Raw genomic sequence first — 57671 nt, forward strand, 5'->3', positions numbered from 1 at the left:
TGGTACTGCACTCGTGAGGGTGTGGGAGAGTAGGTCACCGCCGAACACAACTTCATGACCAGCGGGAGGGACTATATGTTCCTCCCGCTGGTCGCATTTGTACCCTTCTACCCACTCCAGTGCCGGTCTGCCCGGCGCACGTAAGGTGAACGACGTGAACGAACCTCGGTCCGAGAACACCGACCGCTCGCCCCGACGCGGCGACCGCGACGTACCCCGCCGGGGAGATCGGGTGCCACAGGAGCGTCGGAGAGACAACAGCTCGTACGGCGAGCGTCGCGGAAAGCGGTACGACGGCTCGGAGACAGGCCGGTCGGACGGTGCGCAGCAGGCCGATCGACAGGATGCACGTCCGCGTTCCGCCGGCGACGACACCGCACGCCGCGGTGCCGCCTCTGACGGGGGAAGCGGTCCCCGGCGGGCCCCCGTCGGCGGTCGCGGCCGCGGAAATCGACGCGACGGCGGAGACCGACGCGGAGCCGGCGCCCCGGGCGGAGCCCGGCGGGGTGGCCGTACCGGAGACGACCGTAGATCGGAAGGTCGTCCCGGTCAGGAGGCACGCCAGGCGGCCAGAGCTGACGAGCCGCAGCTCCCCGATGACATCGAGGCCGCCGACCTCGACCTCGAGATCCGTCGGGACCTGCGCAGTCTGGACAAGTCCAACGCCGAGTCCGTGGCCAAGCACATGGTGGCGGCGATGTACCTCGTCGACGAAGACCCGCAGCTCGCGCTCGCGCACGGTCGCGCGGCCAAGAACAGGGCCGGGCGCATCGGTGTCGTCCGGGAGACCCTCGGTGTGTTGGCGTACCGCGCCGGCGAATGGTCGGAAGCGTTGAGCGAACTCCGGGCGGCCCGCCGGATCTCCGGCGGGCCGGGCCTGCTGGCGATGATGGCCGATTGCGAACGAGGCCTCGAGAGGCCCCAACGTGCCATCGAACTGGCCCGTGGAGAGGAATCCCGGTTGCTCGAAGGTGACGAGCTCATCGAACTCCGCATCGTGGAGGCCGGTGCCCGGGTGGACATGGGCCAGTTGGACGCGGCCCTGGTGACCCTCCAGGACGCCGGCCTCGACAAGGACGCGCGCGGTGAGTCCGCGGCGCGTCTCGACTACGCCTACGCCGAGGTGCTGCTCGTCGCCGATCGCAAGAGGGAGGCGGCCGACTGGTTCGGTCACGCCGTCACCGCGGACCCCGAGCAGACCACCGACGCGGAGGCGCGTCTCGCGGAGCTCGAGGCGTAGGTCAGTTGAGCTCCCTTTCGCTGGCCGCACGGCACGACGCCCTACTCGTCGATCTCGACGGCACTCTCATCCGCGGTAGCCAGCCGATCCCGGGGGCCGCGGAGGCGCTCGCGAACGCGGGGCTCCCCGTGGTCTACGTGACGAACAACGCGAGCCGCTCGCCCGGGGACACCGCCGACCACCTTCGGTCGCTCGGCTTCTCCGCCGGCGCCGACGACGTCATGACCAGCGCGCAGGCCGCGGTGGTGATGGCTGCGGACCATGCCGATCCCGGTGCCAGGGTCCTGGTGGTGGGACACGACAGTTTCCGCGACCTCGCCCGGCAGGCCGGGTACGAGGTCGTCCTGTCCGCCGACGACGATCCGGAGATCGTCCTGCAGGGACTGTCCCGGGAACTGACCTGGTCGGATCTGGCCGAGGGATGTCTGGCGATCCGTCGGGGTGTGCCCTGGGTCGCGTCCAACGTGGACGCCACGTTGCCCACCGAACGAGGCCTGCTCCCCGGGAACGGGTCCCTGGTCGCCGCCCTCCGTGCGGCGACCGATCGCGAGCCCCTGGTCGCGGGCAAACCGGCCGCCGGCGTGTTGACCGCCGCCGCGGATCTGGTCGGTTCCACCCGCCCGCTGGTCATCGGTGACCGCCTCGATACGGACATCCAGGGTGCGGTCGCCGCCGGGATGCCGTCGCTCATGGTGCTGACCGGCGTCCACGGCGTCGACGATCTCCTGGTCGCGGATCCCGACAGCCGGGCCACCTACCTGGCGGACGATCTCTCCGCACTGTCTGCCTCGGCGGAGGCCAGCCGGATCGACGCCGCAGTGGAGTTGGACGGAACGGTCGAGAACGGTGCCCTGCACCTGACCAGCGCGCCGGAGGCGCTCGATCGGCTCGATCTCGCCCGTGCGGTGGTCAGACTGGCGTGGCGTCACGAGTCGAAGGCATTCCGGGCGGCCGACGAGGGCCTGCGATCCCGGCTGGCGGGTGCAGGCCTCGGCGTCGGCTAGCGTGTAGGCCGTGACGACCCCCGGACCACAGCCACGCCCCGGGCCCGCGGGCCCCGACACCGACGAACTCCGCTCGACGTTCGACGATCTGCTCGCCGATTCCGTCGGGGGCCAGGGCGCTGGACCGGACGGCTCATCTGTCCGGGACGACCAGGTGGCCGCCCTCGACGCCGCCCACGAGCTCCTCGCGCTGGCGCTGACGGCGCTGGACAGTCGGCGCTGATGGTCGCGAAGCGGATGCGGCTGGACGCCGAACTGGTTCGCCGCAAGATCTGTGACAGTCGGGAACGCGCCCGTGATCTCATCGATTCCGGGCGCGTGATCGTCAACGGGGTGGCAGCCACCAAGCCCGCGACCCAGGTCGAGCCGACCACATCGATCGCGCTCACCGCCTCCGATGAACCGGACTGGGCATCCCGCGGAGCCCACAAACTGGTCGGAGCCCTCGAGGCGTTCTCCGACGTGCCGGTCTCCGGAGCTCGGTGTCTCGACGCAGGCGCGTCGACCGGCGGGTTCACCGATGTCCTGCTCTCGCGTGGCGCCACCCGCGTCGAGGCGGTGGACGTGGGGTACGGACAGTTGGTGTGGCGCCTGCGCAGCGACGAGCGCGTGGGCGTGCACGACAAGACCAACGTCCGCTCCCTGACCCCGGACGACATCGGTGGCCCGGTGGACCTCGTGGTCTCCGACCTGTCGTTCATCTCGCTCGCACTCGTCCTGCCCGCGCTCGCAGCGTGCGTGCGCCCGGGAGGCGACCTGTTGCCGATGGTCAAGCCCCAGTTCGAGGTGGGCCGCGAGCGTGTCGGCCAGGGCGGTGTGGTGCGCGACCCGGCACTGCGGATCGAGGCGGTCACCGGTGTCGCCCGGGCTGCCGCGGCACTCGGACTGGAGCCGCTGGGATGCGTCGCCAGCCCGCTCCCCGGCCCGTCCGGGAACGTCGAGTACTTCCTCCACCTCCGTAAGGTCGGCGCGGGAGAGCGACTCGAGATGAGCGCCGAGGCGCAGCAGGCCATACGGACGGCAGTAGAGGAGGGCCCGCAATGAACGGCACGCCCGGACAGGTGCACTCGCGCAGGATCCTGCTCGTCCCCAACGTCGCCCGGCAGGACATCGTCGCCACCGTCGCCCAGGTGGTCAACGCGTGCGCGACCAGGGGCATCGCGGTACGGATGGTGGAGGGCACCAGCGAGAGCGTCGCCACGGGGGCGGGCGTGGAGACGGTCCCTGACATCCCCGAGGCCGCCGAAGGGTGTGAACTCGTCCTGGTCCTCGGTGGTGACGGCACGTTCCTGCGCGCCTGCCAGTACGCCAACGCCGCGGACGTGCCGATCCTGGGGGTCAATCTCGGACACATCGGCTTCCTCGCCGAGTCGGAGGTCTCCTCGCTCAGTGGCGTCGTCGAGCAGATCGCGGCGAAGGACTACAGGGTGGTCGAACGGATGACGGTGGAGGCCACCGTCATCCACGGGGACACCGTCCTGGCCCGGGACTGGGCACTCAACGAAGTCAGCATCGAGAAGGTCTCCCGGCAGGGCGTCCTCGAGGCGTCCGTGGAGATCGACGGCCGACCGGTCAGTGACTACGGCTGTGACGGCATGTTGGTCTCCACGCCGACCGGGTCGACCGCCTACGCGTTCTCGGCCGGCGGGCCGATCGTCTGGCCCGAACTCGACGCCATCCTCGTGGTCCCCAACAACGCCCACGCGCTGTTCGCCCGTCCGATGGTCGTGGCACCCTCCTCCAGGGTCGCGGTGGAGACCGGGGTGCATTCCGGCCCGGCAGTGGTGGTGGTGGACGGACGACGCCTCGTCGACGTCCCGCCGGGCAGCCGGGTCGAGGTGGTGCGGGGCGCGCGCCCGGTCAAGTGGGTCCGACTGGACGACTCGCCGTTCACCGACAGACTGGTCACGAAGTTCGAACTGCCCGTCACCGGGTGGCGTGGGCGGTCCGCTGTCCGGCCCCTCACCTAGGGTGGGTGCGTGCTCACGGAACTTCGGATCAGCGGCCTCGGCGTCATCGACGAGGCCGTGGCCGATTTCTCGCCCGGGCTGTCGGTGCTCACCGGCGAGACCGGCGCGGGCAAGACGATGGTGGTCACGGGACTGAGGCTCCTGGCCGGAGGGCGCGCGGACCCCGGGCGTGTCCGGCGCGGTGCGGAGAAGGCACTCGTCGAAGGGCGCTTCGACCTGGCCGCGACGGCCACCATGGACACCGCCGACCGACGCGACCTCGACGAGTTGCTCGAGGACACCGACGTCGAACTCGACGAGGACGGCAGTGTCATCGCCGCACGCCGGGTGGGTGCGGACGGCCGTTCGCGTGCCCGGCTCGGGGGGAGGTCTGTCCCCGCCGGGACCCTCGCCCGCTTCTGCGCGCCGGTGCTGGCCGTGCACGGCCAGAACGATCAGCTGCGTCTGCTCCGTCCGGACAGGCAGCGAGACGCCATCGACGCCCACGGTGGGGACGAGGCGCGGGCGGCCCTCGACGCCTACCGCGACACCTATCGGCTGTGGCGGGACGCCGAGCGTTCACTGGCGGAGCGCACCGGTCGGGCTCGTGAGCTGGCCCGGGAAGCCGACCTGCTGCGGATGGGACTCGAGGAGATCGATGCCCTGGGGCCCGAGCCCGGGGAGGAGGCCGAACTCGACGCCCGCATCCGCCGACTCACCGATTCCGAGGAACTGCGAGAGGTCGCGGGGCAGGCCCACGACGTCCTCGCCGGTGACGGCGAGACCAGCGAGCCGGTGGTGGGTGTCCTCGACCAGTTGAGGCACCGTCTGACCGCTGCCGGTGACCCCGCGCTCGACCCGATCGCCACCAGCATCGGCCAGGCCGTCGCGGCGCTCGGAGATGCCGCGACCGAGCTCGGCCTGTACCTGGCCGAGCTGCCGGTCGACGCGGCGGACCTCGACTCGGCATTGGAACGACGCCACGATCTCAGGGCGTTGACCCGGAGGTACGGCACCGATGTCGACGACGTGCTCGCGTGGGCGGACAGGGCCCGTACGCGGCTCGGTGAGGTCGACACCTCCGACTCCGCCGTCGCCGAACTCCGTTCCACCGTGGAGCGCCTCGCTGCCGAACTCGACGAGCGCGGAGCCACACTGACGCGCATCCGACGCGCCGCCGGGGACGATCTCGCGGAGAGGGTGTCCGCCGAGCTGGCAGAGCTGTCGATGGGCGGGGCCCGGCTCGTGGTCCGGGTCACCCGATCAGGCGAAGGCCTCGACGGCGCCTCGGAGTCGGGTCTCGACGACGTCGAGCTGGCGCTCGACGGGCCGTCAGGCATCGTCCCGCTCGGCCGAGGCGCGTCGGGAGGCGAGCTGTCGAGGGTGATGCTCGCGCTCGAGGTGGTGCTGGCCGAGAGATCCGGGGGAGGGACCCTGGTGTTCGATGAGGTCGACGCGGGAGTGGGCGGCCGGGCGGCGTTGAGCATCGGTAAGCGGCTGGCCAGACTGGCCAGAACCCACCAGGTCATCGCGGTGACCCACCTCGCCCAGGTCGCGGCGTACGCCGACACGCACCTGGTCGTGCACAAGGACACCGGCGCCGGGGGATCGGACGGGGTCGTCTCCGGGGTCACGGCGGTCGCCGACTCCGATCGGGTGACCGAACTCGCCCGGATGCTCGCCGGTATGGAGGACACCGACACAGGTCTGGCACATGCGCGGGAGTTGCTGGAGAAGGCACAACGGGAAAAGTCTCAAGCTCAAGTCGACCGTTAATCCGACACGCCGGGCAGACCTCCCTGGTCACGTGAATCACACGCGTGATACTCGGCGCATGAAGATGTCGGGTCTGCTCAGCCGTCGTTCCACTGACCTCGCCGGTGTCGTGGGCACCGTCCGCCAGATCGAGGTGGGGTCACAGGTCCCCAGGAAGCTCGGCGCCAAGGACGTCGCCGTGCTCGATCTCAACCGCGCGCCCGCCGACACCGCCCGCGCTCTCGTCGACGCCGGGGTGGCGGCAGTGGTGCACGTGCCCCGTCAGGGGGAGGAGATGCTCCCCCGCGCCGCGTTCCGGATCCTCGCCGCGTCGACGATCCCGGTCATCGAGGACGCGGACCTGTCCGGGGTCGCCGACGGGACCCGGGTGCGGATCGACGACGGCGTCGTCTACTCGGTCAAGTCCGAGGACGAGGTCACGAGCGGCCGCGAGGTCGACCCGGCCACACTCCTCGCTGAGGTGGACGCCGCGGAGAGCGGGTACGTCGAGTCGGCGCTGGCGCACCTGGCCAACGCCACCGAGTTCCTCAGCCTCGAGCACCCGCTGCTGCTGGACGGCGAGGGCCTCCCGTCGATCGACGTCGACTTCACCGACCGTCACGTCGTGGTGGTCACCGGTGACGCGGCCGCGCGCGGCCAGCTCGCCGAGCTCAAGCCGTTCATCCGGGAGTACCGACCGCTGCTGGTCGGCGTGGGTGCCGGCGCGGAGTTCCTGCGCTCCGCTCGGCTGACGGCCGACGTCGTCGTCGCGACCCCCACGGACGTGTCCGACGAGGTCCTCACCGACGGCGCCGTCCTGGTGGTGCCCGCCGACCGCGACGGGCGCGCGGAGGGCCTCGAGAGGATCACAGAGCTCGGACTGGGGGCCACGACATTCCCCGCCGCCGCGACCGCGAGGGACATGGCGCTGCTGCTGGCCTACCACGGGGGCGCCGAGATGATCGTGGTGACCGGCGACGACAGGGGGCTCGAGAACGCGTTCCGCGACTCGTCCGCGCCCTCGTCCACGATGGTCGACACGACCGTCTCCTCCCGCTTGGTCCACGCCGACGCCTGCGCGACCCTGTACCGGTCTCGTGGCGCCGGGATCGGACTCGCCCTGGTCGTGCTCGCCGCCCTGATCGCGGTGGCCGCGGTCGTGGTGGCTCGCGACGCCGCCGCGGACCTGCTCATCTGGGCCGTCGAGACCTGGAACTCCTTCGCGCTCTGGGTCCAGGGGCTCTTCCGTTGATCTCCCTGCGTCGCCACGTCCTGACGCTGGTGGCCGTCTTCCTCGCTCTCGCGGTGGGGGTCGTCCTCGGGTCGACGTCCGTGGCGACGTCCATCAGGGACGCGGTGGTCGAGCGTGAGGAGACGACGGCGGCGCGGCTCGAGGCGTCGCAGGACGATCTGGCCGCGGAGCGGCTCGCCGTCGACCGACTCGACTCGCTGGCGGGAGACCTCACCCCGGCCGTCGTGGACGGTCGGCTCGACGGGAGGCCGGTCCTGACGATCGTGGCACCCGGCGCCTCCGACGAGGACGTCTCGGCGGCCCGCGAGGTCATCGACGCCGCCGGCGGGATCGACGCCGGCCGCGTCACCCTGACGGACACGGCCGTCGACCCGGAGGCGGACGCGGAACTCCAGGCGCTCGTCGCGAACCTGCCCATCGGCACCGCCCCGGCCGCTGATGCGGACCTCGGTACCCAGCTGGGCACGGCGCTCGGTCGCGCGGGGCTGCTGCGCGCCGAGGACGCGGAACCGCACCTCGAGGACGACGACCGGGAAACGGTCCTCACCACCCTCGCGGATGCGGGGATCATCGGCTACGAACCCGGGACCCTTCGGCCCGGCCAGCTGGCGTTGGTCGTGACCGGGCCCCGGGACGAGGAATCGACCGGGGTCCGTGTCGCGGCCCTGGCCCGCACCCTCGACGGTGAGGGCGCCGGTGCGGTGGTCGCGGTGCGGACGGGCGACTCCGGGGGACGCGACGCGGTCAGCATCCTGCGGTCCTCGGCGGAGGAGGACGTCTCGACCATCGATGACGCCGGTACCGAGGCGGGACGTCTGGCGACGACGCTGGCGCTGGCGGAGCAGCTCGACGGTGGGCAGGGCCACTACGGGCTGAGGCCGGACGCGACCGCCGCGGCGCCGTCGCTCCCCCCGACGCCGGAGCGGTGATAGCCTGAAGCCCCGTGGGGTGCACCGGAGCCACACCAGCATTCATCCATTCCGGCGTATGGACACGGGAGTCCCCTTGGCACTGAACCGAACCGCATCGCGGTCCGAGACCAAGCACATCTTCGTCACCGGCGGCGTGGCGTCGTCGCTGGGCAAGGGGCTCACCGCCTCGAGTCTCGGGCAGTTGCTCACCGCCCGCGGTCTCCGTGTGACCATGCAGAAGCTGGACCCGTACATCAACGTGGACCCCGGCACGATGAACCCCTTCCAGCACGGTGAGGTGTTCGTCACGGAGGACGGCGCCGAGGCCGACCTGGATCTCGGTCACTACGAGCGGTTCCTCGACCGCGATCTGGACGCGAAGGCCAACGTCACCACCGGGCAGGTGTACTCCGCGGTCATCGCCAAGGAGCGCCGCGGCGAGTACCTCGGTGACACCGTGCAGGTGATCCCGCACATCACCGACGCCATCAAGGACCGCATCATCGCGATGGGTGACCCCGACGACCAGGGCCGTCGCCCCGACGTGGTCATCACCGAGGTCGGCGGAACCGTGGGCGACATCGAGTCCCAGCCCTTCCTCGAGGCGTGCCGGCAGGTCCGTCACGAGGTGGGCCGCGAGAACATCTTCTTCCTGCACGTGTCGCTGGTCCCGTACCTCGCCCCGTCGGGTGAGCTCAAGACCAAGCCCACGCAGCACTCGGTGGCCGCGCTGCGCTCGATCGGCATCGTCCCGGACGGGTTGATCCTGCGCTCGGACCGGGACGTCACCGACGGGCTCAAGGCCAAGATCGCGCTGATGTGCGATGTGGACCTCGAGGGCGTCGTGTCCACCCCGGATGCCCCGAGCATCTACGACATCCCCAAGGTGCTGTTCAACGAGCACCTCGACACGCACGTCATCCGGCGTCTCAACCTGCCGTTCCGGGACGTGGACTGGACCGTGTGGGGCGATCTGCTCCAGCGCGTCCACGAGCCGCGCGAGGAGGTCGAGATCGCCCTCGTGGGCAAGTACATCGACCTGCCCGACGCCTACCTCTCGGTCACCGAGGCACTGCGCGCCGGCGGCTTCGCGCACCACGCCCGGGTCAACATCCGGTGGGTCGAGTCCGATGCCTGCACCACCGAGGCCGGCGCACGCGAGGCGCTCCGGGGCGTGGACGGCATGCTCATCCCCGGAGGGTTCGGTATCCGTGGCATCGAGGGCAAACTCGGCGCCATCTCGTGGTCGCGCAAGAACCGCATCCCGTTGCTCGGCCTGTGCCTCGGACTGCAGTGCTCGGTGATCGAGGCGGCCCGCTCGGTCGGCCTCGAGGGTGCCTCCTCCACCGAGTTCGACCCCGGTGCCGAGCACCCGGTCATCTCGACCATGGCCGACCAGGTGGACGCGGTCGCCGGCAACGCCGACCTCGGCGGCACCATGCGTCTGGGCTCCTACCCGGCCACGCTCACCAAGGGCTCGGTCGTGGCCGAGGCGTACGGGTCCACCGAGATCACCGAACGCCACCGCCACCGCTACGAGGTCAACAACGCCTACCGCGACAAGATCGCCGAGTCCGGCCTGCAGTTCTCGGGGACCTCCCCGGACGGGCACCTGGTCGAGTTCGTCGAGTACCCGCGCGAGCAGCACCCTTTCTTCGTCGCCACCCAGGCTCACCCGGAGTACAAGTCGCGTCCGACCCGCCCCCACCCGTTGTTCGTCGCGTTCATCAAGGCCGCGCTCGACTACGAGAACGAGATGCGACTGCCCGTCGAACCGTGGCGCACCGGTCAGAGCGGGGACACCGGCCCGGAGACCGTGGACGCACCGGACGCCAAGACGTCCAGCGTCCGTGCCGACGAGGTGGACACCGAGGCGACCTCCGACACCCGCGCGGACGGGAGCTGACCGGCGTGTCCGAGCGCGGTGCCCCCGGGACTCACGACTACCGGACCGTCGCGAGCCGTGAGATCTTCGACGGTCGCGTCGTGCGGCTGCGCGTGGACACCCTGACCATGCCGGGCGGGGGCACCGCGGACCGGGAGATCTGTGGGCACGACGACGCCGTCGCGGTGATCGCCCTCGACGACGACGACCGGATCACCCTGGTCCGGCAGTACCGGCACGCCGTGGGGGAGCGACTCTGGGAACTGCCCGCGGGTCTGTGCGACGTCGACGGCGAGGAGCCCCTGGCGACCGCGCGCCGTGAGCTCGTCGAGGAGACCGGCCTCGAGGCCGAGCACTGGCGCCCGGTCATCGAGATGGTCCCGTCCCCGGGGTTCTGCACGGAGCGCGTCCACGTGTACCTGGCCACCGGTCTCCGCGAGGTCGAGCGTCCGGAGGCGGAGCACGAGGAGGCGGACATGGAGGTCGCGCGCATGCCGTTCGCCGAGGCCGTCGACGCCGTGCTGGACGGCCGGATCGTCAATGGTATCGCCGTGGCCGGCATCCTCGCGGCCCACTCGGTGATCGACCGATCCTGACGAGATCGGACCCCCGGTGACCTCGGAGGGCGGCGCCACCGTGCAGATCCGCGGGTATCTGGACCACCTCGCCGTCGAGAAGGGGGCCTCGGCCCACACCCTGGCCGCGTACCGCCGCGACCTGGAGAAGTACCACCGCTATCTCGCGGCTTCGGGCGTCGACGACCTGACGTCCGTGACCGAGGCGCACGTGGAGGAGTTCCGCACCCGGTTGGCCACCGCCGACCCGGACGAGGGACGGAAGGCCCTGGCCCCCAGCTCGATCGCGCGGACCATGGCGGCGGTCCGCGGTCTCCACCGGTTCGCCACCCGTGACGGGGTGACCGCCCTCGACGCGGCCGCCGCCGTCACCCCGCCCCGTCCGCCGCGGCGGCTCCCCAAGGCACTGCCGGTCGACCGGATGATCGCGGTGATCGAGGCGGCCGGCGCCACCGAGACGGACACCGACCCCGCACGCCTGCGCGATCGCGCGATGCTCGAGTTGCTCTACGCCTCCGGTGCCCGGGCCGCCGAACTCGTCGGGCTCGACGTCGACGACCTCGACGGTCTCGACCACCCGGACGGTGGAGCGGTGATCCTGCGGGGCAAGGGTGGTAAGGAGCGGATCGTCCCGGTCGGGCGTCCGGCGTGCGAGGCGGTGGGGGCCTATCTGGTGCGTGCCCGACCCGCGCTCGCCACCCGAGGGGGCCCGGCCCTGTTCCTCAACGCCCGCGGTGGGCGCGTCACCAGGCAGACCCTGTGGAACGTGGTGTCGGTCGCGGCACGACGCGCCGGTGTGCAGCAGGACGTCTCACCACACTCGTTCCGGCACTCGTTCGCCACCCATCTCCTCGACGGCGGGGCGGACATCCGTGTGGTCCAGGAGCTGCTGGGACACTCCTCGGTCACCACCACGCAGGTGTACACCCTCGTCACCGTCGACACGCTCCGAGAGGTCTGGGCCGAGTGTCACCCCCGGGCACGGTAACGTGACCGTGGATACGGCCCGGCGCGCTCGAGACGGCACGCTCGACACGGCACGGGTGAGACGGCGAGGAGAGGAGATGCGGTGGCGCTGAACACTGGGGCGATGGACCCCGCGTTGTTCTCCCGCGCCGAGCTCCTGGGCGCCGACGACCCGGCGGCCGGCGAGGGGTTCTCCGCGATCCCCGAACCGGAAACACTGTCCTCGCACGGGCCCGCCGTGGTGTTGTCGATGTGCAACCAGAAGGGCGGCGTCGGCAAGACCACCAGCACGATCAACCTCGCGGCGGCACTGGCGGAGTACGGCCGCAGGGTGCTCGTTGTGGATCTCGATCCCCAGGGGGCGCTGTCCGCGGGCCTGGGCATCCCGCACCACCAGCTCGATCTCACCGTCTATAACCTGCTCGTGGACAACTCCGTGTCGACGGAGGAGGTCCTGGTCCGGACCCGTGTCGAGGGCGTGGACCTCATCCCCGCCAACATCGACCTGTCGGCCGCGGAGATCCAGCTCGTCAACGAGGTCGGTCGCGAGCAGGCGCTGGGCCGCGCCCTGTACCCGGTCCTGGACCGCTACGACTTCGTCCTCGTCGACTGCCAGCCGTCGCTGGGCCTGCTCACCGTCAACGCGCTGGCGTGCTCGGACGGCGTGCTCATCCCCATGGAGTGCGAGTACTTCTCGCTGCGCGGGTTGGCGCTGCTGACGGACACGATCGACAAGGTGCGCGACCGCATCAACCCCCGACTGCACCTCACAGGCATCCTCATCACGATGTTCGACCGTCGGACGGTCCACGCCCGCGACGTGCTCAGCCGGGTCGTGGAGGTGTTCGGAGACAAGGTGTTCGACACCCTCGTCACCCGCACCGTCCGGTTCCCGGAGACCACCGTCGCCGGCGAGCCGATCACCACGTGGGCTCCGAAGTCCGCGGGTGCGCAGGCCTACCGCGCCCTGGCGCGCGAGGTCATCCAGCGCGGCAGGTGACCGGGCGGTGACCGGCGTCGGGCCCCCGTCGGGTCAGGACCCGGTCGGGTCGGCGACGGAGGTCGGGGACCCGCGGGCGTTCACCGTCCACCTGACCAACTTCACCGGTCCGTTCGACCTGCTGCTGGGGCTCATCGACTCCAAGCGCCTCGACGTCACGGAGGTGGCCCTCCACGCCGTCACCGACGAGTTCATCGCGCACACCCGCCGCCTGGGCACGGAGGCCGGGCTCGAGGAGGTCACCGAGTTCCTGGTCGTCGCGGCGACACTTCTCGACCTGAAGACGGCCCGCCTCGTCCCGTCCGGTGAGGTGCAGGACCCCGAGGACCTGGCCCTGCTGCAGGCCCGGGACATGCTCTTCGCCCGCCTGCTGCAGTTCCGGGCGTTCCGTCAGGTCGCGGAGCTGTTCGGTGAGCTCGACCGCACCGCGCGACACGCGTACCCGAGGACCGCCGGGCCCGACGAGGAGTTCCTGGGACTGCTCCCCGAGGTGGAGCTCGGGGTGGACCCAGACCAGTTCGCCACCATCGCCGCGGTCGCGTTCCGGCCGCGGCCGGTGGACGAGGTGGGGGTGGGGCACATCCACGCCCCCGTCGTCTCGGTCCCCGAGCAGGCGGGCCGCGTCCTGGAGCTGCTGAAGTTCCACGGCGAGGGTCGGTGGGTGGACTTCCGCGACCTGATCACGGGGTGCGACGACTCCCTCGTCGTCGTCGCCAGGTTCCTCGCCCTGTTGGAGTTGTACCGGGCGCGCGCGGTCGCGCTCGCCCAGGACGAGGCGCTGGGGGACCTGTTGGTGAGGTGGACGGGCGGGGACGCCGACGAGGTGACGAAGGGAAGGGACGAGTGGACGTGAGCGACGTGTCGGGGCCCGGGGACCCCGAGCCGGTGGGACCGATCGGGGACGACGACGAGCCCGGTGTGCCGGAGCCGGAGGGGCCGCCGCTCCGTGCCCGGCTCGAGGCCCTGGTGCTGGTGGTGGATCAACCGACACCGGAGAGCGCACTGGCCGCGGCCGCCGGATCGACGGTCGCCGAGGTCGAGGCCGAGCTGCGGGCGTGGCGGGACGAACTCACGGCCGCGGGGAGCGGGATGGACCTGCGGCGCAGCGGCGACGGCTGGCGTCTCTACACCCGCCGCGACCTCGCGCCGTACGTGGAACGGCTCCTCACGGACGGCACCAGGGCCACCCTGACCCGGGCCGCGCTGGAGACCCTGGCCGTGATCGCCTACCGGCAGCCGGTCACCCGGTCGCGGGTCGCGGCGGTCCGCGGGGTGAACGTCGACGGCGTGATGAGGACGCTCGTGGCGCGCGGGCTGGCGGTGGAATGCGGCACAGATGCGGACACCGGGGGCATCCTGTATAGGACCACAGAGCTATTTCTGGAAAGATTGGGACTCACGTCGCTCGACGAGCTGCCGGACATCGCCCCGTTGCTGCCGGATGTCGACCTGGTCGACGAGATGAGCGACGACCCCGCGGACGATCCGCGGATCCCACTGGGGCGGCGCCGAACCGCGGCGCCCGACCCCACACCCCGAGACGACGACGAAGAGATGTGACGTTTTCATGACTGAATCCGCTGGCCGAGACGGCGCACCGGTCCGCCTCCAGAAGATCCTGGCCCAGGCCGGGGTCGCCTCCCGCCGGGCCTCCGAAGAGCTCATCGCCCGGGGACGGGTGGAGGTCGACGGCAAGAAGGTGCGCGAGATGGGCGTCAAGGTCGACCCCGCCACGGCGGTCATCCGCGTGGACGGCACCCGCATCGTCCTGGACGACACCCTGGTCTACCTCGCACTGAACAAGCCTCGTGGTTACCACACGACCATGTCCGACGAGAAGGGTCGGCCCTGCGTCGGCGACCTCGTCGCGGACCGCGTGGACGCCGGACAGCGACTGTTCCACGTCGGGCGTCTCGACGCCGAGACCGAGGGCCTGCTCCTGGTGACCAACGACGGCGAGCTGGCGCACCGCCTCATGCACCCGTCCTACGAGGTCTCCAAGACCTACATGGCGACCGTCACCGGCGTCGTGGGCAAGGGCGTCAACAAGCAGCTGCGGGCCGGGGTGACGCTGGAGGACGGACCCGCCAAGGTCGACCAGTTCTCGATCCTCGACGTCCACGACGGGCGCTCGCTGGTCAAGGTCGTGCTCCACGAGGGTCGCAAGCACATCGTCCGGCGGCTGCTCGCCGAGGTCGGGCACCCGGTCGAGGCGCTCGTCCGGACCCGGTTCGGGGCCATCGCGCTCGGTGACCAGCGCGCGGGCACCTTCCGCAAGCTGGGCCGAAAAGAGGTCTCCGACCTGTACGAGGCGGTCGGCCTGTGAGCGCCCCGACCGCCCCGACCGCGCGTCGACGCATCGCGATCGACGGCCCTGCCGGGACAGGGAAGTCCACCCTGGCCCGCACGCTGGCCCGGCGGATCGGCGGCGCCTATCTCGACACCGGCGCGATGTACCGGGTGGCGACCCTGCAGGTCCTGCGCGCCGGGATCGACCCGGAGGACGCGGCCGCCGTGATCGCCGCGACCGCCGACCTCCCGCTGGAGATCGGCACCGACGCCGGAGCCGAGCGCGTCCTGCTGGCCGGTGTGGACGTCAGCGACGAGATCCGCACCGCCCGCGTCACGGCCGAGGTCTCGGCAGTCTCCGCCGTACCCGAGGTCCGCGAGAACCTGGTCCTCCTGCAGCGGCGGCTGGCCTCCAGCGGGGGCACCGTCGTCCTCGAGGGGCGCGACATCGGCACCGTGGTGCTGCCGGACGCCGAGGTGAAGGTCTACCTCACCGCCAGCCCCGAGGTGCGCGCCCGGCGCCGCACCGACCAGGACCTCGCCGCCGGCCGCGAGGCCGACTACGACGAGGTGCTGGCCGCCGTCATCGAACGCGACCGCAAGGATTCCACTCGCGCCGCGAGCCCGCTGCGGCCCGCCGACGACGCCGTCGTCATCGACACCTCAGACCTCACCCTCGACGAGGTGCTCGACCGCCTGGTCGCGCTCGCCGAGGGAATCCACGCGTCGCACGGCGCCACCGCAGAAGGGAACGCATGATGCCGACCAACGAGGATAACCCCGAGTTCGACCTGCCCGCCGGTCCCGGTGAGGAGACCATCGAGGACGGCTGGAATGACGACACCGACTGGGAGGCGGTCGCCGCGGAGTTCGCCGACGAGATCGGGGCGGTCACCGAGGGCGTGGAGATCCTTCCCACCGTCGCGATCGTCGGCCGACCCAACGTCGGGAAGTCCACCCTGGTGAACCGCATCATCGGCCGCCGGGAGGCCGTCGTCGAGGACGTCCCGGGCGTCACCCGCGACCGGGTCTCCTACGAGGCACTGTGGAACGGCCGCACCTTCATGGTGCAGGACACCGGTGGCTGGGAGCAGGATGCCAAGGGCATGCACCGCTCCATCGCGCAGCAGGCCGAGATCGCCATGGGCACGGCCGACCTCATCGTGCTGGTGTGCGACGGCACGGTGGGCATCACCGCCGCCGACGCAACGGTGGCCAAGAGCCTGCGTCGGTCCGACACCCCGGTCATCCTCGCCGTCAACAAGGTCGACAGCGAGAAGGCCGAACTGGAGGCGGCCGAGTTCTGGTCCCTCGGCCTGGACGAGCCTCACGCCATCTCCGCCGCCCATGGTCGCGGCACGGCAGACCTCCTCGACGAGATCCTGCGGCAGCTGCCGTCCAAGGCGAGGATGCGCGAGGCCACCGATGTGCCGCGGCGCGTCGCGCTCGTCGGCAAGCCCAACGTCGGTAAGTCGAGTCTGCTCAACAAGCTGACCGGCGAAGAGCGGTCGGTGGTCGACAACGTCGCCGGCACCACCGTCGACCCCGTCGACTCGCTCGTGGAGCTCGGGGGACGCACCTGGCGGTTCGTCGACACCGCCGGCCTGCGCCGCAAGGTCAACCAGGCCTACGGTCACGAGTACTACGCCTCGCTGCGTACCCGTGGTGCGATCGAGGCGGCCGAGGTGGTCGTCCTCCTGCTCGACGCCTCCGAGCCCATCACGGAGCAGGACCTCCGGGTCATCTCCATGGTCGCCGACGCCGGCCGTGCGCTGGTGATCGCGTTCAACAAGTGGGACCTGGTCGACGAGGACCGGCGGTACGACCTCGACAAGGAGATCGACCGCGAACTGTCCCGGGTGCTGAGCTGGGCCCACCGGGTCAACATTTCGGCCAGGACCGGCCGCGCCCTGGCCAAGCTCGTGCCCGCGATGGAGACGGCGCTGGACTCCTGGGACAAGCGGATCCCCACCGGGCCCCTCAACACGTGGATGAGCGAGGTCGTCGCCGCGACCCCGCCGCCCATGCGTGGTGGTCGTCTGCCGCGGATCAGGTTCTGCACCCAGGCCACCACCCGGCCCCCGACGTTCGTGTTCTTCTCCACGGGGTTCCTCGAGGCCGGGTACCGGCGCTTCCTCGAGCGTCGGCTCCGTGAGACCTTCGGCTTCGATGGTTCCCCGGTCCGGGTGAACGTGCGGGTCAAGGAGCGTCGACAGCGCAAGTGACCTGCCGATTGGAGTCCGACGGAACCGGTGCGCTAGGGTAATCGAGTCGCCGCGCGAGCCGCGGTGGCGGACGGGCTGTGGCGCAGCTTGGTAGCGCACTTGACTGGGGGTCAAGGGGTCGCAGGTTCAAATCCTGTCAGCCCGACACGGAGAAACCCCGGGTCAGAGAAATCTGACCCGGGGTTTCGTCGTATCTGTCGGCTCTGGCGTCCCCTGGTGCACGGGAGGGGCGCGGTCCGGTTCCCGGTCGTGGTCGCTACCTCGGCCTTGACCCCGCTATGCCGTGCCGGGTGTGATGGCGGGCATGACAGAGGATGTTCGGTTCACCAGTACGAGGGGCCCCGAGCTCGCCGGCGCGCTGGAGGCCCCCGAGGTCGGGCAGCGCGGGTGGGGGCTGTTCGTGCACGGCTTCACACTGGGCAAGGACTCGCCGGCCGCGTTCCGCATCTCCCGCAGCCTCGCCGAGGAGGGGATCGGGATGTTGCGCTATGACAATCTCGGCATCGGTGAGTCCGACGGTGTCCTGGGTGACGGGTCGTTCTCCGTGAAGGTGGCCGACACGGTGCGTGCCGCGGAGTTCCTGGCAGACCGGGGGACCCCGCCGGATCTGCTCGTCGGCCACTCGTGGGGCGGGGCCGCGGCGATCCTGGCGGCGCAGGAGATACCGAGCGTCAGGGCGGTGGTCACCATCGGGGCGCCCGCCGAGCCCGCCGAGGTGGAGCGGCACTACGACGCGATCGCCGGCACGGTCCTGGAGGAGGGCAGTGGCACCTGGTCGATGGGTGGCCGCGCGATGACCCTCAAGCGAGAGTTCGTCGAGGACGTGCGCCGGGCAGACCTCATCGGCCGGGTGCACACCCTCGACCGGCCACTACTGGTCATCCATTCGCCCACCGACGCGACGGTGGGCATCGACAACGCCGCCCAGATCTTCCGGGCGGCGCTCCACCCGCGCAGCTTCGTCTCGCTGGAGGGGTCGGACCACTTCCTCACGGTGGACGGGCAGGCACAGCGAGCCGCGAAGATCATCAGCGCCTGGGTCGACCAGTACCTCTGACGCGCCGGCCCGGTGGTGGTGCCGGGGAACACCGGGCCGGGGCCTACCGTTGTAACCGATAGGAATCCCGTGAGAGGAGCCGCGCGCCGGACGCGCGGGCGAGGAGGGGCATGGTCGACGAGCGCACGCCACAGACGGCACGGGACCGGATCGTGTCCGACGTCGACCGGATGTGCCGGGGGGAGGGGCAGGCCCCGGTGGCGGAATTGTCCGACAGGGCCGCGTTGCTCGTGGCCTGCGGGCTGGTCGAGCCCCGCATCGGCGACGTCGTCCTGGCCCGGTTGCACCGCAATCTCCCGTTCCCGACGGTCAACGGGTTCCACCAGGTTCGGATTATCGAGGAACAACGCCACGACCTCCGACGGATCCTCGGCACCCCGGTGCCGTCCATGTTGCGGATGGCGTTGCGTACCCGGTTGGCGGATCTCGACCGGAGGTATCTCGTCCTGCGGACCGGGTTCACACGGGGTACCGGCGTCTGGGCGTTCCGGGTGAAGGACATCCGCGCCGACCGTCGGCGCGGCGTGCACCTGGACACCGATGACCGCGGCCGGTTGTTCGACGCACTGGCATCGACGCCGACGATGGCCGCCGTTCCGCTCGTGCCCCGGACCCTCGCAGAACTCGGGACCGTCGCCGCGGCCAGGGGTCAGCGTGAGATGGGCAGGGTGGTGCTGCCACAGCGGGTGCAGTCGGTGGTCCAGTCGCTGCCCTCGCTCCCGCACATCCGGGCGGACCGGCGCCGGATCCCGGAGATGTACACGGCCACGCTCATGGAGGTCGGTGGTCTGTACGACCGGTTGTACCGCGCCTACGCGCGGGGCGGACGGTCGGTCGAGGAGATCCGGCTGCAGTTCGATGCCGAGGCCGAGGTGGTCGGACTCGCAGGGGACCTGTGTCGACTTCGCGAAGCGGCGGCGACGGCCGGGGTGCCGCCTGCGAGCGACGGATTCACCACCCTGACCGGCATGGGCACGTCGATCGACGGGGTGTGGGTAGAGGTCGTCGACCGGGCGGTCGCGTTCCGTGAGCTCGTCGAGTCGGTGGAGTCACGGGCGGATGCCGCGGTGGCCGAGGCGGACCGTCTCGCCGGGATCGCACGCGACAACGGTGTGGCCTCGCCCTCGACGCCCTACCGCCCCTCACCGGCGGACGTGGTGGCGGAGAATCTCGCGGCCAGGGCGGGGGATCGCATGCTCTCGACGGAGTCCATGCGGCGGTTGCGGGGCCAGATCGACCCGGAGCGCTAGACGTCGTGACCGGCGGGGCACGTCCCCGCCCGCGTCCCGCCTGCGTACGGTGGACGCATCTGTTCGTGACCGGGAAGGATTCCACGCGTGGGACTGGCCAACCGCTTCTGGAAGCTCATGGGCTCCACCCAGGGACGCGACACCTCGCGCGCGCAGAGCGCGGTCGAGGCCTCGCACGAGTACGACGAGTGGGCGGCGGGACTGGACGACGGCGAGTTCGCGGACACGGCGCACGACCTGCAGCTCTTCGGGGATCCTCCCGAGGACCTCGCCCGCTTCCTCGCACTGGCCAGGGAGGCCGCCGCCCGGACTGTGGGGTTGAGGCCGTTCGACGTCCAGCTCCAGGGCGCATTGCGCATGTTCTCCGGCGACGTCGTGGAGATGGCGACGGGTGAGGGCAAGACGCTCTCCGGGGCGGTGGCGGCGGCGGGGTACGCCCTCCAGGGCCACACCGTCCATGTCGTCTCCGTCAACGATTACCTCGCCGCCCGGGACGCCCGCTGGATGGGGCCGATGTTCGAGCTGCTGGGACTGTCGGTCGGCCACGTCACCGAATCCTCGACACGAGATGAACGGCGTGTCGCCTACGGCTGCGATGTCACCTACGGCTCGGTCTCGGAGATCGGTTTCGACGTACTCCGGGAGCAATTGGTGACGAACCCGTCGGACCTCATCTCCCCGACGACGGACGTCGCCCTCGTGGACGAGGCCGACTCGGTGTTGGTGGACGAGGCTCTCGTGCCGTTGGTCCTGGCGGGTTCCACCTCCGGGGAGGCGCCGACGGGGGAGGTCCTGGCCGCGGTGCGCAAACTGCGCCCGGGGCGGCACTACGAGACCGACTCCGAGCGGCGCAACATCTTCCTCACCGAGGACGGCGCCGAGGCCATCGAGACCGAACTCGGCATCGCCGACCTGTACGACGCCGACCACGTCGGTACCACCCTCGTGCAGGTCAACGTGGCCCTCCACGCATGCTTCCTCCTTCGCAGGGACGTGGACTACATCGTCCGCGACGGACGGGTGCAACTGGTCAACGCCTCGCGCGGGCGCGTGGCCGAGCTCCAGCGGTGGCCGGACGGACTCCAGGCCGCCGTGGAGGCCAAGGAGGGCGTCCCGGTGTCCGAGGCGGGCCAGATCCTGGACAGTCTCACGGTCCAGGCCTTCATCGGGCGGTACGACAAGGTGTGCGGCATGACCGGTACCGCGCTCGCCGCCGGTGCCCAGCTGCGCGAGTTCTACTCCCTGGGCGTGTCCCAGATCGACTCCAACGCCCCGAACATCCGGTTCGACGAGGCCGATCGGACCTACATCGACACCGACAGCAAGACCCGCGCCGTGGTCGAGCACATCGCGACGGTCCACGCCACAGGCCAGCCGGTCCTGGTGGGCACACACGACGTGGCCGAGTCCGAGGAACTGGCCGAGCGGCTGGCAGAGAAGGGCGTCGACTGCGCGGTCCTCAACGCGAAGAACGACGAGGAGGAGGCGGCGATCATCGCCGAGGCGGGTGACGTGGGGAACGTCACCGTCTCGACCCAGATGGCCGGCCGCGGGACGGATATCCGACTCGGTGGTTCCGACGAGTCGCGGCGCGACGAGGTCGTGGAACTCGGCGGACTGCACGTGGTGGGCACCGGCCGGCACCGGACCGAGAGACTCGACAACCAGCTCAGGGGACGGGCGGGACGGCAGGGCGACCCGGGCAGCTCGGTGTTCTTCGCGGCCATGGACGACCCCGTCGTGACCTCCGCGCTCGAACCCGAGAAGATCCCGACCGCCCACGACCGGATCACCGGGTTGCTCAAGGGCAACCGCGGACGTGACGCCGTCGATCACGCGCAGCGGGTGACGGAGGGGCAGATGCTGGAGATCCACGCCAACACCTGGCGCTACAGCCGCCTCCTCGCCGAACAGCGCGACATCCTCGCCGAGCGACGTGCCGCGCTGCTCCGCACGGACAAGGCGTTCGAGGAACTCACGGCCCATGATCCCGAACGGAGTGCCCGGCTGGTGGAGGCGCACGGCCGCGACGCGGTGGTGCAGGGATGCCGCGAGATCATGCTGTGGCATCTCGACCGTGGTTGGGCGCGACATCTCGAAACGATGAACGACGTCCGCGAATCGATCCACCTCCGCGCGCTGGGGCGCGAGAACCCCCTCGACGAGTTCCACCGGATCGCGATCGACCACTTCCGTGATCTCGCTGCCGACGCGGTCCGCGAGTCCGAGACGACCTTCGCCGAGATCGAGTTCACCGACTCCGGGGTGGACCTCGAGGCCAACTCCATGGCACGACCCACCTCGACCTGGACCTACATGGTCCACGACAACCCGATGGCGGCCGGGGGGAACGTCTTCTCCGGAATGATGTCGACGTTCCGATGAGCGCGGCGCGTGACGGTCGACGGGAGACCGACCTCCGGGAATGGCGGACCGGCGAGGGCAAGGTCCTCGGGGCCAGGATCCCCCCTCCCCGGGACGGTCACCTGTCCGCGGCGGTCCCGCCCGGCCTGGGGCCTGACACGCCGGCGAGGGTCCCGGAGGTCAGCGACCGGTTCTGGACGCTGCCCAACGCGATCTCCCTGGGGCGCATCGCGCTGATCCCGGTTCTCGTCCTGAGCATCCTGGCGTGGGATGACCCACCCCTGGCGTTGTGGATACTCGGGGTGCTGGTGGTCTCGGACTGGCTCGACGGCAAGATCGCCCGCCTGTGGAACATGCGCTCGACCTGGGGCGAGCGTCTGGACCCGATCGCCGACAGGATCCTCGTCGCCGCCGTCCCCGTCACCTTCGCTGTGGCGGGATACATCCCTGTGTGGATCGTGGTGGTGCTGATCGCGCGTGATCTCCTGCTGACGACCACGCTCCCGGTCTATCGCCGGCGGGGGCTGGAACCCGAGGTCACCTACCTGGGCAAGGCGGCGACCTTCGCCCTGTTCTGGTCGCTCCCGCTGCTGCTGACCGGCCACGCCGGAGTACCGGGAGGCCAGGCCTTCGAACTCGTGGGGGAGGCGTGCCTGTACTGGGGTGTCGGCCTGTACGCCTGGAGCGGGGGCATCTACGTCTGGCAGGCGTCGAGGATAGCGCGGGCGGTTCCCCCGCGCGGGGCCCGATCGGCTGATGTGGGGGCGCCCGACGGTGTGTAATGTCGCCAGATGGAATTCGAAGTGAGCCACTCGAGAAGGGCGCGTCAGTGAGCGATCAGAACATCCCCGACCAGCTCAGGTACACCGATGAGCACGAGTGGGTGGAGCGGGTGTCGGACACCCGCGTGCGCATCGGAATCACCGAGTACGCGCAGTCCAAGTTGGGTGACATCGTGTTCGTCCAACTCCCGGACGTCGGTGGGGAGACCGAGTCGGGTGAGCCCTTCGGTGAGGTCGAGTCGCCGAAGAGCGTGTCCGACCTCTACGCGCCACTGAGCGGCAAGGTCGTCGAGGTCAACACCGCCCTCGAGACGTCTCCCGAACTGGTCAACTCGGATCCGTACGGTGAGGGGTGGATCGTCGTCCTCGAGATCGCCGATGTGGACGACCTGGAGTCCCAGCTCGAGCAGACCCTCGATTCGGACGGGTACGCCAAGATCACCGAGGGCTGAGCGGGTAGTCGCCGCCCCCGGGCCCCGCGACCGGGGACTCCGACATAGAATCAACAGCACCGCACGGTGAGCCCCCGCTGGGCTCGGACGAGGAGATACGAACGTGACCGAGAACAAGAACATGCCCGAGGCGACCGCCGAGACCACCTCGGTGTTCCGTGCCGAGCTCCTCAACGAATCCGACCAGCAGGCGGCCCAGTCCGACTCCGCCGTCACCGGTGTCGAGGGGCTCCCGGAGGGGCAGGCGCTGCTCGTGGTCAAGCGTGGCCCCAACGCGGGGTCGAGGTTCCTGCTCGACCAGGCCACCACGTCCGCGGGACGGCACCCGGACAGCGACATCTTCCTCGACGACGTGACGGTGAGCCGGCGGCACGCCGAGTTCCGGAGCGAGAGCGAGACCTTCACCGTCGTCGACGTGGGGTCGCTGAACGGCACCTACGTCAATCGTGAGCCCGTGGATTCGGCGTCGTTGTCCAACGGCGACGAGGTCCAGATCGGCAAGTTCCGCCTCGTCTTCCTGACGGGTACGCCCGGGCAGTGACCGCCGCCGGACAGGGCGCCCCGAAAGAGGAGTACCTCTCCATCGGGGGCGTCATCGCACTTCTGAGTCCGGAGTTCCCGGACCTGACGGTGTCGAAGGTCCGGTTCCTCGAGAACGAGGGGCTGGTCACCCCTGAGCGCACGGCGAGCGGATACCGGCGGTTCAGCGTCGAGGACCGCGAGCGCCTGCGGTACGTACTGACCGCCCAGCGCGATCGGTACCTGCCGCTCAAGGTGATCCGGCAGGAACTCGACGCACTGGACGCCGGCATCGCCGACGGGTCGACCACCGCGCTGCGGCCCCGGTCGGGTGAGGACGGCGTCCCCGGCTCCGCCCCGGACGATTTCCGGAGCGACACCCTGAAGAGGCTCACTCGCGAGAACGTGGTCGAGCAGTCCGGGGTGGACGCCGCACTGGTCGACGCATTGATCGACGCCGGCCTGATCGCGGCGGGGCCCGGCGGCTTCTTCGACCCCGAAGCGGTCCTGGTGGCGCGGACCGCGCACGATCTGGCCGGGCACGGGGTGGACGTGCGCCACCTCAGGGGTTTCCGCACGGCGGCGGATCGGCAGACCGGGTTGATCACCCAGATCGCCGGCCCGGTGGCCCGCCAGGGCGATGCCGATGCCCGTGACCGGGCCGCGGAGTTGGCGCGGGAGATCGCGGCACTGTCGGTGTCGCTCCATTCGACCCTGGTGACCGTCGCCGTGAGGCACGCCCTCGAGTCCTGACAGGGACAGCGCCCGCTCGCGGTGAACCGGATCGGGGCTACGCTTGAGACGTGGGAGAGGCGGAGAACATGGGAAAGAACATGCGCGAGGTCGACATCGTCGGCGTCCGTTTCGAGGAGCCGGAGTACGCACCCGTACTGATCCTGCACGAGAAGGACGGTGGCCGGTACGTACCGATCTGGATCGGGGCGGCCGAAGCCGCGGCGATCAGCCTCCAACAGCAGGGGGTGCGGCCGAGCAGGCCGCTGACCCACGACCTCGTGGCCGCGCTACTGGACACCTTCTCGCATCCGCTGGAGCAGGTGGAGATCATCGGAGTGTCCGAGGGGACGTTCTTCGCGGAGTTGGTCTTCGGCGACACGAGGGTGTCCGCGCGCCCGTCAGACGCGGTGGCGGTTGCACTGCGGACCTCCTCGCCGGTACTCGTGAGCCGGGAGGTGCTCGACGAGGTGGGGATCTCCCTCGTGGAGCAGGGCGAGGAAGAGGTCGAAGCCTTCCGGGAGTTCCTCGATCAGGTGAACCCTGACGATTTTCTCGGCGGACCGGAGGCGCCCAGAGAACCGGGCGGGTCATCGTCCTGACGCCTGCGACCTGCGAGTTTGGCATTCACAGTGGCCACACCGATACCAGTTCGCAGGTCAGGACAGACTCTAAACTTCAACTTGAGGTTGAGGTTTACCGCGTGTCCTATTGATCAGGGCCCGCGGCGGGCATAGCGTTGCCCTCAGTGAACTACACCGATGGTGTTCACGCGTCCAGGATCCGGGCATCGCCGCCCGGTACCGTGTCGTCACGATCGTGGCGACACCCGCATCTTGAGGGAGCAATCGTGGCCGACCACACCCGGGTCTCGGAGCCGTCCGTCGCCGATACGAACACGGAGAGTCTCTTCGGGGACCGAGGAGAGGGCACCCAGGCTTCCTTCGACGAGGTGCAGCCCGGATTGTTCCCCGATGACGGGATCCCGGACGGCACGAGCGGGTACCGGGTCCCGATCGCATGCCAGATCGCCGGGATCACCTATCGGCAGCTCGACTACTGGGCCCGCACCGACCTCGTGGTGCCCTCGATCCGTAACGCGGCCGGCTCGGGTAGCCAGCGCCTGTACTCGTTCAAGGACATCCTCGTCCTGAAGATCGTCAAGCAGCTGCTCGACACCGGTATCTCGCTCCAGAACATCCGGAAGGCCGTGGATCAGATCCGGTCACGGGGCGTGGAGGACCTGGCCACCATCACCCTGTTCTCGGACGGCCGCACCGTGTTCGAGTGCACCTCCAAGGAGGAGGTGTTCGACCTGCTCCAGGGCGGACAGGGCGTGTTCGGCATCGGTATCGGGGGCGCGATGCGTGAGCTCGCCGGGTCGATCGCCGAGTTCCCCGCGGAGACGGTCTCCGAGGACGACATCCTGGCACCGGTGGAGGACGAGCTGGCGGCCCGTCGGCGCGCTCGCGCCTCACGCCGCACGGGCTGATAGGCGCCGGTGGTCTAGACTCGGCCATGCGTTCACGCGACTCACGGGAGAGCTCCGCGGCCTTGTCGGTCGCGGGCGCCGAAGGAGCAACTCCTCTCCGAGAATCTCTCAGGCACCCGGACCGTGTAGTCGCCTAACGCCTCTGGAGAGCGGTGGAACAGACCACCCGCCCACGGGGAAAGCCGGGGCCGCACACGCGGCCCGGTGAATCTCTCAGGCGCCGGCACCCGTCCGGCAGGGGACAGAGCGGAGAGGGTAGCACCGGCCCGCAGGCCGCCTGTCTGGGCGGCCCCGCCACCTGAGGAGCACCTGTGACGACGACCCCTGACACCGCCCGGACCGGAGGCGAGTTCGTCGCCCGCCACCTGGGCCCCGACGCCCACGGCCTGGAACGCATCCTCGACACCATCGGCGTGGGTTCACTGGATGAACTCGCCGAGCGGGCCGTCCCCTCGGTCATCCTCGACGAGGTGGGACCGGACGGGCGCGCGGAGGGGATCGACGCGCTACCGGAGCCGCTGTCGGAGGCGGACACCCTCGCGGCGCTGCGCGAACTCGCCAACCGCAACACCGTCGCCGTGTCGATGATCGGCCAGGGCTACTACGACACGCTCACTCCGCCGGTGCTGATCCGGAACATCATCGAGAGCCCGGCGTGGTACACGGGCTACACCCCCTACCAGCCGGAGATCAGCCAGGGCCGTCTCGAGGCTCTCCTGAACTTCCAGACGATGGTCTCCGACCTGACCGGCATGGACATGGCAGGCGCCTCCATGCTGGACGAGGGCACGGCCGCGGCCGAGGCCATGACGATGCTGCGACGGGCCAACCGCTCCTCCAAGAGCCCCCGCTTCGCCGTCGACACCGACATCTTCCCCCAGACCGCGGCGATCCTCGCCACCCGCGCGGAGCCCCTGGGCATCGAACTCGTCACGGCGAACCTGGTGGACGACGGCCTGCCCGAGGGCGAGTTCTTCGGGGCGCTCGTGCAGACCCCCGGCGCGTCCGGTCGTGTCGCCGACGTGTCCCGGCTCATCGAGCAGTGCCACGAACGGGGCGCCATGGTCGCCGCGGGTGTCGACCTGCTGGCGGCGACGGTCCTGACCCCCGCGGGAGAGAAGGGCGCGGACGCGTGCTTCGGCACCACCCAGCGCTTCGGGGTCCCGATGGGCTTCGGCGGGCCGCACGCCGGTTTCCTCGCGTGCCGCAGCGCGCACGCCCGCAACCTGCCGGGTCGTCTGGTCGGGGTGTCGACAGACGCCGACGGACGGGTCGCGTACCGGCTCGCCCTCCAGACCCGTGAGCAGCACATCCGCCGCGAGAAGGCGACGTCCAACATCTGCACCGCCCAGGTCCTCCTGGCGGTCCTGGCCGCGATGTACGCGTCCTATCACGGCGCCGACGGTCTCTCGGCGATCGCCCGCCGGGTGCACGCCCACGCCGACGCTCTCGCCCGGGGGCTGCGCTCGGCCGGGGTCGAAGTGGTCCACGACGAGTTCTTCGACACGGTCCTGACCCGCGTACCGGGACGCGCTGATGAGGTACTGGCCGCCGCCGCCGCGCGCGGGGTGAACCTGTGGAAGGTCGACGACGACTCCGTGTCGATCGCGTGTGACGAGGCCACCACCGCCGAGCACGTCGGGATCGTGCTCGAGGCATTCGGCGCAGGTGCCGTCGGGGCCGTCGAGATCTCGGTGGATCCGGGACACGGGGACCGCACGAGCGAGTTCCTCCAGCACGAGGCGTTCGTGCGGTACCGGACCGAGACCGCGATGCTGAGGTACCTGCGAGCGCTCTCGGACAAGGACATGGCGCTGGACCGGACGATGATCCCGCTGGGCTCGTGCACGATGAAGCTCAACGCCACCACCGAGATGGAGCCCATCACGTGGCCGGAGTTCAACCGACTCCACCCGTTCGCCCCGGCGGACCAGAGCGTCGGAATCCGCGAGCTCGTCGCGGATGTCGAGCAGTGGCTCGTCGACATCACCGGGTACGCGGCGGTCAGTCTGCAACCCAACGCCGGTAGCCAGGGCGAATATGCCGGACTCCTCGCGATCCGCGGTTACCACCGATCGCGCGGGGAGGAGGACCGGACGGTCTGCCTCATCCCGTCGTCCGCCCACGGCACCAATGCCGCCTCCGCGGTCATGGCCGGGATGAAGGTCGTCGTGGTGGCGTGCCGTGAGAACGGCGACGTCGACGTGGACGACCTGCGCGCGAAGGTGGACAAGTACGGTGCCGAACTGTCGGCGATCATGATCACCTACCCGTCCACACACGGCGTCTACGAGCACGACATCGAGGAGATCTGCGCGATCGTCCACGATGCCGGGGGTCAGGTCTACATCGACGGGGCCAACCTCAACGCTCTGGTCGGGGTCGCACGTCCGGGCCGGTTCGGGGGCGACGTGAGCCACCTCAACCTGCACAAGACCTTCTGTATCCCCCACGGTGGCGGTGGGCCGGGTGTCGGCCCCGTCGCGGTGGCCGAGCACCTGCGCGATTTCCTGCCCGGGCATCCCCACGAGGACGGCCTGGGCGCGGGTGGCGTGGTCTCCTCGGCCGCGTTCGGCTCCGCGTCGATCCTGCCCATCACGTGGGCGTACGTGCGGATGATGGGGGCCGACGGACTGCGCCGGGCCACGCTCACCGCCATCGCCAGCGCGAACTATCTGGCCCGGCGTATCGGGGAGCACTTCCCGGTGCTGTACTCCGGTGACGGCGGGTGGGTCGCCCACGAGTGCATCCTCGACCTGCGCCCGCTCATCGACTCGGTCGGCATCTCGATCGACGACGTCGCGAAGCGTCTCGCCGACTACGGCTTCCACGCGCCCACCATGAGCTTCCCGGTGCCCAACACGCTCATGGTCGAGCCGACCGAGAGCGAGGACCTGTCCGAACTGGACGCGTTCTGTGATGCGATGGCGGCCATACGCTCCGAGATCGACCGCGTCTCCGACGGTGAGTGGACCGTGGACGACAACCCGTTGCGGGGCGCGCCCCACACGGCCGAGAGCGTGTCCGCTGACGAGTGGACGCACGCCTACCCGCGCAGCGTCGCGGGGTACCCACTGGGGTCGACCTGGCGCCCGAAGGTGTGGCCGGCCGTCCGCCGGATCGACGGAGCCTACGGCGACCGCAACCTGGTCTGCTCGTGCCCGCCGTTGGACGCGTTCGCACAGGACTGAACCGGCGCCGGGGTCCGGTGTTGTCGTACCCGCATGACACGGTACGGGGCATGACGACGACCGGTCCCCACCCGATCCCCGCACTCCCCGCGGCCTGCCGCGAGTGGTGCCGCGCCCAGCCTCCCGCGCTGTTGGTCGCGGACGAGTACGTCGGGATCGATCTGGACCTGTGGAACCTGCGCCTCGCGGAGAAGGGCGTCGACCTACGCCTGGTCGCCGGTGGCCTCGACGGCGGGCGGGTCGAGTCCGGGTCCGGGTACCTCAGAAGGAGCGACTTGTGGGCGGCGGGTCGGCGCGCCCGGGGCAGTCTCGAGGAATCCGTGGTGGCGCTCTACATGTGCGCCGCCTGGCTGTCCGGCCACCCGTCGCGATCGGGGGTGCGGCGCGGGCTGCCGGACTTCCGGGTGGCCGAGCGGGACCGGCACGGTCGGGTATCGGTCTCCTCCCACGGATACCCACTCGTGCTGCACGAGGTGGTGGACTGGCTCGACGCGCCGGTTGAGGCGATGAACCTCCTGCGGCACGGAGCTCCCGCCGGCAGAGCGGGGCGCGGCGTTCCGGACCTGGGATACCCCCTGGCATCGCTGTACCTGTCGTCGTTGGGCATGGCCTGGTCGGCGCCGCATATCGTGCCGGTCGATCCGGCGGGGATCGGCACCCTGATCCACGCCGGGTGGACCGAGATCGACTCGGCCTCCCGCCTGACCCCGCGCCGATACCAGCGGTACCTGGATGTGGTCGCGGCATGGGCGCACGAGGCGGGCGTGGACCCGCTGGTGGTCGAAATGTGGCTCGTCACGGACTGGCATGACCGGCGGGCGGCTGCCCACCACCCGGGAGCGTCTGCCCGGGCTCCTCGGGGAACCGGCCCGCGCTGACCACCTTGCGCGCTAGTGTCCGCTCCATGGAACCCCGGAGAACGACCGTGGACGTCCCGGTAGGCACCCTCGACGTCCTGGTGTGGGAGCCGGACGGCCACGCGGCCGACACTGCACCGGTGCGTACGGTGTTGGCCCTGCACGGCTTCCCCGAGTCGGCGTGGGAATGGGAGCGCGTCGCCGCGGACCTGGTGACTCAGGGGGTCCGGGTGGTGGCCCCCATGCAGCGTGGATACTCGCCCGGAGCGCGTCCGCACGATGTGGCGGACTATGCCATCGAGCACCTGTCGGCTGACGCCCTCGCCGTGGCGGACAGTCTGGGGCTCGAGCGCGTCCACGTGGTGGGTCATGACTGGGGGGCGTCCGTGGCATGGTGGTTGGCCGCCCACCATCCGGATCGGGTCGCCAGCCTCACGGCCATCTCGATCCCGCATCTCGCGGCGTTCTCCGACGCGATCGGGACGGATCCCGATCAGCAGGCCCGGTCGGCGTACTTCGGATTGTTCCGACAGGCGGGCAAGGCCGAGGACGTGCTCCTCGAGGGAGACGCTCACCGACTGCGCGCCATGTTCGGCGGGCAGGTACCGCCGGATCTGGTGGACCGGCATCTCGAGGTGCTCGGGGAGCGCTCGGCACTGACCGCGGCCCTGCACTGGTACCGCGCGATGCGGCGGTATGACCTCCCCGACGTCACCGTCCCCACCACATTCCTGTGGGGCGGGCAGGATCCCGCGGTCGCCCGCAGCGGGGCCGACGCGACGGCGGAGCGGGTGACGGCCGAGTACCGCTTCCTCCCCCTCGATGACCTCGGCCACTGGATACCGGAACAGGACCCCGCGTTGGTGGCACGCGAGGTCCTGGCCCGGATCGCCTGACCGCTCTGCGGCGCGTCAGTCCTGCCGCAGCTCCCGCTTGAGGAGCTTTCCGGACTGGTTACGGGGCAGTTCGTCGACGAACACCACCCGCTTGGGCACCTTGAACGGGGCGAGGTGCTCGCGCGTGCCCGCGACGATCTCGTCCTCCGTGGCGTGAGCTCCGTCCTTGAGGACGACTACCGCGGTCACCGCCTCGATCCACTTGGGATCCGGGGTGCCGATCACGGCGACCTCGGCGACCCGCTCGTCCCGGTACACGGCGTCCTCCACCTCGCGGGAGGCCACCAGGACGCCGCCGGTGTTGATGACGTCCTTGATCCGGTCGACCACCTCGACGAACCCCTCCGGGTCACGGACCACGAGGTCCCCGGAGTGGAACCACCCGTCGCGGAACGCCTCCTGCGTCGCCTCGGGCTTGTTCCAGTAACCCTGACACAGTTGCGGGGAGCGGTAGACGATCTCACCCTGCTCGCCGGCCGCGACCTCCGCGCCGCTCTCGTCGACGACGCGCGCCTCGACGAAGAAGACGGGACGGCCGGCACTGGCCGGGCGTGCATCGTGCTCCTCGGGACGCAGGACGCACGCCAGCGGCCCGATCTCGGACTGTCCGAAGCAGTTGTAGAAACCGAGCTCGGGGTACTTGTCGCGCAGGCGCTGCAGCACGGTGACCGGCATGATCGACGCGCCGTACTGGGCCTTGCGCAGGCTCGACAGGTCACGCGTGTCGAGGTCGGGGTGGGAGGCCAGCGGAACCCAGACCGTCGGTGCGAGGAACAGCGACCCGATCCCGTCCTCCTCGACGCGCCGGAGGATCTCCGGGATGTCGGGCGCGGCCATCAGGTGCACCGTCGCCCCCAGCGAGAGGTACGGCATCGCGAACACGTGCATGGCCGCGGAGTGGTACAGCGGCATCGTCACCAGTGGTGCGTCATCCGCGGCGAGGTCGAGGGAGAGGATGCAGCTGACGTACTCGTGCGCCAGTGCCGCGTGCGTCATCATCGCGCCCTTGGGCCGCGAGGTGGTGCCCGAGGTGTACAGGAGCTGCGCGAGGTCGCTCCCGGATGCGGGGGAGTCGACGGGCCGGGCCTCGCCCCGATCCACTGCCGCGCCCAGCAGCGTGCCGTCGGCGGGGTCCCCGGCGGCGGGTTGCAGCGCGAGCGTCTGCAGCGACGGCAGGGTCTGGACGACGGTCTCGAGGGTCGGCGCCTGTGCGGGGTCGACCAGCACGAGTGAGGCGCCGGAATCCGTCAGGAGGTACTCGAGCTCTCCGCCCGTCAGGGCGTAGTTCACCGGGACGTGGGTGTACCCCGCCCGTGAGGTCGCGAGGAAGCCGATGAGGTAGGCGTCCGAGTTGACCCCGTAGGCGGCGATCCGCGCACCGTCGTCGAGCCCCCGAGCGGCGAGCAGGGAGGCGACCCGGTCGACGGCTGTGTCGAGTTCGGCGTAGGTCCAGCGACGGTCGGCGAAGGTCAGGGCGACCCGGTCGGGGAACCGGCGGGCGGACCGTCGCAGGATCGCGTCGACGGTCCCGGCGCCGGCGGACGAGAGGGGGGACAGAGGGGTCGTGGTCATGGTCCGACTCTATAGCGGACGGTGACGTCGTACCCCGGGTGGTCAGTCGCCGGACCGGAGGAGGTCCAGGACGGCCCGGGGGATCTCCCCGGTGGCCTCGCGCGGGGTCCACGGTTCACTCGGGACCCACTGGGATCCGCATCCGCGGCACGCGAACAGTGGCTCTCCCCGACGTTCGACCGGGGTCTCGTTCCAATTGCACAGGTCGCGGCAGGAGCGCACGCGAAGGGGTGCGAGGTCGGGGTCCGGGCGGCGTCGCGTGAGCGAGCGGAGGGAAGCGAAACCAGTCATGTCACCAGCGAGGATAGACCGCCGGGAAGGCCGGGGGTAGGCGGGCGGCGTCCGGTGGCGGGGCTGGGCGGGTCGGTGGCCGCCCGGTGCGGCGGCGGTAGCCTGAGGGGATCGGATCGCAGGGGGAACGGAGTGGACCGATGAGCGCATGCCCGTGTGGCAGTGGGGACGGGTTCGGGACGTGCTGCGGTCCGATCGTCGACGACGGCCTGCCGGCGCGCACCGCCGAGCGGCTGATGCGGTCGCGGTACACGGCGTTCGTGCTGGGGCACACGGACCATCTCTGGCGCACGTGGCATCCCCGGACCAGGCCGCCGACGGTCGAGGCATCCGACGTGGAGTGGACCGGGCTCACCGTCGTGGAGGTGGTCGCCGGAGATGAGGGCGACGACGGCGGGGTGGTCGAGTTCGAAGCGCGGTACACCGGCCCGGAGGGCCCGACCGTGATGCGGGAACGGTCGCTGTTCGAGCGCAGGGGCGGGCGCTGGACGTACCTGACGGGGTCGGATCCCGCGGGCGACTAGGACCGGGCGGGGTCCTCCGGCTGGCGGGTCACGATGAACGAACCGATCGTGCCGGGGGTGGTCACGTCGATCCGGCCGATCCTGACACCGCGGGGCACCGTCCAGGCCACCATTCCCCGGATCTCCTCGCCGGGGGTGGCCAGGACCGAGGGGACCAGCGGGTCGTCGACGATTCCCGCGGGGTTCTGGATCCGCTCGAAGGGTCGTCCCGAGGGGTCGAAGGCGGAGAAGTCGGCCGGACCCAACTCGGGCTGCCCGGACGACTGCACGGCACGGACATCCACCACCAGCACGGCGTCCGAGTACGCGGAGGACGGCTCGATCCGCAGGTTCGACACGGTGACGGTGGCGTCCCACAGATCGCCCGAGACGGGGAACGGGCGGTCGAACTGCTGGGATGAGGGCAGCGGGCCGCTGGACTCCGCGGTGGGGGCGGGCACGGCGCGTTCGTCGTCGTCGCCGAGGAGCGACGGAGAGCAGGCACTGGTCAACACGGTCGCCGCCGTGACCACGGCGGCGAGGGCGGCGCGACGCATAGGGGCGCTCCTGTGGCGGGATCGTGCGCCGGGCCGGTCCCGGCAGTCCCTGATCCTACGGCCCGTCGGGGCCGGGGTCATCGGAGGCTCGCAGGTCCCGCGAGTGTTTGCCCGCGACCCGGCGTACGAGGTCCGGGTAGACGTCATCGAGCTCCGCGGAGATCTCGGCCAGCTGGATCTTGAAGTTGACCGGCACGAACACCCGGTCGACGAACTCCGACTCGGCGGTGATCGCCTTGCCGTCGAAGACGTACCGGCACCATAAGGAGTCGCGGTTGAGGATCGCGACCTCGGTCTCCGCGGCGGCCGCGTCCTCCACCGCCGACACCAGCGGACTGCGGAACACGATGAGCGGCAGGGAACGGTGCGCGCGCACGAAGAGCAGGACGCACCCGGCGGGGACGGTGAAGACATCGTGCTCGTCGGCCCGGACGCGCCGCCGGTAGACCTCGGTGAGGGCGGCTTCCACAGCCCGGGTCGCCTGGTCCGGATCGGTGATCGGCTGCGGGCGGAAGTCGTCCTCGCCGCCCGCGGGGCCCCCGGCGTCGGACGGGTCCCCGTCCGGGTCCCCGTCCGGAGGCCCGGGCTCGACCGGACGCGCGCCGACGAGGTCATCCGGATCGGAGTCGGTGACATCGTGCAGGAACACCGGGTGCCGGATCCCGAACACCTGTTCCAGCGTCCCGGCGACGAGGTGGGACAGCTCGCGGGCCCGGTCCGTCGTCAGGCTGACACGGGGGCCGGCGGCGGGATCCGGTTCACGACCCGTGTCGGCGCCCTGCCATCCGAGGGCCGAGAGCTGCGCCAGTTGCGCGGGGCTCAGGGGGGTGGGGGTGTCCTCAGAACCGCCGCCGGAGACCTCGGCGTCGACCCGCCCGGAGGCGACGGCGGTGAACCGGATGTACGGCGTGTGCGCGGAGGGCGCACCGAGGACGGGTACCGCCAGGTCGAAGATCGCGCCGGGGACCAGGTCGCGCAGGAGATCGGCCAGGTGGGAGGCGAAACGGTCCCACCCGGCCGCGATCGACGCGTCCACGTCGAACTCGAATGCCGGCATGCAAGGCAGTCAACCACCGAGCCACCGTCTCCGTGAGCGGTTCGACAGGGTCCGGCGCACGGGTCCCGGCGCGCGCCGATCAGTTCCCGGTCGGCGGATGCCCTGCCTGATAGTCCGACCAGTACTCGTCGGAGCCGTCGAACCCGACCCTGATGCCGCCGCGGTGCTCGATGATCTCCGGTTGGATCGGCGCGATGGTCCGGGACGCGGCCAGTGCGGAGTCGACGTCCGCGAACTCGGCGAGGTGGCGTAGCTGGGTCCAGGTGGGCGGCAGCAGCATCGAGTGGCCCGTACGGAAGTCCGCCAGCAGGTCCACGGGGCGGGCCCACATGGTCAGGTCCACCTCGGTGGTCAGGTCGTCCGGCTCCTGCCCGCCCGGCAGTGCGGCGAGGAAGAACCGGGTGTCGTACCGGCGCTTCTCGACCTCGGGAGTGATCCAGTGGTCGAACGGACGGAGACGGCCGGCGGCCAGCGAGAGCTCCTCCCGCTCCAGGAAGCCGCTGAACGACAACTCGTGGGCTTCGAGCTCGGCCCGGGCCGAGTGGTACCTGCCGGCATCCGAGACCGCGGCTCCGTCGAGGTGATCCGCCAACAGGACACCGCACTCCTCGAACGTCTCCCGGGCGGCGGCGCAGACCAGCCGGCGGGCCCGCGGCTCGTCGCACCCGAGGCGCTCGGCCCACCAGGTGGGGGCCGGGCCCGTCCACGCGAGGTCGGGGTCGTCGTCGGCGGCGTCCACCCCTCCACCCGGGAAGACGGTCATCCCACCGGCGAACGCCATACCCTTGACGCGGCGGGCGACGAACACCTCCGGGCCGGCGGTGGAATCGCGGATCACCATCACGGTGGAGGCGTCCTTGACGGGGCGGGCGGTGCTCTGGTCAACCTCGGTCATGCTGTCAGTCTCGCCCGACGCGGTGGCGCGCCCCACACCGGGGTGGGTGCGGTCAGTCGGAACCCGTGGCGGCCGGAGGCAGTACGCCGTAGAGCACGTGGCGGACCTGCTCGGTGACAGTCCCGCGGCTGTCGCTGACGGGGGAGCGCTCCACCCCGCACCGCACGATGGTCATGTAGAGCACGTCGAACACGGTCTGGGCCGGACCGGCGAGGTCGTCCGCGGTCGCGGAGGTGCCCGAGTGACCTGCGAGGACGCCGGCGATGAGGTCGCGAAGCTCTCCGAGGATGCGTTGCGCCTCCGCGCGGTGCGGCCCGGGCTCCCCGAACAGCGTCTCGCGGTGGTACGCCGCGATGTTCTCCGGCTGCCTGTCGAGCGCCACCAGGAGAGGTTCGCACAGGGTGACGAGATCGTTCACCGGGTCGCCGGTGGCCGGGACGGTCTCGACCATCGCGCGGAACTCGTCGTTGGCGACCATGCACAACAGTTCGCCCTTGGACTGCGCGTACCGGAACAGCGTCCCCGTCCCGACCTCGGCCAGATCGGCGACCTCCTGGGTGGTCACCGAGGAGTAGCCGCGACGGGTGAACAGGTCGCGGGCGGCCGCGTGGATGCGCCGCTGCTTGTCGGCCTTGTTCAACTCCCGGCGGCCGGGTTCGCGGGTGGGGGTCACGAGAACCACTCGGTCGGCGGGCCGGCCATCAGCAACAGCGAGAACACGATCGCCACCACGACGAGCGTCGCCACCAACGCGAGGGCGGGCGACCGCACCGCGAAGGCCAGCACGCGCTCCGGGAGCGTACGCGGGGCGTCGCCCTCCGGGCCGACCCGCCACGGGCCGTCGAGCAGTCCACGACGCTCCACCGACCGCTCGAACGGGACAGTCGCATAGGGGATCACGGCGGAGGCCAGACCGAGGACACCGGTCCCTGCGGTCCACCGCTTGTCGGTCCAGACCGCGACGGTGGCCACCGCGTAGCAGAGGAACACGAACCCGTGGACGCTGCCGCCTACCATGGTCGCCCAGTCGAATCCCAAGCCGTACTTGCCGATCATGCCCAGGATCAGGAGCGTCCAGGTGACCACCTCCGCGAGCGCGAGTCTCTTGTACAGGATGCGGGGGGTCACAACTGTCCTCCATCGATCGGGTCGGGGTTCGTCGCACATGCTACGGACCCGGGCCGCGCGGGTAGGTTCCAGGTCGGGGGCGGGTTCACCCGTGGAGGGCGAGTGAGGCGAAACGCACCTCGCCCGCCTCGTCGCAGGCCGCCAGGTCCACCACACCCTCGATCGCCCAACCGTGGTCGCCCTCCGGGTCGTCGAGCACCTGCCGGACCCGCCACGTATTGGTCTCCACGCCGGGGCCCGACTCGGTGACCGTGAACAGTGCGGGGCCACGGGCCGCCGGACCGGTTCCGATGGCGTCGTACTCGTCCCAGTAGGCGTCGATCTCCGAGTCCCAGTCGGGGTGGTCGGGCACGTCCGCGTCAAGTTCCGCCAACCGCTCGATGTCGTCGCGCGAGAGCAGTTCGACGCGGCGGAACATCGCGTTGCGCACCATCACGCGGAACGCGCGCCTGTTCGCGGTGACGGGCCTGGTGTTCCCGGCGGACTCACCGAACGCGAGCTCCGCGACCTGGGCGGACGACACATCCGGGTCGGTGAGGAGCTCCCACTCGTCCAGCAGGCTCGAGTCCACCTGTCGGACCAGTTCGCCCAGCCACTCGACCAGGTCCTCGAACTCCTCGGAGCGTCGGTCGGCGGGGACGGTCTGGCGCAGTGCCCGGTAGGCGTCGGTGAGGTAGCGCAGCACGGCTCCCTCGGAGCGGCCGAGCCCGTAGGCCGAGACGAGGTCCGAGAACGTCATGCCCCGTTCGACCATCTCCCGGATGACCGATTTCGGTGACGGTTCGATCCCGGCGACCCACGGATGCCCTGCGCGGTAGGCGTCGTAGGCGTCGGCGATGAGGTCCCCGAGCGGCTTGGGCCACGAGATGTCCTCGACCAACTCCATGCGCTCGGAGTACTCGACCCCGTCGGCCTTGAGCGCCCCGATCGCCTCCCCACGGGCCTGGCGCTGCTGGGCGTACAGGATCGGCCGGGGATCGTCGAGCACGGCCTCGATCACCGAGACCAGGTCCAGCTCGGGGGTGGGGGACTCCGGGTCGAGCACCTCCATCGCAGCGATCGCGAACGGCGCCAGCGGCTGGTTCAGCGCGAAATCCCGTTGGAGGTCCACCGTCAGCCGGACGTGCCGCCCGTCGCCGTCGGGCTCCGGGAGCCGTTCCACGATCCCGGCGGCCTCCAGCCCGCGGAACAGCTCGATCGCACGGAGCACGTGCCGACGTACCCGCGCGCGGGTCTCGTGCGAGGACAGCAGCAGGTGCCGCATGTGGTCGTAGCAACTGCCGGGTCGGGAGATGATGTTGAGCAGCATCGAGTTGCTCACCTCGAAGCGACTGGTCAGTTGCTCCGGCTGCGCGCCGACGAGCTTGTCGAAGGTCGACCGGGACCAGTTGACGAACCCCTCGGGGGGCTTCTTCTTGCCCGCCTTGGCCTTCTTCTTGGGGTTGGCGGCGGCTTTCGCGGCGGCCTTGGCGTTCTCGATCTCGTGCTCGGGGGCGAGCACCACCACGAACCCCTCGGTGTCGAACCCGGCCCGACCGGCACGGCCCGCGATCTGGTGGAACTCGCGGGCCTTGAGGACCCGCTGACGACGGCCGTCGAACTTGGTCAGGCCGGTGAACAGCACGGTCCGGATGGGCACGTTGATCCCGACGCCGAGGGTGTCCGTACCGCAGATGACGGTGAGCAGGCCGTCCTGCGCCAGCCGCTCCACCAGCCGCCGGTATTTGGGGAGCATGCCCGCGTGGTGGACGCCGATCCCGTGGAGCAGGAGTTTGCGCAGGGTGCGGCCGAACGCGGTGCTGAACCGGAACCCGCCGATCTCTTCGGAGACCGCGGCCTTGCGCTCCTTGGTCGCCACCGAGAGCGAGGTCAACGCCTGGGCCTGTTCGAGTGCGGCGGCCTGGGTGAAGTGGACGATGTAGACGGGGGCCTTGCCGTCACGGAGGAGCAGTTCCACCGTCTCGTGGACGCCGCTGAGCTCGTACTCGAACGACAGGGGGACGGGGCGTTCGGTTCCACCGATGTGCACGCACTCCCGACCCGTGCGTCGACGCAGGTCCTCCCGCAACCAGTCGACGTCCCCGAGGGTCGCGGACATGAGCAGGAACTGCGTGTCGGGCAGTTCGATGAGCGGCACCTGCCAGGCCCAGCCGCGGTCCGGCTCGGAGTAGTAGTGGAACTCGTCCATCACCACCTGGCCGATGTCGGCGGCCGAACCCTCGCGCAGCGCGATGTTGGCGACGATCTCGGCGGTGGCGCAGACGATGGGGGCGTCGGCGTTGACCGAGGCGTCGCCGGTGAGCATGCCCACGTTCTCGGCGCCGAAGACCTCGCACAGGGCGAAGAACTTCTCGCTGACGAGCGCCTTGATGGGGGCGGTGTAGTAGCTACGGATACCTCGTGCCATCGCCGAGAAGTGGGCCCCCAGCGCCACGAGGGACTTGCCGGAGCCGGTGGGGGTGGCCAGGATCACGTGGCTGCCGGCGGCGATCTCGAGGACGGCCTCCTCCTGCGCCGGGTACGGCGTCAGCCCCCGGTCGGCGGCCCACGCCACGAACGCGTCGAACACCGCCTCGTCGTGCAGGTCGGCGGGGACGTCGTCGAGGTCGGCGAGGAGGTGGGGCAGATGCACCGGTCCGAGCCTAGTCGCCGGGGTCGGTCAGCCGTTCATCTCCGGGCCCCGGCCCGACCCGTCGTCCTCGGCCTGCTGGGCCAGGAACCGCTCGAACTCGGCACCGATCTCGTCGCCGGAGGGCAACGGCTTGCCGCCGGGGTTGAGTGAATCGGAGCCCAGGCGCGTCTCCATGAACTGGTCGTACTGCTTCTCCATGAGCTCGACGGCGGTGAGGACCTCGGGGTTGTTCTCGATCTGCGCGTTGACCTGCGCGGTGAACTCCTCGGCGGCCTTCTCCAGTCCGGTGGTCGGCAGCTCGAGGTCCGCGAGCCGCGAGACGTTGTCGACGAGGTTGAGCACCGCCGCGGGGTACGCGGTCTGGGAGAGGTACTGGGGGACGTGCACGGTGAAACCCGCGGACGGGATCCCGTGCTCGGCCATCCGCAGCTCGAGCAGTGAGGTCACGTTGCCGGGCACGGAGAACTCGCCGGGCCAGGCGGTGAACCCCTGGATGAGGTCCACATCACTGGCGTGGGCGCTGGAGTTGGTCGGCCGGGTGTGCGGCACGCCCAGCGGCATGGCCCCGAGTCCGATCGACATGCGGACGCCGAAGGTGGCGGCCAGATCGATCACGGAGTTGGTGAAGCCGTCCCACTTCAGGTCGGGTTCGAGGCCCGAGAGCAACAGGAACGACGTGCCGTCGGTGGCCTTGACGGCGTGCAGTTGGATCGTCGGCTGGTCGTACTCGGAGAACCGATCGAACGAGTACTTCAGGTGGGGGCGGCGGGACCGGTAGTCCACCAGCTCGTCGACGTCGAACTCGACGATCAGCTGGGAGTCCAGGGTTTCGCGGAGGTGTTCGGCCACGCCCTGGATCGCCTGGCCGGCGTCCGAGAACCCCTCGAGTCCGTGTACGAGGACCGGCCCGCGACCGTCCTCCGAACGCAGGTCGGGAACGGGTTCGATCATTCGGTACAGATCGCTGTGCCTGGCCATGTCGACTCCTCTCGTCACCACACCCCGTCCGTCGGGAGTACGGGGTCGCCCGGTCGTCCATCCGGGACGGGGTTCACAACTGTGACAACGACACCGCGCCCGGGTTGATTCCCCGGTGGCGGTCCCCCGGCCGTTCCCCACAGGTCGTCCCCCTCTCCACAGGCGGGGCGCGACAGGACGCCCGCAGGCCTCCGGTGGCCGACCACGTGCTCGATGGTGAGACCGGTGCACGGCACCTGCGGGCCGGGACCCGGGCGGGGCCCAGGACGCGCGAGACAGGAGACGAATGAGGACGATGACGACCGGCGAGATGATCGACGATGACGGGGCGGACGGACGGGCGACGGTGGTGATCTCCTCGCCGGAGGAGTTGATCGCCTCCATACCGACGATGCTCGGCTTCCCACCGGGCCGGGGGTCGGTGGTGGTGCTGTGCGGCGAGACGGCCGACGGCGGGCAGGGGCCGGTGGTCCGTATGGATGTCGACGGGTTGCTGGGGACCGGACGGGGCGACCCCGATGACGACGAGTTGCTCGACGGTGACGACGACGTGGACGGTTATCACGACGGCGGTCCCGACGACGCTTCCGTGGGGCGCTCGAACCCGGCTGTCGATCCCGGTCCCGCGCGCGGGTTGGCGCAGTTCTGCGCGCGGGAGGGGATCGGGTCGGTGCATCTGGTCGTGGTGCACGAGGACTGCGTGGAGGACTACCACGCGGGCTTGCGGGCGGAGGACGCCGCATCGGCGTTCGAGTACTGGCTGGGTGTCGCGGGCACAGAGGTCGCGGCGGCCTACGGCGTCGGCGAGTTCGCCGAGGGCGCACCGTGGGTGGACCTGTTCGGGATGGTCCGTGGGGTCCAACTCGATCCCGATTCGACGCAGATCGCCGCGGTCCACGCGTACGGTGGCCGGGTCCGGGCCGGCTCGCGGGAGGAGATAGACCGGATGTACCTCGTGCGGGACGCGGACGCCTGCGACGAGGATCCCCACGAGTCGGGGCCGCCGCGGGTGGACGGGGCCCGTCGGGTGGCGGAGGCGGTGGTGGCCGAGGCGGTCGAGCGTCACGACGACGCCGCACGTCGACTGGAGGTGGGGGAGAGTGTCGACGACGACGAGCTCGCCGGAATCGGCCGGGACCTGCTCGTCATCGCGGTTCGGGACGAGATCTACCGGCGGCTGGCCCAGCGGGGTCTGGGCGACGGCGACGGCCGACGTCTCGTGTGGTGGGCGGTCGCGCGCCGGAGGCCGGGGCGTGAACGCTCGGTGGCGCTCCTGCTACTCGGCGCCGCGGCCTACTTCGACGGTAGCGGGGTGCACGCCTGGTCGGCCCTGTCGGCGGCCCTGGACGCCGACGCCGGCAACTCCCTCGCCCGGCTCCTGATCGACAGCCTGCACGCGGGCCTGTCTCCGGAACGGCTCAGGCAGGTGGCCGCGGCCGCCTGAGCCGCTCCGGGTCAGCGCGGAGCCGAGTGCGCGCGGTCGCCGAGCGCCTCGGTGAAGGCCCAGGCGTCCTCGACGACCGTACGCAGGTCGGTGCGGGAGGGTTTCCACCCGAGTTCGGCGATCGCCCGGGCGCTGGAGGCCACGAGCACCGCCGGGTCGCCGGCGCGACGTGGGGCGACGACGTCGGGGATGGGATGTCCGGTGACCTCCCGGCACACGTCGATGACCTCACGGACGGAGAACCCCTCACCGCTGCCCAGGTTGAGCACCCGGTGGGTGCCGGGAGTGTTGGTCTCCAGCGCCAGCAGATGGGCGTCGGCGAGGTCGGCGACGTGGATGTAGTCGCGAATGCACGTGCCATCGGGGGTGGGCCAGTCGTCACCGAAGACCTTGATATCGGCGCGATGGCCGAGCGCGACCTGCAGCACGAGGGGGATGAGGTGGGTCTCCACGACCCGGTTCTCGCCCGCACCGTGATAGGCCCCGGCGACGTTGAAGTAGCGCAGGCTGGTCGCGGCGAGACCGTACGCGGTGGCGTACGACGTCATGGCGTGATCGATCGCGAGTTTGGTGGCCCCGTAGGTGTTGGTCGGACGCGTGGGCATGTCCTCGGTGATGGGGACCTGCTCGGGCTCGCCGTAGGTGGCGGCGGTGGAGGAGAACACCAGGTTGCCCACCCCGGACTCACGCATCGCGTCGAGGAGGGCCAGGGACGTGACGACGTTGCCCTGCCAGTACTCCCCGGGCTTCTCGACGGACTCGCCGACGAGGGAACGCGCGGCGAAGTGCAGGACACCGTCGAACGAGGAGTCGAGAACCTCCGGCGCGCGTACGGCCACGTCCCCCTCGACGAACGTCGCCCCCTCGGGAACCCCGTCCCGGTTACCCGTGGACAGGTCGTCGAGCACCACCACCTCGTGACCGCGCTCGATCAGGACCGTCGCGCAGACCCCGCCGACATACCCGGCGCCGCCGGTGACGAGCAGCTTCACGAGACGATCTCGACCTGGATCGCGTGGGCGTGGTCGCCGTCGAGTTCCACCGTGCGCCCCTCACCGGAGTCGAGCTCGACGAGGTGCCCGCGGCGGGTGGCGGTGACGGTTCTGAGCGGTTCGACGCCCGCGGCCCGGAGCTCGGAGATCAGTTCCGTGTCGATCTGCACGTTCTCACCGATCGCCCGGATCCGGACCCGGTGGGCCACGTCGCTCTCCAGCGCCGAGAGCCTGATCTGGTTGGGGTCGTCGAGGGCGGAGGCGGGGTACCCGATCCGCTCCAGCCCGGGGATCGGGTTGCCGTAGGGCGAGGTCCGGGGGTCATCGAGGACCTCGATGAGCCGCCGCTCGACGTCGTCGCTCATCACGTGCTCCCAGCGGCACGCCTCGGCGTGGACCTTCTCGAGCTCCAGTCCGATCACGTCGACCAGGAGACGCTCGGCGAGGCGGTGCTTACGCATCACACCCACCGCGAGTTCCCTGCCCGTGGCGGTGAGCTGGAGATGCCGGTCGGGGGCCACGAGGACCAACCCGTCGCGCTCCATCCGCGCGACGGTCTGGCTCACGGTCGGCCCGCTCTGCTCGAGGCGCTCGGCGATCCTCGCCCGCAGCGGGATCACGCCTTCCTCCTCGAGTTCGTAAATGGTGCGGAGGTACATCTCGGTGGTGTCCACCAGGTCCTTCACGCTGCAGTCCTCCACGGTCGGATCGTCGATAGGTGTGCGACTCCCCGCAGGCGCGGGCGCCGTCAGGGGTCTGCCTCCGAGACTACCGTCGGGCCACCGACCGGGGTGGAGAGCGGACAATCGGGGGCCGGGCCCGGTGCCACACGCGTAGATTCACGGGTGACGTGCCCCACTGCTCGCTCGGGGTGCTCGGGCCGGGAACGACCCGGCCCACGGGAGGACGGTGGCTATGGCCGGGATCGGGGACGGCGTCGCGGCGAAGGTCGTGTGGAGTCCGTCATTGCTGGAGTACCGGCATTCCGCTGACCACCCGATGAGTCCACGGCGGCTCGATCTGACCATGTCGCTCGCGACCGAGCTCGGCGTCCTGCAGGGTGTCGAGATGCTGGACCCCGGGTCGGCCAGCGAGGACGAGCTACTGAGGGTCCACACCTCCCGCTACATCGACGCCGTCAAGGCCGCCGGCGACATGCCGCCCGGTGAGCATGTCGGGATGAGCCACGGGCTCGGGACGGCCGACAACCCGACGTTCCCGGCGATGCACGAGGCCAGCGCGGCGGTCGCGGGCGGCACGCTGACGGCCGCCCGGGCCATCGCCAGCGGGGCCGCGACGCGTGCGGTCTCCGTCGCCGGGGGGATGCACCACGCCATGCCCGCTGCCGCCGCCGGGTTCTGCGTCTACAACGACGCGGCGGTGGCGATCAGCTGGTTGCTCGACAACGGGTACGACCGCGTCGCCTACGTCGACATCGACGTCCACCACGGGGACGGCGTCCAGACCGCGTTCTACGAGGACCCGCGGGTCCTGACGGTGTCCCTGCACCAGCACCCAGCCACCCTGTGGCCGTCCACCGGCTGGGCGTCGGAGACCGGTGTCGGCCGCGCGGAGGGCACCGCCGTCAACCTGGCGTACCTCCCCGCGGTCACCGATGATCTCTGGCTGCGGGGCTTCCACGCCGTGGTCCCCGGAGTGCTGCGGACGTTCGAACCCCAGATCATCGTCATGCAGGCCGGGTGCGACTCGCACCGTGAAGACCCGCTCGCCGACCTCTCGTTGACCGTCGACGGTCACCGGCAGTCGTATCTGGAGGTCGTGGCGCTGGCTGACGAACTCTGCGAAGGGAGACTCATCGCGATCGGCGGGGGCGGCTACGAACTGGTGCGGGTGGTCCCGCGGTCGTGGACCCACCTCATCGCTGCCGTGCTGGGGGTCCCGCTCGACCCGGCGACCGCGATCCCGGACCAGTGGCGGGCCGCGGCCGGCAGGTTCACCGTCCCCGACCGCGTCCCGCAGACGATGGGGGACGGGGAGACCCCCGGCTACACCCCGTGGGAGCCCGCGGGATCCGATCGGGGGGTGGAGATGGATCGTTCGCTCGCCCGACTCGACCAGTCGATCCTCGACACCCGCCGCTCGGTCTACCCCCTGCTCGGACTCGACCCGGACGATCCCCGTGACTGACCGGCGGCGCTGCAACAGACTCATCGACCCCCTACCCCTCAGTCCCTGGAGGACCCCATGGCGCACCCCGGCGACCGCGAGACCGTTGACACGGTGACCGAGAACCCGACCGACGCCACCCCGGCGGTGGACCCACCCGAGCACGCGTCGACCGACACCTCCGTCGACGAGTACCCGGAGGGCTATCCCCACGAGTGGGCTGCGGACGTACTCGGATCCGACGGGCGGGCCGTGCGCGTGCGGCCGATCCTGCCCAACGACGCCGAGAAGATCTCCCGGTTCCACACCAGCCTGTCCGAGCGCACCCGCTACCTGCGTTACTTCGGATCGCACGATGTGCTGTCCGACCGTGAACTCGCCCGGATGACCAACGTCGACTACCGCGACCGGATGGCGTTCGTCGCCGAGTTGGGCGCGGAGGTCATCGGCATGGCGATCTACGAGCGACTGCCGAACTCGACCTTCGCCGAGGTCGCGTTCACCATCTCCGACCAGCATCAGGGGCGTGGGCTGGGGTCGATCTTCCTCGAGCACCTGGCCGGCGCCGCGGCCGAATGCGGGATCGACCACTTCGAGGCCGAGGTGCTCTCCGAGAACCGGTCGATGATCCAGGTGTTCCGGCGGGCCGGGTACGAGATCTCCCGTTCGTTCGACGGGTCCACTCTCCACCTGGAGTTCGCGATCGACCCATCCGAGGCCCTGACCAATGTCCGGAACTCGCGGGAGGCGGCGGCGGAGGCACGGAGTCTGGCGCGTGTGCTCAACCCCAGTTCCGTCGCCGTGATCGGCGCCTCGGACCAGGTGGGCAAGATCGGGCACACGGTACTGCGCAACCTCATCGGCAACGGGTTCTCCGGTCCCGTGTACCCCGTCAATTCCGATGCCACGTCGGTGCAGTCCGTGCGCGCCTATCCGAGCGTCAGGGACATCCCGGATCCCGTGGACCTCGCGGTAGTGGCAGTACCGGCGGCGTCCATGTCGGAAGTCCTCGACGACTGCCTGTCGAAGGGCGTGTCGACCCTCGTCGTCATCTCCGCCGGGTTCTCGGACGTCGGCAGCGCCGGCGTCGTCTCCGAACGGCGTCTGGTCAGCGAGGCCCGCGCCCACGGGATGCGCGTGGTCGGCCCCAACGCGCTCGGGGTGATCAACACCTCACCCGACGTGCAGCTCAACGCGACCCTCGCAGAAGTCGTTCCGGGACCCGGCCGCACGGGGTTCTTCTGCCAGTCGGGTGCGCTCGGGATCGCCATCCTCGCCGCCGCGGCCCGACGTGGGCTCGGGCTGTCCACGTTCGTCTCCGCCGGTAACCGCGCCGACGTCTCCGGCAACGACCTGCTGCAGTACTGGGACACCGACACCGCCACCGAGGTGGTGCTGCTCTACCTGGAGAGCTTCGGTAACGCCCGCAAGTTCTCCCGGATCGCCCGGCGCGTGGCGCGCAACAAGCCGGTGGTGGTGGTCCGCCGAGCGGCCGACGATCTGGAGTCGGGCGTCGAGGGGCTGACGGCGAACGCCATCGGTGGACTGTTCCGCGACTCCGGCCTCATCCAGGTGGATTCCATCACGGACATGTTCGACACCGCCACGCTCCTGGCCTACCAACCGCTGCCCACGGGAGGTCGCCTCGGCATCGTCGGCAACTCCTCCGCGGTCGGACGCCTCGGCGGGGACTCCGCGCGTCAACAGGGCTTCACCGTGGCGCATTCGGTCGATCTGGGTGCCGGCGCGTCCCCGGAGGAGTTCCGCGAGGCGATCGCGGACGTCCTCGCACGTGACGAGGTCGACTCGGTCCTGACGGTGTTCGTCCCTCCGGTCGCGACGGAACCCGACGCCTATGCCGAGGCGATCCGTACCGCCGCGGGCGAGAGCAGCAAGCCCGTGGTGAGTACCTTCCTCGCGGGGGAAGGGCTGCCGGAGGGACTGACGGTGACCGACGAGTCCGGGGTGGCGGCGCGGGGCTCGATACCCTCCTACCCGTATCCCGAACGAGCGGTGTCCGCACTGGTGCGCGCCCGCCGGTACGCCGAGTGGCTCGACAAGCCGGCCGAGGAGCCCGCCGAGTACGAGGACATCGACCGCGCACGCGCGCGGGAGCTCGTGGACTCGCTCTGCCAGCTCCACGCCGGAACCGAGTCGTTCGAGCTCACGCAGGGCCAGGTCCGGGCCCTGTTGGAGTGCTACGGGATCGACATCGTCGACTACCGCGTCGTGACGGATGTCGACCAGGCCGTGATGGCCGCCGACGAGTTGGGCTACCCGGTGGCGGTCAAGGCGATGAGTGACCGGTGGCGGACCCGCAGCGATCAGTCCGGGGTGCGACTCGACCTCGTCGACTCTGCCGCGGTGCGGCATGCCTTCGCGTTCCTCCAGTCCACGACGGGCTCACGTTCCCTGCACGTGCAGAAGATGGCGACCAAGGGGGTCGCCGTGACCATCCGGGTCGCCGATCACCCGATCTTCGGCACCCTCATCTCGTTCGGACTGTCCGGGATGTTGTCGGATCTGCTGGCCGACCGCGCGTTCAGCACGCTGCCGATCTCACCCCGCGAGGCGGCCGCCCTGCTCGACCGGCCCCGGGCCGCAGCGCTCCTCGACGGGTATGCCGGGGACGCGCCTGTGGACCGTGACGCGTTGGTGGAGCTCATGGGGCGGGTTTCATGCCTGGTAGAGGACGTGCCGGAGATGCGGCGCCTGTCGGTGGACCCGGCGCTCGCCGGACCCGACGGTCTCGCGGTGCTCTACGCAACGGTCCGGCTGGGGCCGCCCCCCAGGTTCAGCGCCGACGAGGGGCCCCGCCGGCTGCGCTAGGCGCTGTGGTCGGCCCTGGACGGCACCGCGAAGGCCCCGCCCCTCCCGATCGGGGGAGGCGGGGCCCTGGGATTGCGACCTCACGGTGTGAAGGGCTCCGGGGAACCCGGCTCGCGTCTGATCGGGCGGCGTCCGATCGGGCAGCGTCTGATCGTGCGGCGTGCGATCCGGCGTCCGGTCAGACGGCGTAGGAGCGGAGCTTGTCCGCGCGACGGCCCTCGCGGAGCTTGGCCATGACCTCGCGCTCGATCTGGCGGACCCGCTCGCGCGACAGTCCGAAACGCTTGCCGATCTGGTCGAGGGTGCGGGGCTGGCCGTCGTCGAGACCGAAACGCAGCGTGATGACCTGCTGCTCGCGCTCCTCGAGGGTGGCCAGGACCGCGCGCACGTCGGAGTGCATCACATTGGTCACCACGGTGTTCTCCGCACTGGTGGCCTCGGCGTCCTCGATGAAGTCACCGAGCGGCGCCTCCTCGTCCGCGCCGACCGGCATGTCGAGGCTCACCGGGTCACGCGAATGGTCCAGCAGCTCCTCGATCTTGTGCGCGGGGATGCCCGACTCCTCGGCGAGTTCCTCGAGGGAGGCCTCACGGCCGAGCTGCTGGTGGAGTTCACGCTTGATCCGGGCGAGCTTGTTGACCTGCTCGACCAGGTGGACCGGCAGACGGATGGTGCGGGATTGATCGGCCATTCCGCGGGTGATCGCCTGACGGATCCACCAGGTGGCATAGGTGGAGAACTTGAAGCCCTTCGCGTAGTCGAACTTCTCCATCGCACGGATCAGGCCCAGGTTGCCCTCCTGGATGAGGTCCAGCAACGGCATGCCGCGGCCCGTGTAGCGCTTGGCCAGCGACACCACCAGGCGCAGGTTGGCCTCCAGCAGATGGGCGCGGGCGGCCTCACCTTCCGCGACGATCGCCTTGAGGTCGGCCTTGCGGACCGGACCCAGACGCTTCTTGGTCTCCAGCACGTGCTTGGCGTAGAGACCGGCCTCGATCCGCTTGGAGAGCTCGACCTCGTCCTCAGCGTTGAGCAGTGCCGTCTTGCCGATCCCGTTGAGGTAGACACGGACGAGGTCAGCGCTCGGGCTCTGGCCGTCCGGCCCCGCCTCCGTCCGACGGTCCGATCGGGTGGTGGCTGACGTCATGTCTCCTCCTCCTGCCTGGCCATGTGACGAGGCCGGCGTTCGGTTGCTGGTGGACGGATCAGGCGCGTGGCCGGGTCACGGTCACGTACCTCTACAACGACGGGGGTACCGGGAATGTTCCCGCGCTGATGATGTCGGTCACGATCCGTCGAGGAAACCCGCTCAGCCCGAGCCGGGGGTCTCCACCAGCAGCGTGAACGGGCCGTCGTTGACCGAATGGACCTGCATCATCGCGCCGAAGACTCCCGTGGCCACCTCGAGGCCGCGTTCGCGCAGACCGTGGACCACGGCGTCCACCACGGGTTCGGCCACCTCGCCCCGAGCCGCTCTCGACCACGACGGCCGCCTGCCCTTCGCGGTCGACCCCATGAGCGTGAACTGGCTGACGACCAGGACGGGGGCGCCCACCTCCGCGGCGCTGCGTTCCTCCCGCAGGATCCGCAGGTCCGAGATCTTGCGGACCATCGTGGCGACGTCGGTCTCGTCGTCGTCGTCCGACACCCCCAACAGGACCAGCAGTCCGGGGCGTGACAGGGCCCCGACGACCTCACCGTCCACCGTCACCGACGCCTCGGTGACCCGGGAGACGACGGCCCTCATCCCGCCGCCCCTGCGGCCACGGCCGCGGCGACCCCCGGGGGCAGGAGGCCTGGCATCCCCGCCGGGACGACGAACCCGTGGAGGAACAGGTCGGCGACCACCCGGCGGACGGGGCCGGCGAGGGCGTCGGGATCCTCCCCGGCACCGACCGCGGCGAGCACCACCAGGTCCTCCAACTGCAGCGCGCCCGTCCGCGCCCCACGCAGGACGCTCGCGGTGAGCGGATCGATCTCGTGGCGCCACCGGGCGCCGGTGACCCGCTCCACCACGACGGTGGACGGACAGGGGGAGCCGACCTCCTCCGGCCCGGCGGGGGCGAGGGATTCGGAGAGGTGGAGGTGGACGTCCGGCGACACTGTGAAGACCGTGGCATCGAGGGCGCGCTCCTGTCCGCCGTGTTGCTCCGCGGCCTCCCGCAGCCACGCCGTGCGCGCGAAGTAGGCCTCCGCCTCGTCACCGAGGCCGTCGCCGAACGGGTGCGTGAGGTCCTCGCACAGGACGGACGACGGCCCGTCGATCCGCCGGAGGTAGACGTAGCCGAACCCGATCCCGGCCACACCCTCCTCGGCGAAGTGGTCCAACCAGGCGTCCGCGGCCCGCGTGGTGGCCTCGTCGCGTGGGTCCATGCCCTCGTCGGTGAGCCAGGTCCACACGTAGAGGCCGGGGTCGGAGACGTCCCGCCTCACGATCCATGCGTCGACGCCCTCGGCCGGCACCCACGACGACACGTGGGCCCGCCAGTCCGAGTCCTCCCGCTCCACCCAGGAGGCCAGCAAAACCGCGGTGCCACCGTCGGCCAGATGCTGAGGCGCGCCCGACACGACCGTCCGACTGGCACCGTCGAGCTTCAGGCCGGACTCGCGGTAGGAGTGCCCGGTCTCGGGCGGGCCCACCACGAACGGGGGATTGGCGACGATACGGTCGAACCGGCGCCCCGCCACGGGCTCGAACCACGGACCGTGCAGGAGCTCCGCACGCTGGCCGTTGATCGCCAGGGTGGCGGCCGCCAACTCGAGGCACCGAGGGGTGATATCGGTCCCGGTGACGGTTCGGGCGGACCCCGACGCGTGGACCATCTGGATCCCACACCCGGTGCCGAGATCCAGGACCGACCCGGTGGTGGACGAGGGCGTGACACGCAGCAGCGAGAGCGTCGCCTGCCCGACCCCCAGGACGTGGTCCGGCCGGGTCGTGGTGTGGACCATCGACCCGTCGACGTCCGCGAACACCCAGCGGGTCCCGTGCCCGGTGTCGACCGGACGCAGGTCGATCTCCGCACGCAGGGAGGCACCGTCGTCGATCGCGGTCCACAATCCGGCAGCGACGCCGTCCCGCACGTCGACCCCGGGCAGGGTCGCGGCGACCTCGGAGCGGGGGAGCGGATCGCCCAGGACGAACAGCCGCACCAGGGTCCCGACCCCCCTCGCGTCACGCGCGTGACGGCGGACCGTCGCGGCATCCGATCTGTCCAGGGCCGAGACCGCCTCGGGCCCCAACGCGCGCTCCAGTCCCTCCACCGTGTAGTCGTGCCGCCGGAACGCCTCGGCCAGCGCGTGCGCGAGTTCGGCGAGGGTCGGGTTCGGGCTGCTCACGTGTCGAGGTCGCTCTCGTCGGCGGACGGGGTGGGATCGGGTGCGGCGTCGGGGGCGCTCGTGTCCCGGGGCGGTGAGTCCGTCCCGGTGAGCCCGGGTGGCAGCGCATACGGGATGTTCGACGACAGGCGACCCGCCGTGTAGGTGCGGGCCTGTCCCTTGGGCAGGGGAGGCCGGTCATTGGCCCCGATGACGGCGATCCACGGAATCGGGATGGACCCCGCCACGATCGCCAGGGCGATCCACGGGTTGTTCCAGAGGGCCAGCGACCCCGCCGCCAGGAAGAGCGCGGGGATCCGGATACTCATCAGCAGGAAGTAGCGCTTCTTCCGGGCCGCCAGCTCGTCGTGGTACGACTCGCGCGCGCCCGTGATGAGAACGGGCCTAGAGGTGTCGTCCCGTTCCCCGGATCGCTGACGGCGGAAGTCGGGTGCCATGGGGCCCAAGGTACTCCGGCGTTGGCGCCGCGACGCCCGGGTGCGGCATCATGAGGGGGTGAGTACCACCCGGACGAAGACACTCGAGCGTCCCGAGGTCACGACGACCGAGGAGACGCAGGACGACGCACCCAAGTTCTTCCACTATGTGGACAAGAGCAAGATCGCCGAGAGCGCGGTCATGGGTTCCTACGTGATCGCCCTGTGCGGTGAGGTCTTCCCGGTCACCCGATCCGCGAAGCCCGGATCGCCGGTGTGCCCGGAGTGCAAGCGCGTCTACGAGACCCTGAAGCCTGGTGAGTGATCCCGGCGCGGTCCCGGGCCCAGACGAACAGACCGCAGAACACTCCACCCCGCCGGCCGGGGGTGCGTCGCTGCGCGCCTGGCAGCGCACCGCGCTGCGCAAGTACCTCATGGCGCGGCCGAAGGACTTCCTCGCCGTGGCGACCCCGGGCGCCGGCAAGACGACGTTCGGCCTGAGAGTCGCCTCCGAACTGCTCGCCGACCGCACGGTCGACGCGATCACCGTGGTGGCCCCCACCGAACACCTCAAGTACCAGTGGGCCGCCTCGGCCGCGCGCGCCGGCATCGCTCTCGACCCCGAGTACTCCAACACCTCGGGCGCGCTCGCCCCGGAATACCACGGCGTGGTGGTGACATACGCCCAGGTGGCCGCGCACCCGTTCAAGCACCGGGAACGCACCGCGTCCAGGCGCACCCTGGTGATCCTCGACGAGATCCACCACGGTGGTGACGCCAAGAGCTGGGGCGACGCGATCCGCGAGGCGTTCGAGGACGCGGAGCGCCGCCTGTCGTTGACCGGCACCCCGTTCCGGTCCGACGACAGTCCCATCCCGTTCGTCACCTACGAGCCCGACGGGCAGGGACACCAGCGCTCCAAGGCCGACCATTCCTACGGCTACGCCGATGCTCTGGCCGACGGCGTCGTCCGCCCCGTGGTGTTCCTCGCCTACTCGGGCGAGGCCCGGTGGCGCAGCAACGCCGGCGAGGAGTTCTCGGCCCGCCTCGGCGAGCCTCTGAGTGCCGACCAGACGTCCCGTGCCTGGCGCGTCGCCCTCGACCCCCACGGTGACTGGATGCCCGCCGTGCTCCAGGCGGCGCACACCCGGCTCCGGCAGATCCGCGCCGGCGGAGTGCCCGACGCCGGCGGTCTGGTGATCGCCACCGACCAGGAGCGCGCCCGCGAGTACGCGGCCCTGCTCACCGAGATCACCGGCACCCCGCCGACCGTCGTCCTCTCCGACGACCCGACCGCCTCGAGTCGGATCGGTACCTTCTCCGACTCCACCGACGAGTGGATGGTCGCGGTCCGGATGGTCTCCGAGGGCGTCGACGTGCCACGACTGAGCGTCGGCGTGTACGCCACCAGTGCCTCGACACCCCTGTACTTCGCGCAGGCGATCGGGCGGTTCGTCCGGTCCCGTCGGCCCGGGGAGACCGCGTCGGTGTTCCTCCCGTCCGTACCCGTGCTGCTGCAACTGGCTTCGCAGATGGAGGCGCAGCGCGACCACGTCCTGGGCAAGCCCCACCGGGAGGAGGGGCTGGAGGACCAGCTGCTCGCCCAGGCGAACCAGCAGCAGGACGAGAACACCGAGGACGACGAGGACCGCGGTTACATCTCCCTCGGCGCCGACGCAGAGCTCGACCAGATCGTGTACGAGGGCTCGTCCTACGGCACGGCCACATTCGCCGGCAGCGAGGAGGAGGCCGACTACATCGGGCTCCCCGGGCTGTTGGGCGCCGACGATGTCAAAGCCCTGCTGCGGCAGCGCGAGAAGGAACAGATCAAGCGCACGTCCGCCCAGTCCGCCTCCGGGGCGGGGTCGGTCGCGGTCGTGGGCGCCGACCCGGCGGTGTCCGGGGCGACCATCCCCGGCAACGCCGCCGGACCCGGCGCGCACGCCGGCGCGGCCGCGGAGCGGGTCGCCTCCGCCGCCGAGCTCAAGGACCTGCGGCGTCAGCTCAACACCCTCGTGTCGGTGTACTCGGGTCGCCTGGGCAAGTCGCACGGGGCGATCCACACGCAGCTCCGCAATGCGTGCGGCGGCCCGCCCGTGCCGATGGCCTCCGCCGAGCAGATCCGCGAGAGGATCACCCTCCTGCGGAGCTGGTGATGTCCGGACCCCGGCTGACAGACGACAGCGGGCCCCTGCCGAGATCTCGGCGGGGGCCCGCTGTTCGCGGTCGAGTCAGTCCAGGTAGTCGCGCAGCACCTGGGAGCGCGAGGGATGGCGCAGCTTCGACATCGTCTTGGACTCGATCTGCCGGATCCGCTCGCGCGTGACCCCGTAGACCTGCCCGATCTCGTCGAGGGTGCGCGGCAGCCCGTCGGTGAGGCCGAAGCGCAGCCGCACCACGCCCGCCTCACGCTCGGACAGCGTGTCGAGGACGGAACGGAGCTGGTCCTGCAGGAGTGTGAAGCTCACGGCGTCCACGGCCACCACGGCCTCGGAGTCCTCGATGAAGTCACCGAGCTGCGAGTCGCCCTCGTCGCCGATGGTCTGGTCGAGCGAGATCGGCTCCCGGGCGTACTGCTGGATCTCCAGCACCTTCTCCGGGGTGATGTCCATCTCCTTGGCGAGCTCCTCGGGGGTGGGCTCGCGGCCCAGGTCCTGGAGCAGCTCACGCTGGATACGCCCGAGCTTGTTGATGACCTCGACCATGTGCACCGGGATACGGATGGTGCGGGCCTGGTCGGCCATCGCGCGGGTGATGGCCTGCCGGATCCACCAGGTGGCGTAGGTCGAGAACTTGTAGCCCTTGGTGTAGTCGAACTTCTCGACCGCGCGGATCAGACCGAGGTTGCCCTCCTGGATGAGGTCCAGGAACGCCATGCCGCGGCCGGTGTAGCGCTTGGCCAGCGAGACGACGAGTCGCAGGTTGGCCTCGAGCAGGTGGTTCTTGGCGCGGACGCCGTCGCGCTCGATCCATCGGTAATCACGCTTCTGCGCGGTGGTGAGCTTCTCCCCGCGCTCGGCGACCTGCGCCTGGAACCAGGTGGCGTACAGGCCGGCCTCGATGCGCTTGGCCAGCTCGACCTCCTCCTCGGCGTTGAGGAGGGCGACCTTGCCGATCTGCTTGAGGTACGCGCGTACGGAGTCGGCGGAGGCGGTCAGCTCGGCGTCCTTGCGCGCCTGGCGCAGGGCCTCCGACTCGTCCTCGTCCCAGACGAAATCGCCCGACGCCTTGTCTTTGGCGGTGGGCTCTTCCTTGGTCTCCTCGTCCGCTTCGACGTCCTCGACGTCGACCTCGACGTCCTCCAGCTCGGAGGTGTCCGGCTCGGCCTCGGGAGCATCGGTCGGCTCTTCGTCGACCTGGTCGCCGTCGACGCCCTCGGGCTTCGTCGGGGCGGCGGTCTTCTTGGCCGCGGTCTTCTTGGCGGCCGCCTTCTTCGCCGGGGCCTTCTTGGCGGCGGTCTTCTTGGCCGCCGTCTTCTTCGCGGGCGCCTTGCGCGCGGCGGTCTTCTTGGCGGGGGCCTCGCCAGCGACCTCGCTGTCCAACGGATCGCCGCTCGCCGCGGAATCCGAACTGGTGGTCTTCGTGGCTGCCACAAACGCCCCTTCACAACCGGTTACTTGATGGGAATCGGGGATCGATGCCGCCTTCTGCAGACACTCGAGCCGTCCGCCTTGCGGTACCGGGCCCGTCCCCGGCCGGTACGTGTTCCCGGCGTGGGCCATTGTAACGAGATTCTTGTCGGGGGGTCGCATCCGGCGGGGTTGGTCCGGGTCAGTCCTCGTTGTCTGGTAGTGCCCCGCCGAGGTCGAGAACGCCCGAATGGCCGGCCGCGTACAGCGCTGCGCCGATGATCCCGGCGTCGCCGCGCCGGACCGCGGCCCGCACCGGGGTCCGGTTCTCGAGGAGAGGGAACCACTCGTCGGCGACCTCGCTGACCCCGCCGCCCAGGACGAAGGCGCGGGGCCACAGGAGGTCCTCGATCGAGCGCAGCACGTTGGACACGTGGGGGGCCCATTCGGCGAAGCTCAGGCCGTCGCGGGACCGGACCGCGGCGGAGGCCAGGTGCTCGGCCTCGTCGAATCCGCGTCCGGCGATGTCCTCGACGATCACGTGACCGAACTCGGAGTTCGGCAGCAGTCTCCCGTCGAGCAGGAGGGCGGAGCCGATGCCCGTACCGAAGGTCAGGAGGATCACCAGCCCGTCGATTCCCTCGCCGGCGCCGTAGTGCACCTCGGTGAGACCGGCGGCGTCGGCATCGTTGAGCATGAGCACGGTGCGGCCGGGGAGATGCCGGTCGAACAGCTCCGCCACGTCGCACCCGATCCACGATTTGTCGATGTTGTGGGCGATCCGCGCCACCCCCTCGTGGATGACGCTGGGCAGGGCGACCCCGACCGGGCCCGTCCAATCGAACTCCTCGGTCATCTCGCGGATGCTCTGCGCGATCGCGTCGGGCGTGGCGGGCTGGGGGGTGCCCCGCACGACTCTGTCCCCGATGAGTTCGCCGCGTGCGAGGTCGACGAGCCCCACTTTGATCCCGGTGCCGCCCACATCGACGCCGAGGCCTGTGGGAGTGCCCGGGGTGCCCGGTGGGAGGTCGGTCGCTGCGGGGGTGGGGACGGACATGTCGGGCTCCTGGGTGGCGGGACGTACACGGGCGCGGCGTGGGTCGTCGGGCGCCCGCGTCGTCGGGGCACGATGGGCGTGGGGCGCCCGCCAGGATATCCGTCGGTCGCGCCGCCGGGCGGGATCATCGCCGGAGGGGCACCGGGTGACGACAGTGGGTGAGGACGATGTGGGATACGAACATGTGGGATACGACCATGTGGGATACGACGACGAGGAGACGCACATGACGGGGCGGGGGACAGACGCGGCGGTGGGCCGACCGGGCCCGGAGTTCATCGACGACTTGCTGGCCCTCGCGCTGCGGTTCGCCTCTTCCGGCGGTGACGTGGCGCGGCGAATGCTGGCCGAGTTCGACACGTCTGGTCTGGACTCGCGCTCCAAGACCTCGGCCACGGATCCGGTGACCGTCATCGACACCTCGGTGGAGCAGCATCTGCGCAAGGAGATCGAGTCCAGCCGCCCGGGTGACCGGGTGCTGGGCGAGGAGGGCGGCGAGGAGTCCGGTTCGGCCGACGCCCCGGGTGGCCGGGGAGGCGTGCGCTGGATCGTCGACCCGGTCGACGGGACCGTCAACCTGCTCTATGGCATCCCGTTCACGGCGGTCTCGGTGGCCGCGGAGGTGGACGGCGTCGTGGTGGCGGGGGCGGTGCACAACATCGTCACCCGTGAGACGTGGTCGGCAGGCCTCGGCCGCGGGGCGACCCTGCGGGAGGCCGACGGCACGTCGAGGGCGCTGCGGACCTCGGCGTGCGTGGACCTGTCCCTGTCACTGGTCGGTACCGGCTTCTCCTACGACGCCGGGATCCGGGCCGAGCAGGGTCGGGTGGTCGCGGGCCTGCTGCCGCGCGTACGGGACATCCGGAGGTGTGGGTCGGCGGCACTGGATCTGTGCATGGTCGCCGGTGGTCGGCTGGATGCCTACTACGAGCGCGGGTTGAAGCCGTGGGACTACGCTGCCGGGGCCCTCGTCGCGGGCGAAGCCGGTGCGATGGTAACCGTGTCGGACGACCCCGCGGTGCCGACGACCGCTGCATCGCCCGGCGTGGCGGAAGACTTCCTCGGTGCGCTCGACCACCTGTCGGCCGGGGTCAACAGCTGACCATGCGGGCCGCGTCGAGTTCGGCGGAGATGGGCTGACGCCCGACCTCGAGTTCGTCGAGTGCCCCCACCGCCTCCGTCGAGTCGGACAACCGCGAGAAGATCGTGCCCAGTACGAGGTCGACCGTGTTGTCCTCACGGCCGTCCCTCACCAGTTGCATGCACGGCGCCGCGAGCGAGAGTGACCGCGCGGCCGCCTGCCCCGCGTCGCCGTAGCGGATCTGTCCGTGGCACTCGAGGGCCTGCCCGTAGATCGGGTCGTTGCCGATGGCGTTCGAGCCGGCGGGCTGGAATCCGCGTTCGGCGAGTTGAGCGGCCACGGCTCCGGCCTGCCCGCTCTGCCCGTTCGCGTTCAGCACGCGGACGCGGGTCTCGTCCAGTAGTGCCGGCTCGACCCCGTCGAGGGCGTCCGCGGGCTGGTCACGGAGGCCCGCGTCCTCGGCCGCGGGGGGTACCGGACACGCCGCGGCCTGTGTGGCGGCGTCATTTCCCCGCAGTGCGGTGGCCCAGACGAGTGCTCCCAGCACCAGCGCCACCACTA

General features: G+C 70.6%; 53 protein-coding genes, 1 tRNA gene and 1 riboswitch (1 of these 55 running past the window's edge). Of the genes, 37 read left to right on the forward strand and 17 right to left on the reverse strand.

What is annotated here, in order from left to right:
* Positions 1-154: 154 nt before the first annotated feature.
* The 30 genes from NR111_RS15570 (at position 155) to NR111_RS15715 (ending at position 30643) form a co-directional block, all read left to right on the forward strand.
* Positions 155-1240, forward strand: coding sequence for a hypothetical protein (locus tag NR111_RS15570; protein WP_256821342.1), 1086 nt, complete (start codon positions 155-157; stop codon positions 1238-1240).
* 5 nt (positions 1241-1245) lie between these two features.
* The gene (locus NR111_RS15575) at positions 1246-2244 is read left to right on the forward strand and encodes an HAD-IIA family hydrolase (RefSeq protein WP_069390227.1); all 999 of its coding nucleotides are present in this window, start codon (positions 1246-1248) and stop codon (positions 2242-2244) included.
* Between the two features lie 10 nt (positions 2245-2254).
* Positions 2255-2467, forward strand: a complete 213-nt coding sequence (locus NR111_RS15580; RefSeq protein ID WP_067715725.1) for a hypothetical protein — start codon at positions 2255-2257, stop codon at positions 2465-2467.
* Positions 2467-3288 carry a TlyA family RNA methyltransferase gene (locus NR111_RS15585; protein ID WP_067715729.1) on the forward strand — a complete coding sequence of 274 codons (822 nt, stop codon included), beginning with the start codon at positions 2467-2469 and terminating at the stop codon, positions 3286-3288. The genes NR111_RS15580 and NR111_RS15585 overlap by 1 nt, the downstream gene beginning before the upstream one ends.
* A complete protein-coding gene (locus tag NR111_RS15590; RefSeq protein ID WP_069390226.1) occupies positions 3285-4214 on the forward strand; it encodes an NAD kinase in 930 nt (309 codons plus the stop codon). Before NR111_RS15585 ends, NR111_RS15590 begins: the two co-directional genes overlap by 4 nt.
* 9 nt (positions 4215-4223) lie before the next feature.
* Positions 4224-5969: a DNA repair protein RecN gene (recN, locus tag NR111_RS15595; protein ID WP_256821345.1), complete on the forward strand. Its 1746-nt coding sequence runs from the start codon at positions 4224-4226 to the stop codon at positions 5967-5969.
* A 58-nt stretch (positions 5970-6027) separates the two neighbouring features.
* Complete coding sequence (gene steA, locus NR111_RS15600; protein ID WP_069390224.1) at positions 6028-7200, forward strand: putative cytokinetic ring protein SteA; 1173 nt, start codon at positions 6028-6030, stop codon at positions 7198-7200.
* The gene (locus NR111_RS15605) at positions 7197-8129 is read left to right on the forward strand and encodes a copper transporter (protein WP_256821347.1); all 933 of its coding nucleotides are present in this window, start codon (positions 7197-7199) and stop codon (positions 8127-8129) included. The genes steA and NR111_RS15605 overlap by 4 nt, the downstream gene beginning before the upstream one ends.
* 58 nt (positions 8130-8187) lie before the next feature.
* Positions 8188-10017, forward strand: a complete 1830-nt coding sequence (locus NR111_RS15610) for a CTP synthase (RefSeq protein ID WP_069390223.1) — start codon at positions 8188-8190, stop codon at positions 10015-10017.
* 5 nt (positions 10018-10022) lie between these two features.
* Entirely contained in the window at positions 10023-10592 is a 570-nt protein-coding gene (locus tag NR111_RS15615) for an NUDIX hydrolase (protein WP_069390222.1), read from the forward strand.
* Positions 10593-10608: 16 nt separating this feature from the next.
* A complete protein-coding gene (locus NR111_RS15620) occupies positions 10609-11559 on the forward strand; it encodes a site-specific tyrosine recombinase XerD (RefSeq protein ID WP_082923875.1) in 951 nt (316 codons plus the stop codon).
* Between the two features lie 102 nt (positions 11560-11661).
* Positions 11662-12537 carry a ParA family protein gene (locus tag NR111_RS15625; RefSeq protein WP_067715749.1) on the forward strand — a complete coding sequence of 292 codons (876 nt, stop codon included), beginning with the start codon at positions 11662-11664 and terminating at the stop codon, positions 12535-12537.
* Between the two features lie 7 nt (positions 12538-12544).
* The gene (locus NR111_RS15630) at positions 12545-13390 is read left to right on the forward strand and encodes a ScpA family protein (RefSeq protein WP_069390221.1); all 846 of its coding nucleotides are present in this window, start codon (positions 12545-12547) and stop codon (positions 13388-13390) included.
* On the forward strand, positions 13381-14097 hold the full coding sequence (scpB, locus tag NR111_RS15635; protein ID WP_069390220.1) for an SMC-Scp complex subunit ScpB: 717 nt from the start codon (positions 13381-13383) through the stop codon (positions 14095-14097). The genes NR111_RS15630 and scpB overlap by 10 nt, the downstream gene beginning before the upstream one ends.
* A complete protein-coding gene (locus NR111_RS15640; protein WP_244294358.1) occupies positions 14021-14863 on the forward strand; it encodes a pseudouridine synthase in 843 nt (280 codons plus the stop codon). The genes scpB and NR111_RS15640 overlap by 77 nt, the downstream gene beginning before the upstream one ends.
* Positions 14860-15585: a (d)CMP kinase gene (gene cmk / locus NR111_RS15645; protein WP_069390219.1), complete on the forward strand. Its 726-nt coding sequence runs from the start codon at positions 14860-14862 to the stop codon at positions 15583-15585. Before NR111_RS15640 ends, cmk begins: the two co-directional genes overlap by 4 nt.
* Entirely contained in the window at positions 15585-17051 is a 1467-nt protein-coding gene (gene der / locus NR111_RS15650; RefSeq protein ID WP_069390218.1) for a ribosome biogenesis GTPase Der, read from the forward strand. Before cmk ends, der begins: the two co-directional genes overlap by 1 nt.
* Positions 17052-17122: 71 nt before the next feature.
* Positions 17123-17196: transfer RNA gene (locus NR111_RS15655), tRNA-Pro, on the forward strand.
* Between the two features lie 159 nt (positions 17197-17355).
* The gene (locus NR111_RS15660; protein ID WP_069390231.1) at positions 17356-18108 is read left to right on the forward strand and encodes a S9 family peptidase; all 753 of its coding nucleotides are present in this window, start codon (positions 17356-17358) and stop codon (positions 18106-18108) included.
* A 110-nt stretch (positions 18109-18218) separates the two neighbouring features.
* Entirely contained in the window at positions 18219-19358 is a 1140-nt protein-coding gene (locus tag NR111_RS15665) for a hypothetical protein (protein ID WP_069390217.1), read from the forward strand.
* An 87-nt stretch (positions 19359-19445) separates the two neighbouring features.
* Positions 19446-21743 carry an accessory Sec system translocase SecA2 gene (secA2, locus tag NR111_RS15670; RefSeq protein ID WP_069390216.1) on the forward strand — a complete coding sequence of 766 codons (2298 nt, stop codon included), beginning with the start codon at positions 19446-19448 and terminating at the stop codon, positions 21741-21743.
* Positions 21740-22504: a CDP-alcohol phosphatidyltransferase family protein gene (locus NR111_RS15675; RefSeq protein ID WP_083249829.1), complete on the forward strand. Its 765-nt coding sequence runs from the start codon at positions 21740-21742 to the stop codon at positions 22502-22504. Before secA2 ends, NR111_RS15675 begins: the two co-directional genes overlap by 4 nt.
* Before the next feature lie 47 nt (positions 22505-22551).
* On the forward strand, positions 22552-22956 hold the full coding sequence (gcvH, locus tag NR111_RS15680; RefSeq protein ID WP_067715784.1) for a glycine cleavage system protein GcvH: 405 nt from the start codon (positions 22552-22554) through the stop codon (positions 22954-22956).
* Between the two features lie 121 nt (positions 22957-23077).
* On the forward strand, positions 23078-23497 hold the full coding sequence (locus NR111_RS15685) for an FHA domain-containing protein (protein WP_172812138.1): 420 nt from the start codon (positions 23078-23080) through the stop codon (positions 23495-23497).
* Positions 23494-24228, forward strand: a complete 735-nt coding sequence (locus NR111_RS15690; protein WP_069390215.1) for a MerR family transcriptional regulator — start codon at positions 23494-23496, stop codon at positions 24226-24228. The genes NR111_RS15685 and NR111_RS15690 overlap by 4 nt, the downstream gene beginning before the upstream one ends.
* Before the next feature lie 80 nt (positions 24229-24308).
* On the forward strand, positions 24309-24809 hold the full coding sequence (locus NR111_RS15695) for a bifunctional nuclease family protein (RefSeq protein ID WP_096907250.1): 501 nt from the start codon (positions 24309-24311) through the stop codon (positions 24807-24809).
* Between the two features lie 248 nt (positions 24810-25057).
* The gene (locus tag NR111_RS15700; protein WP_069390214.1) at positions 25058-25699 is read left to right on the forward strand and encodes a MerR family transcriptional regulator; all 642 of its coding nucleotides are present in this window, start codon (positions 25058-25060) and stop codon (positions 25697-25699) included.
* Between the two features lie 34 nt (positions 25700-25733).
* Positions 25734-25833: riboswitch (glycine riboswitch) on the forward strand.
* 177 nt (positions 25834-26010) lie between these two features.
* Positions 26011-28890, forward strand: a complete 2880-nt coding sequence (gene gcvP / locus NR111_RS15705) for an aminomethyl-transferring glycine dehydrogenase (protein ID WP_256821348.1) — start codon at positions 26011-26013, stop codon at positions 28888-28890.
* A 50-nt stretch (positions 28891-28940) separates the two neighbouring features.
* The gene (locus tag NR111_RS15710; RefSeq protein ID WP_069390212.1) at positions 28941-29768 is read left to right on the forward strand and encodes a hypothetical protein; all 828 of its coding nucleotides are present in this window, start codon (positions 28941-28943) and stop codon (positions 29766-29768) included.
* A 26-nt stretch (positions 29769-29794) separates the two neighbouring features.
* Positions 29795-30643 (forward strand): alpha/beta fold hydrolase, encoded by an 849-nt coding sequence (locus NR111_RS15715; protein ID WP_256821349.1) that lies wholly within the window; start codon positions 29795-29797, stop codon positions 30641-30643.
* 15 nt (positions 30644-30658) lie between these two features.
* Here NR111_RS15715 and NR111_RS15720 read toward each other — a convergent pair whose 3' ends face one another.
* Positions 30659-32215, reverse strand: coding sequence for a fatty acyl-CoA synthetase (locus NR111_RS15720; RefSeq protein ID WP_154830658.1), 1557 nt, complete (start codon positions 32213-32215; stop codon positions 30659-30661).
* Positions 32216-32646: 431 nt separating this feature from the next.
* Here NR111_RS15720 and NR111_RS15725 point away from each other — a divergent pair, with 431 nt between their 5' ends.
* Positions 32647-33030, forward strand: coding sequence for a YchJ family protein (locus NR111_RS15725; RefSeq protein WP_069390209.1), 384 nt, complete (start codon positions 32647-32649; stop codon positions 33028-33030).
* Here the strand turns inward: NR111_RS15725 and NR111_RS15730 are convergent.
* The 7 genes from NR111_RS15730 to NR111_RS15760 all read right to left on the reverse strand — a co-directional run bounded on the left by NR111_RS15730 (position 33027) and on the right by NR111_RS15760 (position 40256).
* The gene (locus NR111_RS15730; RefSeq protein WP_256821350.1) at positions 33027-33566 is read right to left on the reverse strand and encodes a hypothetical protein; all 540 of its coding nucleotides are present in this window, start codon (positions 33564-33566) and stop codon (positions 33027-33029) included. The genes NR111_RS15725 and NR111_RS15730 overlap by 4 nt on opposite strands.
* A gap of 55 nt (positions 33567-33621) precedes the next feature.
* Positions 33622-34623: a hypothetical protein gene (locus NR111_RS15735; protein ID WP_256821351.1), complete on the reverse strand. Its 1002-nt coding sequence runs from the start codon at positions 34621-34623 to the stop codon at positions 33622-33624.
* A gap of 79 nt (positions 34624-34702) precedes the next feature.
* Entirely contained in the window at positions 34703-35518 is an 816-nt protein-coding gene (locus tag NR111_RS15740; RefSeq protein ID WP_067715878.1) for an NUDIX hydrolase, read from the reverse strand.
* Between the two features lie 52 nt (positions 35519-35570).
* Complete coding sequence (locus NR111_RS15745; RefSeq protein ID WP_067715815.1) at positions 35571-36191, reverse strand: TetR/AcrR family transcriptional regulator; 621 nt, start codon at positions 36189-36191, stop codon at positions 35571-35573.
* A complete protein-coding gene (locus NR111_RS15750) occupies positions 36188-36646 on the reverse strand; it encodes a DUF3817 domain-containing protein (RefSeq protein ID WP_096905531.1) in 459 nt (152 codons plus the stop codon). Before NR111_RS15750 ends, NR111_RS15745 begins: the two co-directional genes overlap by 4 nt.
* An 85-nt stretch (positions 36647-36731) precedes the next feature.
* A complete protein-coding gene (locus NR111_RS15755; protein ID WP_256821352.1) occupies positions 36732-39278 on the reverse strand; it encodes a DEAD/DEAH box helicase in 2547 nt (848 codons plus the stop codon).
* A gap of 27 nt (positions 39279-39305) precedes the next feature.
* The gene (locus tag NR111_RS15760; RefSeq protein WP_067715823.1) at positions 39306-40256 is read right to left on the reverse strand and encodes a proteasome assembly chaperone family protein; all 951 of its coding nucleotides are present in this window, start codon (positions 40254-40256) and stop codon (positions 39306-39308) included.
* 286 nt (positions 40257-40542) lie between these two features.
* Here NR111_RS15760 and NR111_RS15765 point away from each other — a divergent pair, with 286 nt between their 5' ends.
* Positions 40543-41700 (forward strand): DUF4192 family protein, encoded by a 1158-nt coding sequence (locus NR111_RS15765; protein ID WP_256821353.1) that lies wholly within the window; start codon positions 40543-40545, stop codon positions 41698-41700.
* Positions 41701-41711: 11 nt separating this feature from the next.
* On the opposite strand, the gene galE is transcribed toward NR111_RS15765, so the two are convergent.
* Both galE and NR111_RS15775 read right to left on the reverse strand, forming a co-directional pair.
* Positions 41712-42692 carry a UDP-glucose 4-epimerase GalE gene (gene galE, locus NR111_RS15770; protein ID WP_067715826.1) on the reverse strand — a complete coding sequence of 327 codons (981 nt, stop codon included), beginning with the start codon at positions 42690-42692 and terminating at the stop codon, positions 41712-41714.
* Positions 42689-43378 (reverse strand): metal-dependent transcriptional regulator, encoded by a 690-nt coding sequence (locus NR111_RS15775; protein ID WP_069390229.1) that lies wholly within the window; start codon positions 43376-43378, stop codon positions 42689-42691. The genes galE and NR111_RS15775 overlap by 4 nt, the downstream gene beginning before the upstream one ends.
* Before the next feature lie 229 nt (positions 43379-43607).
* Between NR111_RS15775 and NR111_RS15780 the strand changes: the two genes are divergently transcribed.
* Both NR111_RS15780 and NR111_RS15785 read left to right on the forward strand, forming a co-directional pair.
* Complete coding sequence (locus tag NR111_RS15780) at positions 43608-44840, forward strand: acetoin utilization protein AcuC (protein ID WP_206471984.1); 1233 nt, start codon at positions 43608-43610, stop codon at positions 44838-44840.
* A gap of 57 nt (positions 44841-44897) precedes the next feature.
* Positions 44898-47648: a GNAT family N-acetyltransferase gene (locus NR111_RS15785; RefSeq protein ID WP_083249826.1), complete on the forward strand. Its 2751-nt coding sequence runs from the start codon at positions 44898-44900 to the stop codon at positions 47646-47648.
* A gap of 178 nt (positions 47649-47826) precedes the next feature.
* Here NR111_RS15785 and NR111_RS15790 read toward each other — a convergent pair whose 3' ends face one another.
* The 4 genes from NR111_RS15790 to NR111_RS15805 all read right to left on the reverse strand — a co-directional run bounded on the left by NR111_RS15790 (position 47827) and on the right by NR111_RS15805 (position 51424).
* Positions 47827-48795 carry a sigma-70 family RNA polymerase sigma factor gene (locus tag NR111_RS15790; RefSeq protein ID WP_096905525.1) on the reverse strand — a complete coding sequence of 323 codons (969 nt, stop codon included), beginning with the start codon at positions 48793-48795 and terminating at the stop codon, positions 47827-47829.
* A 162-nt stretch (positions 48796-48957) separates the two neighbouring features.
* The gene (dtd, locus tag NR111_RS15795; protein WP_067715834.1) at positions 48958-49395 is read right to left on the reverse strand and encodes a D-aminoacyl-tRNA deacylase; all 438 of its coding nucleotides are present in this window, start codon (positions 49393-49395) and stop codon (positions 48958-48960) included.
* Positions 49392-50987, reverse strand: coding sequence for a class I SAM-dependent methyltransferase (locus tag NR111_RS15800; RefSeq protein ID WP_256821355.1), 1596 nt, complete (start codon positions 50985-50987; stop codon positions 49392-49394). The genes dtd and NR111_RS15800 overlap by 4 nt, the downstream gene beginning before the upstream one ends.
* On the reverse strand, positions 50984-51424 hold the full coding sequence (locus NR111_RS15805; RefSeq protein WP_132063283.1) for a DUF3099 domain-containing protein: 441 nt from the start codon (positions 51422-51424) through the stop codon (positions 50984-50986). The genes NR111_RS15800 and NR111_RS15805 overlap by 4 nt, the downstream gene beginning before the upstream one ends.
* A gap of 58 nt (positions 51425-51482) precedes the next feature.
* Here NR111_RS15805 and NR111_RS15810 point away from each other — a divergent pair, with 58 nt between their 5' ends.
* A complete protein-coding gene (locus NR111_RS15810; RefSeq protein WP_017837712.1) occupies positions 51483-51728 on the forward strand; it encodes a DUF3039 domain-containing protein in 246 nt (81 codons plus the stop codon).
* Complete coding sequence (locus tag NR111_RS15815) at positions 51721-53559, forward strand: DEAD/DEAH box helicase (RefSeq protein WP_067715840.1); 1839 nt, start codon at positions 51721-51723, stop codon at positions 53557-53559. The genes NR111_RS15810 and NR111_RS15815 overlap by 8 nt, the downstream gene beginning before the upstream one ends.
* A 75-nt stretch (positions 53560-53634) precedes the next feature.
* Here NR111_RS15815 and NR111_RS15820 read toward each other — a convergent pair whose 3' ends face one another.
* Both NR111_RS15820 and ppgK read right to left on the reverse strand, forming a co-directional pair.
* The gene (locus NR111_RS15820) at positions 53635-54996 is read right to left on the reverse strand and encodes an RNA polymerase sigma factor (protein WP_120283123.1); all 1362 of its coding nucleotides are present in this window, start codon (positions 54994-54996) and stop codon (positions 53635-53637) included.
* Positions 54997-55174: 178 nt separating this feature from the next.
* A complete protein-coding gene (gene ppgK, locus NR111_RS15825; protein ID WP_256821357.1) occupies positions 55175-56029 on the reverse strand; it encodes a polyphosphate--glucose phosphotransferase in 855 nt (284 codons plus the stop codon).
* A 226-nt stretch (positions 56030-56255) separates the two neighbouring features.
* Here ppgK and NR111_RS15830 point away from each other — a divergent pair, with 226 nt between their 5' ends.
* On the forward strand, positions 56256-57131 hold the full coding sequence (locus NR111_RS15830; RefSeq protein ID WP_154830742.1) for an inositol monophosphatase family protein: 876 nt from the start codon (positions 56256-56258) through the stop codon (positions 57129-57131).
* Here the strand turns inward: NR111_RS15830 and cei are convergent.
* Positions 57121-57671, reverse strand: partial view of an envelope integrity protein Cei gene (gene cei / locus NR111_RS15835; protein ID WP_256821359.1) — the 3' portion only. Its footprint extends 88 nt past the window's final position; only the last 551 of its 639 coding nucleotides appear in the window; its start codon lies beyond the right edge, outside the window — the gene reads right to left on this strand; the stop codon is at positions 57121-57123. The two genes, NR111_RS15830 and cei, sit on opposite strands and share 11 nt — an antisense overlap.

The organism is Dietzia sp. Die43, assembly GCF_024519835.1.
In the GTDB taxonomy this organism is placed as follows: domain Bacteria; phylum Actinomycetota; class Actinomycetes; order Mycobacteriales; family Mycobacteriaceae; genus Dietzia; species Dietzia kunjamensis.

What these genes read in the sequence shown, in the direction of transcription:
- NR111_RS15585 (WP_067715729.1), top strand. Translation starts at nt 2,467, where the DNA reads ATGGTCGCGAAGCGGATGCGGCTGGACGCCGAACTGGTTCGCCGCAAG.
- NR111_RS15590 (WP_069390226.1), top strand. Translation starts at nt 3,285, where the DNA reads ATGAACGGCACGCCCGGACAGGTGCACTCGCGCAGGATCCTGCTCGTC.
- steA (WP_069390224.1), top strand. Translation starts at nt 6,028, where the DNA reads ATGAAGATGTCGGGTCTGCTCAGCCGTCGTTCCACTGACCTCGCCGGT.
- NR111_RS15610 (WP_069390223.1), top strand. Translation starts at nt 8,188, where the DNA reads ATGGACACGGGAGTCCCCTTGGCACTGAACCGAACCGCATCGCGGTCC.
- NR111_RS15625 (WP_067715749.1), top strand. Translation starts at nt 11,662, where the DNA reads ATGGACCCCGCGTTGTTCTCCCGCGCCGAGCTCCTGGGCGCCGACGAC.
- der (WP_069390218.1), top strand. Translation starts at nt 15,585, where the DNA reads ATGCCGACCAACGAGGATAACCCCGAGTTCGACCTGCCCGCCGGTCCC.
- NR111_RS15660 (WP_069390231.1), top strand. Translation starts at nt 17,356, where the DNA reads ATGACAGAGGATGTTCGGTTCACCAGTACGAGGGGCCCCGAGCTCGCC.
- NR111_RS15665 (WP_069390217.1), top strand. Translation starts at nt 18,219, where the DNA reads ATGGTCGACGAGCGCACGCCACAGACGGCACGGGACCGGATCGTGTCC.
- NR111_RS15675 (WP_083249829.1), top strand. Translation starts at nt 21,740, where the DNA reads ATGAGCGCGGCGCGTGACGGTCGACGGGAGACCGACCTCCGGGAATGG.
- NR111_RS15685 (WP_172812138.1), top strand. Translation starts at nt 23,078, where the DNA reads ATGCCCGAGGCGACCGCCGAGACCACCTCGGTGTTCCGTGCCGAGCTC.
- NR111_RS15695 (WP_096907250.1), top strand. Translation starts at nt 24,309, where the DNA reads ATGCGCGAGGTCGACATCGTCGGCGTCCGTTTCGAGGAGCCGGAGTAC.
- NR111_RS15710 (WP_069390212.1), top strand. Translation starts at nt 28,941, where the DNA reads ATGACGACGACCGGTCCCCACCCGATCCCCGCACTCCCCGCGGCCTGC.
- NR111_RS15715 (WP_256821349.1), top strand. Translation starts at nt 29,795, where the DNA reads ATGGAACCCCGGAGAACGACCGTGGACGTCCCGGTAGGCACCCTCGAC.
- NR111_RS15720 (WP_154830658.1), bottom strand. Translation starts at nt 32,215, where the DNA reads ATGACCACGACCCCTCTGTCCCCCCTCTCGTCCGCCGGCGCCGGGACC.
- NR111_RS15725 (WP_069390209.1), top strand. Translation starts at nt 32,647, where the DNA reads ATGAGCGCATGCCCGTGTGGCAGTGGGGACGGGTTCGGGACGTGCTGC.
- NR111_RS15730 (WP_256821350.1), bottom strand. Translation starts at nt 33,566, where the DNA reads ATGCGTCGCGCCGCCCTCGCCGCCGTGGTCACGGCGGCGACCGTGTTG.
- NR111_RS15735 (WP_256821351.1), bottom strand. Translation starts at nt 34,623, where the DNA reads ATGCCGGCATTCGAGTTCGACGTGGACGCGTCGATCGCGGCCGGGTGG.
- NR111_RS15740 (WP_067715878.1), bottom strand. Translation starts at nt 35,518, where the DNA reads ATGACCGAGGTTGACCAGAGCACCGCCCGCCCCGTCAAGGACGCCTCC.
- NR111_RS15760 (WP_067715823.1), bottom strand. Translation starts at nt 40,256, where the DNA reads ATGGCCAGGCACAGCGATCTGTACCGAATGATCGAACCCGTTCCCGAC.
- NR111_RS15765 (WP_256821353.1), top strand. Translation starts at nt 40,543, where the DNA reads ATGAGGACGATGACGACCGGCGAGATGATCGACGATGACGGGGCGGAC.
- NR111_RS15780 (WP_206471984.1), top strand. Translation starts at nt 43,608, where the DNA reads ATGGCCGGGATCGGGGACGGCGTCGCGGCGAAGGTCGTGTGGAGTCCG.
- NR111_RS15785 (WP_083249826.1), top strand. Translation starts at nt 44,898, where the DNA reads ATGGCGCACCCCGGCGACCGCGAGACCGTTGACACGGTGACCGAGAAC.
- NR111_RS15790 (WP_096905525.1), bottom strand. Translation starts at nt 48,795, where the DNA reads ATGACGTCAGCCACCACCCGATCGGACCGTCGGACGGAGGCGGGGCCG.
- dtd (WP_067715834.1), bottom strand. Translation starts at nt 49,395, where the DNA reads ATGAGGGCCGTCGTCTCCCGGGTCACCGAGGCGTCGGTGACGGTGGAC.
- NR111_RS15805 (WP_132063283.1), bottom strand. Translation starts at nt 51,424, where the DNA reads ATGGCACCCGACTTCCGCCGTCAGCGATCCGGGGAACGGGACGACACC.
- ppgK (WP_256821357.1), bottom strand. Translation starts at nt 56,029, where the DNA reads ATGTCCGTCCCCACCCCCGCAGCGACCGACCTCCCACCGGGCACCCCG.
- NR111_RS15830 (WP_154830742.1), top strand. Translation starts at nt 56,256, where the DNA reads ATGACGGGGCGGGGGACAGACGCGGCGGTGGGCCGACCGGGCCCGGAG.